The organism is Nevskia sp. (assembly GCF_021732705.1).
Taxonomy (GTDB): domain Bacteria; phylum Pseudomonadota; class Gammaproteobacteria; order Nevskiales; family Nevskiaceae; genus Nevskia.
The window spans coordinates 1-56507 of the sequence record NZ_JAKFUM010000008.1 but is presented as its reverse complement, the minus strand read 5'-3'; the positions used below and the strand labels follow the sequence as shown (position 1 = coordinate 56507).

Genomic DNA, 56507 nt, shown 5'->3' with positions numbered 1-56507 from the left:
AGCTGATCGCGCAGGCGCTGCCGGCGCTGGAGAAGGGCGAGCGCGTCTCGTTCATCTCGCCGGTGAAGAACTTGAACCGCACCGTCGGCGCGATGCTGTCGTCGGAAGTGGCGCGTCGCTACGGCCACGAAGGCCTGCCGGACGACACCATCCACATCCAGCTTCAGGGCACGGCGGGCCAGTCCTGCGGCGCGTTCCTCGCGCACGGCATCACGCTCGATCTGGTCGGCGCCGGCAACGATTACGTCGGCAAGGGTCTGTCGGGCGGCCGCATCATCGTGCGTCCGAACACCGAGTTCCGCGGCTGGGCGGTCGACAACATCATCGTCGGCAACACCGTGCTGTACGGCGCGATCACTGGCGAAGCCTTCATCAACGGCGTGGCCGGCGAGCGCTTCGCGGTGCGCAACTCCGGTGCCATCGCGATCATCGAAGGCACCGGCGACCACGGCTGCGAATACATGACCGGCGGCACCGTCGTGGTGCTCGGCGAGACCGGGCGCAACTTCGCGGCCGGCATGTCCGGCGGCATCGCCTACATCTACGACCCGGACGGCAAGTTCCAGTCGAAGTGCAACATGGCGATGGTCGCGGTCGAGCCGCTGCTGATCAAGAGCGAGCAGGAAGCCAATGTCGACCGCGCGCTGTGGCACAGCCTGGAGCGCAACGGCAAGAAGCAGACCGACGAAGCGATCCTCAAGTACCTGCTGGAGCGCCACTTCAAGCACACCGGCTCGACCCGCGCCCGCAACCTGCTGGACGACTGGGCGAACGGCCGCAAGAAGTTCGTCAAGGTCTTCCCGCACGAGTACAAGCGCGCGCTCGGCGAGATGGCGGCCGCGGCCGCTGCCGCCGCTGCGAAGAAGGATGCGGTTCCGGCCTGAGGCCGGGACTCATTCCCCCACTCGTCGCTGATCCTGAGCTGACCTGGCGCCGCACGATCCATCGTTATCCGTAGAGAGTTCACCATGGGCAAGACCACCGGTTTCATCGAATTCCAGCGCCAGAAGGAAGGCTATCTTCCGGTTCCGGAGCGGGTGAAGCACTACAAGGAATTCGTTCTCGTGCTCGAGGACGAAAAGGCCAAGACGCAGGCCGCGCGCTGCATGAACTGCGGCACGCCGTTCTGCACGACCGGCTGCCCGGTCAACAACATCATTCCGGACTGGAACGATCTGGTTTACAGCCAGGACTACAAGAACGCGCTCGACACGCTGCACTCCACCAACAACTTCCCGGAGTTCACCGGCCGCATCTGCCCGGCGCCGTGCGAAGCGGCATGCACGCTGAACGTCAACAACGATCCGGTCGGCATCAAGTCGATCGAGAACTTCATCATCGAGAAGGGCTGGGAAAACGGCTGGGTCGTGCCGCAGATCGCGGCGGTCAAGACCGGCAAGAAGATCGCCATCGTCGGCTCCGGCCCGGCCGGTCTCGCCGCCGCGCAGCAGCTCGCGCGCGCCGGCCATGACGTGACGGTGTTCGAGAAGAACGACCGCATCGGCGGCCTGCTGCGCTACGGCATCCCCGGCTTCAAGCTGGACAAGGCCAACGTCGACCGTCGCCTCGAACAGCTCAAGGCCGAAGGTGTCGTGTTCCGCACCGGCGTCTACGTCGGCGGCGGCAAGCTCGGCACGATCACCAACTGGGCCAAGGAAACGATCAGCCCGGACGAGCTGAAAGCGCAGTTCGATGCCGTGCTGCTGACCGGTGGCGCCGAAACCCCGCGCGACCTGCCGGTGCCGGGCCGTGACCTGAAGGGCATCCATTTCGCGATGGAGTTCCTGCCGCTGCAGAACAAGGTCGATGCCGGCGACAAGGTCAAGGCGCAGATCCGGGCCGACGGCAAGCATGTCGTCGTGATCGGTGGCGGCGACACCGGTTCCGATTGCGTCGGCACCTCGAACCGTCACGGCGCGGCCAGCGTCGCTCAGTTCGAGCTGCTGCCGCAGCCGCCGGAAGCCGAGAACAAGCCGCTGGTGTGGCCGTACTGGCCAACCAAGCTGCGCACCTCGTCCAGCCACGAGGAAGGCTGCAACCGCGACTGGTCGGTGGCCACCAAGCGTTTCGAAGGCAAGGATGGCAAGGTCGAAAAGCTCGTCGCCTGCAAGGTCGAGTGGAAGGACGGCAAGATGCAGGAAATCCCGAACTCCGAGTTCGAGATGAAGGCCGACCTCGTGCTGCTGGCGATGGGCTTCGTCTCCCCGGCCGAAGCCGTGCTGAACGCGTTCGGCATCGAGAAGGACGCCCGCGGCAACGCCAAGGCCACCACCGATGGCGAAGGCTGCTACAAGACCAATGTCGAGAAGGTGTTCGCTGCCGGCGACATCCGCCGTGGCCAGTCGCTGGTGGTCTGGGCGATCCGCGAAGGCCGCCAGGCCGCCCGCGAAGTCGACCAGTTCCTGATGGGAAGCTCCGACCTGCCGCGCTAACCTCAGGCCCGTGGTACCGAAAAGCCCGCCTCGCGCGGGCTTTTTGCTGTCTGCCGATAACGTTGTCGAACCGCTGTTCTGCGAACAGTGATCATTGATCAAACCTATTTTTCAAAAGATCAATGCTGCTCCGGAGTGCGGCTTCCGAGCGGCTTTCAAAAAAAACAATATAAACAAACAATTGTTCGCTGAATCTCTAACGACGGTGGCGTTCAGACACGCGGCCACCAGTCGAATTCCGACAATCAAAGTTTCTTTTGCAATCGCTGTCATGCAGTGATATCAATGGCATCGGAAAGCGTGCCCTGAACGGAATGTTGACGTTCATGGAGCTTTCAGACAGTTCATCTTCCGAACAGCTTCTATTTCCAAACTATCCCGTATGCCAGCCGGCTACCTTCGGCGTGCGGAGCGTGCGCGAAAGGTCGCTGGAGCGTTGCTGGACGGGGTGTCTGTCGCAGTGGGTGCGGCCCGCCACAGGTGTGGTGCGGCCGGGAGCGCTGAACCGTGGCACATCCAAGAAAATCGACAAGGAGCCTCACCGATGAAGATGTTGAAACAACCGTTGTTGCGCGCGATCGTCGCCGGCGCGGGCCTGCTGTACGGCACTGTCGCCCATGCCGAGCCGGCGGATACCGCGCCGTCTGCGGATAGCGCGTCGATCCTGAACACCGACCAGGCCGCCGCGCTGGTCGCCGTCAGCGTCATCGGCGAAACGCTGCCGGCCGAGCTGGCGCTGGAGCTGGCCAAGTTCACGCGTGATCTGGAGCAGAACCCGAACGTCGAGCAGGCGCAGGCGATCCGCGACCAGCTCGCCGTGACCGTGACCCGCACCGTGGCCTCGCTCGGCCTGAACCAGTTGCCGGCGCTGAACGGCAGCGCGCTCGGCGTGCCGTTCTCGCCCGGCACCACGCTGCGGACGATCACCGAGCTGCTCGGCACCGCGCAGACCGCCGCGTGGCTGGCCGGCTCGCTGGTGGCGCCGGACCTCGCGCCGTTCCTGCTGCCGCACAACATCCGCTCGATCGCGACCTACGCCCGCGCGGTCACGCAGACCGTGACCATCGGCCGGCCGTTCGTGCTGCTGGTGACGCCGAACGTCCGCGTCGGCGATTCGTTCACCATCCGCACCAACGTCGACACCGATCTGGTCACGCTGGCCGGCATCGATCAGGCATTGGTGAACGACACCATCGCCATCCAGGCACCGGTGGCGGCCCAGTTGGAGATCGTCACCTCCTGCGCCACCACCATCACCGTGTTCGGCGTCAGCCGCTGCCGCACCGTTCGCGTCGCCACGGCGATCAGCACGCCGGATCGCGTCATCGCCACCAACCCGACGTTCCGCTTCGCCTATCCGGTCAACGCCGGCCAGTTCGCGACCCGCGCCACCGGCTCCGACCTGCTGCTCGCCGCGTACGACCGGATCGGCACCGTGCACAGCCGCCGACCCGCAGCCGCGCAGTTCGCAAGCCCGTTCGCGAAGGCGCCGGGCTTCGAGGCGCTGGTGCCGGGCACCTCGCTGCCGGAACTCGCCACGCAGTCTCCGCCGGTGAGCTTCTTCGGCCTGCAGACCACGACCGACGCCGTACTGCTGAACACGCTGACCAACGGTGCCGTGGCCTCCGCCATGCGCATCGCCGGGCTGGAACCGGTCGACGTGCGCCAGCATCCGCCGCGTGCGCCGCAGGGCGTGCTCAGCACCGGCGTCAGCGTGCCGCGTCACGCGCTCGGCCTGACCGCGGGTTATCGCGCCGCGGAAGTGCGGGCGCAGCAGTCCAGCTTCATGTTCGTGCGCTGGCACAACCTCGGCAGCAGCACCGTGACCGATGGCCTCGGCAACGTCGTCGGCGTGCTCGGCCCGAACGCCGTGATCCCGCCGCCACTGGTCCTGCCGTTCGCCTCCGCCCCGGCCACGTTCTACTACGACGTGCCGGCCGGCGAGTACACGCTCAGCAACGCCCGCACCGACGCCCAAGGCGGCGTATTCGTCGTCGACTACGGCGTGGCTGCGGACGCCCCGCCGGTCGTGTTCCCGCCCACCGTGCCATCCCTCGGCGGCGTGCTCGGCGGCCTGGGCGGCGTCCTCGGCGGCGGCACCCTGCCGCAGCTCCCGGTCCCGCTGCCGACTCCGTGACCTGATGTGACCTCGGCACCGGGCGGCACGAACCGCTACCCGGTGCCGAGCCGCCATGACCCGTGATGGGTTCAGGCGGGTGCTGTCTTCCCCTTTTGTGCCGCCGGGTGATCAATCATCCGGGATCATGCAGGAGGGGATTTTTTTTTGGATTGTTGAGCGCCGGACGCGCGAACAATAGACAAGTTTTAATGTCGGCTGCGGTGCCAGAAGGGGACATTTAGTTAAGGCTGCAAGGTACGATGAGCGACGGATCTACGGAGGTGAATGTGTCAAGTCAACAGGCCGACAAAGACTTCGAAAACGAAGTCAGACGAATTGCCCGGGCTAAGTGGCCATGTGCTGAATTTTCCGGAGCCGAAATGTTGGATGGCCGCGAAAGGGACGGTGTATTCGAGACCGAGGAGTCAGTCAATTATTTGGAGGCGACAGTCTCGTCCGGAAGCGGCAAAGCTAAGGACGATACCCGCAAGCTGTTCAAGGCGATTGCCGAGCACAATCGAAAGGGAACTCTAAAGGTCGCCATCGGATGGTTCGTCACCAAGAATGAACCGACGGCCGATCAGCGGAAAGAAGTTCAAGAAATAGGGAAGGGACAAGTGCGGGCAGTCTCTTTCTCGCAGTTTCAGCAAAGCTTGATAGACGTACGGGCTTATTTGTCAGCCCGGAGTAATCATAGTTTTGGAAGCGTGCAAGATTTCACCTCAAGCTCACTAACTCCCTCTGTACCCTTTGTGGAATTAGGGTTATCAAGTATGTTGGGTCAGGCATTATCAGTGAGGGAGGTCATTGAGCAGCTTCTAGTTGGGAAACACTTTGCGATTACTGGACAGTATGGCGCCGGAAAAAGCATGACACTACGAGAAATTTTCGTGCGTCTGCATGATAAATATGTGAAGGGAGTCACGCCAAAGTTCCCTGTTTACATAAATCTGCGCGAACATTCAGGCCAGCGTGATCCTGTCGAAATCCTCGAGCGGCATGCGCGCAGCATAGGATTCGAGTCGCCGCCATCACTAATTAGAGCTTGGCGCGCTGGCTTCGTAATTCTATTGGCCGATGGATTTGATGAAATCGCTTCGCTGGGAGTACAAGGATCTTGGAAAAAGCTTAAAGATCTGCGCATGAGATCTCTAGAGGGAATTCGAAAACTCATTAGAGATAGCGTCAACGTAGGAGTCGTAGTCGGAGGACGAAGTCATTACTTCGAGAGCGAACATGAACTTGGCAGCGCGCTTGGCTTACGAAATCCCACTTCGTTAAGCATGGATGAGTTCTCCGATGAACAGATGAAGACATTTCTATCGGCTTTCCCTAGTGTAGATGGCAATGCTTCGTTACCCGCATGGCTACCTACTAGGCCGTTGCTTCTTGGCTACCTCGCATCGAAAGACTTGCTCGCCGGTTTTAACGGCTCCATCACTCCGCTTGATGCTGTTGACGGTTGGGATTACCTGCTCGATCGCATATATCAAAGAGAACAGCAGATTGAAACGAACCTTGACGGCGCAACATTGCGCCGAATTCTCGAGCGGGCTTCCACAATGGCGAGGTCGTCGGAAGATGGTTTAGGGCCGATTACTAGAAGTTCGCTCGTTGCCGTGTTCAATGAAGTGTGTGGTTATGAACCGGATGAGCAAGGACTTCTTGCAATTCAGCGACTGCCTGGACTTGGTATACACAGAGCTGAAGACGAAAGTCGATGCTTTGTGGATAAAGAACTAGCGGCGGTATGCACGGGAACTGAGCTATTTCGATTTTTCGAAACGCCCTATGAGATTGTAAAGAATCAAATTTGGGTGGATTCGATGTCATCGTGTGAACGTTGCATCAATCCAGTGGGCGCGGAAACTACGATAAGAAAGATCAGGGCGAAGGGCGATGCGCGTGGGCTGGTCAGGCAGACTGTTGCGTTTCTGAATACTAGAACGGACATTTCATGTGCCCGAGGTGATGTGGCTAGCGTTGTAGTCGCCGGCGATTTCGAACTCGACATTCCTCTTTCAGTAAAGGAAATGAACTATTCGCCGACAAATATTGATTTTCATCGAGGTATGGTGGACCTAAGCAGGTTGTCATTTAGCCACTGTCTTTTTGACCACATCGCCATAGAAAATGACATTCCTATGGACCGATTACCTCGATTTGATCAGTGCTTATTTGACCGGGTGACGGGGCGGATTTCAGCTCAAGATCTTCCAGAGGATAAATTTTCCGTTTCGTGCGAATACGGCGCCTTTGACGAGATAGGAACTAATGGGGCTATACGCGCAACGCAAATGAGCATTGGCGAGAAAGTTCTTCTGATAACTTTAAGAAAGCTCTTCGTACAAAGCCTATCCGGAAGGGCTGAAGGCGCCCTATATAGGGGGCTAGATGTTGACGAAAGACGCTGCGTTGCAGATGTCTTGGCTTTGCTGAAGCGTCACCAGTTGGCGACAGAGTATTCTCGCGGGGACGGCATCATCTGGCTTCCTGTCAGAAAGGCCTTGGGGCGCGTGAAGAGGATACTTAACGCACCGGTTCAGTGCGGAGAGGCCATAGTCCGAGATGCTAAAGAAATTGCCTAAAGCGATACATCGAGAATGTGTTCTATTGCTTTTCGATGGCCGCTTCGGGCTGATAGCAGCCAGTGGAGGCAGGGGTCGCCCGATTTAGTCGGGCAACACACCAGTGTGCTTGGCTAAGTAAGCCGGCTTCATCGCAGTTGAGCCAACACGCCGGCTCAGGGCGCAACCTAGCCCGCAACCGGAAGACTCATCCACAGTCGCAACTGCGTCCGCCAATGCCGCAGTTCCAGTTCCAGCCACGCGCTGGCGGAGATGACCGGCGGGCCGCCGTCGTCGAGCACAATGGTGAGGGATTGATCGCCATTGGCCGCTTCGGGCGTTGCCAACTGCTGATCGGCGGCTTGCTGGTCGCCCGAGCGTTCGTCGGCATCGGCATCGTCATCGCTGTCCATATCGACTGACGCTGCGTCTTCGTGGTCGTCGATCTCGTCGAGCTCGTCGGTGGGGTCGATGTCGCGCGCGGCGCCGAGCAGCAGCAGGCCGGAGAGCAGGAAGCTTTGCATCGGCCACAGGCCGACCGGATCGAGCATCGCCTGGAAGCGGGCGCTTTGGCCGGCGAGCGTGGCGGCGTCGCCCGGGAAGTCGCTGGTGATGCTGCGGTGCGCGAGTTGTTCGAGCGTGGTGCGGAGGGTGGCGAGGGCGGCGTCGTCCAAGGTGGCGGTGCCGGGCTGGCGCTGCACGGTGAGGCCGAGCGTGAGGTCGACGAGCTTGGCGTCGAGCGTGCGCAGGTTGCCGCGCACCAGCAGTTGCAGCACGTCGGCGGCGGGCTTGCCGATCTGGCTGGCGGCGGTCAGCGGATCGGCAAAGCCGCCGGTGGTGGAGAGTTCAGCGCCGAGCGCCGCGTCATGGGCCAGCAACTGCACGCGGCTGCGGGCTTCGCCGGTCAGGGCGGTCAGCAGGGCCAGCGTCAGTTCGATCACCGGCGCGTGCGTGCCCGCGATCGGTGCGAGGCGCAGCGCGGTCACGGCGGGCGACAGGCTCAGGCGATCGGCCCCGCGCACGGCGGCGGCGGCCAGCGTCAGTGCGCTGGCGAGCGTGACCGGCACGGTCGATGACGCGAGACCTGCGGGAATTCCGGGTGCAGTGCCGGGAATCGATCCTGGCGCTGCGCCGGGCGGCACGGCGGGCAGGCTGGCGCCGAGCAGCGCGCGCGCGCCGAGCAGGGCGGACAACGCCTGCGCCGGCAGACCGGCGGGCGTGCCGCCGTGTGCGGCGATCAGGTCGCCGTCCTGCGCCAGCGCTTGCAGGGCGGCGGCGATGGCCAGCGCTTCGCGGGCGGTGGGTGGTGCCGTGCTGCCGGCGGGTGCGTGGGCGGGCAGATCGAAGATCGGCCGCAGGGCTTGGTCCGCGAGCGCGGCCACGCGCAGCAGCACGGCGCGATCCAGCACGGCCGCGGCCGGCGTCAGCGTGGGGGGAGGAGGCGTCGGCAGCGCGACGCCGGTGCCGATCCGCATGATCGATCCCGGAAGGAGGCGGGGTATCCCGACCCGGCCGGTTTCGCGCGGCGGGTCTCGTCCCTGCTATCGGCGGCAAGAACGGGCGCTTGAGCGTCGCGGCTGACCGGCCGTCACATCACATTCATCCGCGGCGCGATAATCGCGGCATGAGCACTCTTTATCTATCCCCGAACGAAGCCCGCGTGCTGGCGGCGCTGGTCGAGAAATCGATCACCACGCCGCAGTACTACCCGATGACCGTCAACGCGCTGATGATGGCGTCGAACCAGAAGAACTCGCGCCATCCGGTGATGAACCTGAGCGAGGGCGATACCGGCGCGGCGCTGAACGCGCTGGAAGCCGAAAAGCTGGTGACGCGCGACGACAACGCCGGCCGCGTGCCGAAGTGGCGGCATCGCTTCCAGCACCAGCTACTGCTGAAGCCGGCGACGATGGCCGTTCTGGCGACCCTGATGCTGCGCGGCCCGCAGACGCCGGCGGAGCTGCGCACCAACAGCGCGCCGCTGAACGGCCCGGCCGATGCCGACGGCGTGCAGGCCGCGCTGAACGATCTGCTGGACCGCGCGCAGCCGTTCGTCATGCAGTTGCCGCGGCTGCCCGGTCAGGCGGCGTCGCGCTGGGTGCATCTGTTGTCCGGCACGCCGGACATTCCGGTGCAGGACGCGCCTGCGCCGTCCGCAGCACCGGTGGCGCGGGCGCCGGCCGGCACCGGCAGCGGGCTGGAGCGCGTGGCCGTGCTGGAGGCGCGGGTGGCGGAACTGGAAGCGAAGCTCGCGGAACTGGAGCAGCGGTTGACGGCCGCGGGCGGTTAGGCGCGCGTCGATCCGGTCACCCCGGATTTCCCGGGATCGGTAATTGGGGTCAGATACACATTAATGGGCGAGCAGCACGGCGCTGGGGGCTGGTGCGGCGGCCCGCGTGCCGACCGTCGCCGCGATCGCCAGGCCGTGCGCGGTGACGTTGTCGATCTGGTTGCGATAGCGCGGCCGGATGCCGGGGCGGTCTTCGGCCCACGCGATCATCTGGCGGCCGAGCACGTCCGGGCTGCCCGGCGTCAGCTTGTCCTGCCACCACCATTCGAAGATCGCGCGTTCGGCGGTCAGGCTGACGATGCCGTAGCCGTGGTCGACCCATTCGATGAACTGGCAGTTCTTGTTCGCGGCGATGATCGCGGCTTCGATGGCGCGGGTGCCGACGACGGTCGCCGCTGAGCCGGCCGGCAGGCGCAGCGCGTTGGCCAGCAGTTCGTCGGCACCGCCGCGGCCCATCGAACTCGGCGCGAATTCGACGCCGACCGAGGCTTCGCGCAGGTTCAGGCGGCCGACGTTGCCGGTGCCGATGCGGCCGAAGCCGGCGGGAAAGTTCAGCGGTGTGGAGCCACGGCGCAGGTTCGGCGCCGGCAGGGCTGAAACGTAGCGCGAGCCGATCAGCGAGTTGTCCTCGATCAGGTCGGACGCCCAGTTGCCGTGCACGTCGCCGGACACGAAGACGTTGTTGTCGACCCGCAAGCCGGCCGGATTGACGCCGCGCAGGTGGCTGAACAGCGCGGCGCGCTCGGCCGGGTAATCGCTCCAGCGCGACACGTTCAGCGGGTTCGGCAGGTTCACGCCGTCGATCACCGGCGGCACGCCGACCGGGGCGATCCAGGTCTGGTTGTTGACCAGCCGCCAGACCGTGCCGGCGCGGGCGGAGTCCTGCATCGCGCCGGTCAGCCACTCGAACTGCTGCCGCCCGAGCAGGCTCGGCGCGCCGTTGCCGAGGTGCGTGGCGTCCGGCTGCCGCCCGTGCGACGGCAGGCCGATCTGGCTGTCGATGCCGAAGACATCGGCCAGCGGGCCGTACGGCAGGCGGCGGTAGATCCGCGTCGGATCGGCCGGGGCCGGATAGCGACCGTCGTCGACCTGATCGAACGCGCCGCTGCCGTCGGCTTTCGGCGGGCGGGTCGGCGTCCATTCGTGGAACACGCGGGTGGTGATGGCGAGCGTCGTGCTGCTGCGCGCGCCATCGAACGGCGTCGGCAGCTCGTTGCCGTAGTCCTCGTCGATGTCGTGGTTGTCCCAGACGATGAACCACGGGTGCTGCTGGTGCGCGCGCAGCAGGTTCGGGTCCGAGCGCCACAGCGCGTGACGGCGGCGCAGTTCGGCGATGTTCAGCCAGTCGCGGTAGTCGACGTCGGCGGTGTCGCGGACGTTGTTGCGGGCCCGAACTTCCTCGTCTTCGTCGACGAAATCGTAGAGGTAGTCGCCGCAGTGGATGACCAGGTCGAGGTCGTTGCGGTCGGCGATGTGGCCGTAGCCGCTCCACCAGCTGGACCAGTAGCTGGAGCAGGACACCACCGCGAAGCGCAGCTCGTCGACCATCGTTGCCGGTGCGGTGCGGGTGCGGCCGGTCATCGATACCGCGCCGAGCGCTTCGAAGCAGTAGTAGTAGGTCGTGGCGGGGCTGAGGCCGGTGACGTCGACCTTCACCGTCCAGTCACGGTCGGCGATCGTGGCCTGCACGCCGCTGCGGACGATCTGCTGCATCGCCGGATCGCGCGCCACGAACCAGCGCACCGGAATCTGCGAAGCGCTCGGCGTGGCTTCGGTGATGCGGGTCCAGACGATCACGCGATCGGCCAGCGGATCGCCGCTGGCCACGCCGTGCGCGAATGGCAGCGGCGCGCCGATCGGGTAATCGAACGCGGGACTCGCGGCCTGGCCGCGGCCGGTGGCGCTGAGCGCCGAGGCGGCGGCCAGTTGCTGCAGGAATTCGCGGCGGGACGGCGGCATCGGAGATCTCGCGACTCAAGGGTGGCCGCATCTTCGCATTCCGCCTGCGAGGATTTCGTGACGGCGGCGTGTGCCGGCCGCGCCCTCAGAACGCTTCGCGGAACGGCCGCAGGTCGACCTCGTGCGTCCACGCCGACGGATGCTGCGCGTGGATCTGCCAGTACTGCTCGGCAATGGCATCGACATTGAGCAGGCCATCGGCACCGGCGCGCTCGACGAACGCGGGGTAAGCCTTGCGCAGGCGCTCGCCATCGACGCCGCCATCGACGATCACGTGCGCCACGTGCAGGCCCAGCGGTCCGTACTCGCGCGCCATGCTCTGCGCGATCATCCGCAGACCGCCCTTGGCGGCGGAGAAATGCGCGAAGCCGGGCTTGCCGCGCAGGCTGGCCGAAGCGCCGGTGAAGATCACGGTGCCGCGGCCAAGCGGCAGCAGGCGCCGCGCGGCTTCGCGGCCGGCGAGGAAGCCGGCGAGGCAGCCGACCCGCCAGAACGCTTCGAACTGTTCGGCGCTGAGCTGCCGGAAGTCGATCATCTGGTTGTTGCCGGCGTTGAACACGACCACGCTCGGCGGCGCGATGCCGTTCGGCAAGTTCATCGCGTGATCGAACAGCGCGAGCACGTCCGCTTCCGCGGTCACGTCCATCACTAAGGCTTCGGCGCTGTGGCCGTCGCGGCGGATCGCGTCGACCAGCAGATCGAGCTTCGCGGCCGTGCGCCCGCCGGCGATCACGTGCAGACCCTCGCGGGCGAAGCGCCGGCACAGCGCGCCACCGATGCCCTGTTCGGCGCCGACGCCGATGATCACTGCGGATTCCTGCTGCATGGCTGCACTCCTCGAAGAACCGGAGGAGGACGATGACAGCCGGATGCGGCCGCGCACAAGCGCAGCCCGCCGGATCAGGCGGCGGGTCGATCATCCTCCGGCACGGTCAGCCAGCGCGCGGCCACCAGCACGGCGGCGGATGCGAGATAGGCGATCACGAACGGCCACGCCGGATGCAGGTCCAGCGCGGTGTCGGCACCGGTGTAGCGATACGCATGCATCAGCCCGGTGGCCGACAGCAGCGCGGCGACCGCCATCCAGACGGCGGCGCGCAGGAACTGCCGCTCGACGATCGCGACCGTCGCCGCCGACAGGATCATGGCGGTGAATACCACGCCCTGCTCCAGCGCGAACGCGCCATCGGCCCAGACATCGGCCGCATGAAACGCCGGCAGCAACGCGTCCGTGATCGCCGGGCCGTTCGGCGAGCCGGCGCCGGCAGCGCGCAGGCCGGCCTTCAGCATCAGGCTGCCCCACATCGCCAGCCCCGGCAGCAGGCCGATGACCACGGCCGGGAAGTGCAGGCGCGGTGTCGCCTCGAACGCCTGCACCGCCATGACGATGCCGATCCACAGCAGGATCGCGATGCCGGCATCGATCGGCACCGCCCACGCCACATGGGCGATGGTGCCGCTGAAGCACAGCAGCGCGATGAACACGCCGCTTAAGCTCGAGTAGCCGGCCCGCGCGCCCATCGCTTTCCAGCCCGGATGGCCGATGTACAGCGTGGTCGGGAAGCACGAGCCGAACACGGCGGCGACCAGCGTGGCGATGCCGTTGACGGCGAGCGACGAGCGGGTGTCGTAGGCATCGCCGGCCGCTTCCGCCGATTCCAGATTCTGCAGCGAGCCGATCACCGAGATCAGGCCCATCGGCACGATCACCGAAGCGTAGGCGAGGAACTGATCGAGGCGCAGGCTTTCCAGCAACGCACCGAGGACCGGCACCGGCAGCGCGAGTTTCGGGGCCGGCGGCAGCGGGCCGGTCGGCGCCAGGCCGAGCGTCCAGCCGAGTGCCACGCCAAGGATCACCACGACCACGCCGACCGGCAGGCCGCCGCGGAGCCGCACGCGGCCGAAGTAGCCGACGAGCACGACGACGAGCGTGACGATGCCGATCAGTGGATGGGCGTAGGCCCGCATCAGGAAGCCGAGCGCGATGAACGCGAGTGCCAGGCCCGCGAGTGTCGACAGCAACGCGGCACGCGGCGTGTGCCGGCGCACCCAGCCGGCGACGAAGGCTCCGGCGAACTCGATCACGCCGGTGCCGAAGCAGGCCAGCAGCCCGGCCTGCCACGCGGCACGCGCCGGGTCGGCACTGCCGGCGGCGGTGGCGGCGAGCTTCGCCGGCAGCATCACCAGGAACACGAACGAGAACACGGTGATCGTGTTCAGGCCGAACGGCAGCGCACAGACATCGTTCCGGCCTTCGCGTGCCGCCAGCCGGCGCGCCTGCCACGCGTAGAACAGGTTGCCGGCGAGCAGCGAGACCGCCGCGCCGGGCAGCACGGTGCCGAGCACGAGGGCATCGTCGAAGCCGAGCACGAAGCGGCACAGCGCCGAGATCAGCAACAGCAGCACGAGGTTGTCGAGCGCCAGCCCGATGAAGCCATCGAGATCGCCGCGAACGAAGCGCGGGGTCGGCGCGCGGGTGGCGGGGCGCATCAGAACGAGACCTGCGCTGGCGTGATCGACAGCAGCACGCTTTCGTCGCCGGTGCGCTGCTTCCACGCCGTGCGCAGCGCATCGAGCGCGCGCCGCTGCCGCGTGCCGTGGAACAGGATCACCACCAGCTTCGAGTTCAGCCGTTCGATCGTGCCGGTGTCGCGCTTTTTCCACTGGCCCTGCACGTCCAGCACCGAAAAGCCGTCGGGAAAGCGCGGCGTCACGTCCTCGTCGAGAAACGCCTGCCAGCGCTGCGCGTAGTCGGCGGCGTCGGCACCGCCGGTCCGGCCGAGGCCGAAGTACAGCTCGGCCCGCTGCCAGTGCGAGGCCTGGGCCGGGCGCTTGGCGTCGCCGTGCATCGCGGCGCTTGGGGCCGGGGCGGTCGTTGATCTGGAGGTGTCGCGCGCCATCGCCGGCAGCGCGATGACGGTCGAAAGGGCGACGGCGCAGGTGAGGCGAAAGCCAGCGGGCATGGGTTCGGTTTCAGGATCGCGGAAGGAAGAACGTCAACGGTACCGGTACCGGCATCGGCATCGGCATCGACATCGTCACCGGCATCGGGCACGCACGGCGCATGCCGCTGCGGTCATTGCACCGGGAAGGGTCCGTCGCCGTCCCAGACCGTGTCGTGATAGCCCTTGCGGCCGATGGCTTTCGCAAGCTCGCTGCGGAAATCGCCGGTGGCACGCAGTTTCGCGATCACTTCGGCGAAATCCCAGCGCGGCTGCCAGCCCAGTTCCTCGCGGGCGAGGCGGTTGTCGTAGACGCGGTCGAGGCTGTCGAACAAGGTCCAGCCGCGGCGGTCGTACTCGTCCAGCGCCTGCGGCACCCGGCGCGCGACGACGGCGGCGGCATCGCGGCGCAGTTCGGCCGCGTCCTCCGGCGTGAACGGCGTGGTGGCGCTGATGATGTAGCGGCCGAAGCCGAGCGCGGGTGCACGGTCGATCGCCAGCAGGTGCGCGGCGACCACGTCCTCGATCTCGACCCGGCGATACAGGAACTCGTTGGCCTTGGCGTTGGCATCGAGAAACGCCAGCCGCGTGGCTTTCGAATCGTCGTCCTCCGGAAAGAAGCGCGACGTGCGCAGCACCAGGCACGGCAGCCCTTCGCGGCGATGGATCAGCTCGCACAGGTCTTCGGCGGCGATCTTGGTGACGCCGTAGATGTTCTTCGGCACCGGCCGCACGCTTTCGGTGATCCACGCCGACGGCGCGCCGGGCGGCGGTGTCAGCGCCGCGCCGAAGGCACTGGTGGTGCTGGTGAACACGAACGCACCCGCGCGCTCGCGGACGGCGGCTTCGAGCAGGTTCAAGGTGCCGCTGATGTTGGTATCGACGAACTGCTGCCGCGTGTGGGTCGCGACATGCGGCTTGTGCAGCGTGGCGGTGTGCAGCACGGCGCCGACACCGGCCATGCAGCGATCGACGAACGCGGCATCGGCGATCGAGCCGACGGCATCGGTGTACGGCGACGGTTTGACATCGATGCCGAACGCGTCGCGGCCTTCGGCGCGCAGGGTCCGCATCAGCGCTTCGCCAAGGTGGCCGGCGCTGCCGGTGACGAGAATCTTCATCAGGGAGAGCCAGTTCGAGCAGGCAGGCACGATTTCACGCGCTGGCGCTGCCGGCTGCAAGTCCCGCGCGTGCCGTGGCGACCCCGATCCGGACTGCTGGCCGTTGATTTCTGCCGGGATGGCCGTTGATCTCGGGCGGGTTCGCGGGATTTCGCTGGCCTGTTCAATGCGTGAAGTCGTACGCTAGCGCTACCGTTTCACAGGATGGCGCGCACCCGAGGAATCCGACCCGGACAGCGTGGGAGGGTCCTTGCAGCGGCATTCGCCTTGCATCACTCGGCCTCAGACCGATCGCTCCACCACACCACTCACTCAGGATGATCAAGTCATGGAAATGACCCGCTGCAAATCGTTGTCCGCTTGGGCGCTGAGCTTCGTCTTTCTGGGTGCCGCACCCGGTCTGGCCACTGCCCACGACGGCTTCTATCTCGGCATCGAAGGCGGCGCGAACTTCGTGTTCGACCAGACCCTGCGCATCTACAGCGCCAACCGTCCGCTGCGGCCGATTCCGGACGGCACGCCGGTCAGCACCGTGGGCTTCGATACCGGCTTTGCGGCCGGCTTCTTCGGTGGCTACGCCTTCGAGAACGGCTTCAATCTGGAACTGGAAATCGCCCACCGCGACAACGTGCTCGGCGACGTGACGCTGGCCAATGGCGAGCCGTCGCAGCGTGTGGGCGGCCACGAGTTCGCCGTCGCCGCGTTCGGCAACGTCTGGTACGAATTCCTGAAGGGCTATCGCCTGCGGCCGTATCTGGGCGGCGGCGCCGGCTACGCCCGCGTCGCGATCCGTGATCCGGAAGTCGACAACCTGCCCGGCTTTCAGGACGGCTCCAACCTGCGCAGCGACTTCGATGCCGTGTTCGCGTTCCAGGCCGGCGGCGGCCTGCGCTACGACCTGACGCCGAAGCTGACGGCCTCGGTCGACTATCGCTTCGTCCGCAGCAATGTCGGCAGCTTCGACCTGCTGGCGAACAATCCGGACAGCGAAGTCCAGACCCGCTACAAGTCGCACACCGCGCTGCTGTCGCTGCGCTATCACTTCGGTGGCGGCAAGCCGCCGATTGCGTCGTCGCCGGTCGAGCCGGTGCAGGTCGTGCCGGTCGAGGAAACGCCGGTCGAAGCGCCGGCCGAAGCACCGGCGGAAGTCGCGGCCGAACCGGCGCCGCCGAAGCCGCGCTGCCAGCCGTCGGCCGACGGCGGCAAGATCGACCTCGCGGACTGCGAAGTCGGCGACGTGTTCGTGCTGCGCGGCGTCAACTTCGAGACCAACAAGGCCACGCTGACGGTCAACGCCAAAACCCTGCTCGATGACGTGGTCGTGGCGCTGAAGGCCCGGCCGGACATCAAGGTGGCGGTACAGGGCCACACCGACAGCCGCGGGAGCGATGCCTACAACCTGCGCCTGTCGCAGCGTCGCGCCACGACCGTTCGCAGCTATCTGATCGGCAAAGGCATCGACGCCGCACGGATGACCTCGGTGGGCCTCGGCGAGACCATGCCGGTGGCCGACAACGAGACCGACGAAGGCCGCGAGCTGAATCGCCGCGTCGAGCTGAAGGTGGTCGATCGCGCGGCACCGGCCGCGGCTGCGGAGCCGGCTCCGGCCCCCTGAGTCGACGTTTCATCCGGGCGAGGTCAGGCACGCGCACGCCGCGTGACCTGATCCGTCCGGGCGGTGCGGGGGCTGCCGTATCATGGCGGTCGCTCCCGCTGTCCTGCCGCCCGTGACTGCCGCCACGCCCCCGCTGCACGCCCGTTTCGACCTGATCCGCGATCGCCTGCTGCTGCGCGATGCGGCGCGGCTGTCGCGTCAGCTTGCCGCTGCCCGCGGCAACCCGAAGTTCGACACCGCCCGCTTCGAGAAGGATGTCGAAGCCGCGTTGCTGGCTGCCGAGAACCGTCTGCGGCTGCGGCCCGAAAGCATCCACTACCCGGCCGAACTGCCGGTGGTGCAGGCCAAGGACGAGCTGCTGAAGGCGATCGCCGAGCATCAGGTCGTCGTGCTGTGCGGCGAAACCGGTTCCGGCAAGACCACCCAGCTGCCGAAGCTGTGTCTGGAACTCGGCCGCGGCAGCCGCGGGCTGATCGGCCACACCCAGCCGCGACGGCTGGCGGCGCGCAGTGTCGCCAATCGCATCGCCTCGGAACTCGACGGCAAGGTCGGCGATCTCGTCGGCTTCGAGACCCGCTTCGATCGGCGCATGTCCGAGCGCAGTCTGATCAAGCTGATGACCGACGGCATCCTGCTGGCGGAGCTGAGTCGGGATCGCGAACTGCTGGCCTACGACACGATCATCATCGACGAGGCCCACGAGCGCAGCCTGAACATCGACTTCCTGCTCGGCTGGCTGAAGCGTCTGCTGCCGCGCCGGCCGGAACTCAAGCTGATCATCACTTCGGCGACGCTCGATCCGGAAAAGCTGGCCAAGCACTTCGCCAATGCGCGTGGCGAGCCGGCGCCGATTCTCCTGGTCGAAGGCCGCACCTATCCGGTCGAGATGCGCTACCGCGCGCCGGATCAGGACGACGATCTCGAAGGCCAGGTCGCGAACGGCATTGAATCGCTGTGGCAGTCCGGACGAGTCGGCGACACGCTGGTGTTTCTGCCCGGCGAGCGCGAGATCAACGATCTGGCGCGCAGCCTGCCCGGCCGCTTCCCGCGCGCCGAAGTGCTGCCGCTGTACTCGCGGCTGCCGGCCGAGAAGCAGGACAAGGTGTTTTCATCGGGCGGCGCGCCGCGCATCGTGCTGGCGACCAACGTCGCCGAAACCTCGGTGACGGTGCCCGGCATCCGCTATGTCGTCGACACCGGCACGGCGCGCGTCAACCGCTTTTCGCCGCGCCTCGGCGTGCAGCAGTTGCAGATCGAAGCGGTGTCGCAGGCTGCGGCGAATCAGCGCGCCGGCCGTTGCGGCCGCGTGGGCCCCGGTGTCGCGCTGCGGCTGTACGACCAGCAGAACTTCGAGACGCGACCGCCGTTCACCGATCCGGAAATCCTGCGCTCGAATCTCGCCGGCGTGATCCTGCAGATGGCCAGCTTGGGCTTGGGCGATGTCGAGGATTTCCCGTGGCTGGACGCACCGGAAGGCCGGCACATCGCCGATGGCTATCGCCTGCTGCAGACGCTCGGCGCGCTCGATGACGACAAGCGCATCACCCCGCTCGGTCGCGATCTGGGACGCTTGCCGCTCGATCCGCGCATCGCCCGCATTGCCCAGGCGGGCCGTGGCACCGCGTACCGCGAGCATGTCTGGGTGCTGGCGGCCGCACTCTCCGTGCAGGACCCGCACGACGTGCCGCCGGATCAGCAGAACGCCGCGCGCCTCAAGCACGCCGAGTGGCGGCATCCGAAGTCCGATTTCCTGACCCTGCTGAACCTGTGGGCGCGCTACCAGCAGTGGAGTGCGGCCAGCTCCAATCGCCAGCTGCGCAAGCTGTGCAAGGAGCATTTCGTCAGCTATCTGCGGATGGAGGAGTGGGAGTCGGTCCACAAGCAGATCGTCGACATGCTCGGCAAGGACGACGCGCAGAAGCCGAAGACCGACCTGCCGCTGGACAAGCTCTACACCGACCTCCACAAGTGCCTGCTGGCGGGGCTGATCGACCACATCGGCCAGAAAGTGCTCGAGAAGCCGGAGTTCAACGGCCCGCGCGGTCGGCGCTTCAAGGTGTTCCCGGGCTCGACCCTTTCAAAGAAGCCGCCGCCGTGGATGATGAGCGCGCAGCTGGCGCAGACCAGCCAGCTGTTCGGCCGCATCAATGCCGAGATTCAGCCGGAGTGGCTCGCCGATGTCGCGCCGCATCTGGTCAAGCGCGTGCTGCAGGACCCGGTCTGGCACGCCGAGCGCGGCGAGGTCACGGCGATGGAAGTGGTGACCTTGTTCGGCATGCAGGTGCTGCGCCGCGCCCGTCACTATGGCCGTGACGAGCCGGCCAAGGCGCGCGAGATCTTCATCCGCGAGGCGCTGGTCAGAGGCGACATGCCGAACAAGCCGGCCTTCCTCGACAAGAATCTGGCCTTGCTAGACGCGGTGCGCGACAAGGAAGCGCGCCTGCGCCGGCCCGATCTGCTGGCCGACGAAAGCCAGTTCTTCGAGTTCTACGACACGCTGCTGCCGGCCGATGTCTGCAGCACCGTCGGTCTCAAGAACTGGCTGCGGCGCGAGCCGTCCGCCCAGCGCCAGCTGACGATGGCCGAGGCCGACGCGCTGAAGCCCGGCGCCAATGCCGATGTCGCCAGCCTGTTCCCGGATCATCTCGATCTGGCCGGCACCCGCATCGAGCTGAGCTATTCGCACGAGCCGGGCAGCGACGAGGATGGCGTCACTTTCGAGATCCCGATCGCCCAGTTGTTCACCCTGCCGGCCGCGCGTTTCGACTGGCTGGTGCCCGGCCTGCTGCCGGCGAAGATCGAAGCGCTGATCCGCAGCCTGCCGATGAACCTGCGCCGCCTGTGCACGCCGGCCGCCGAGTACGCCAACGCGATCGCCAATGCCGCGAATCCGAACGCGGGCGAGCTGCTGGACGCGATCTGCGCGCGCTTCCGCGACATGAACGGCGTGCAGCTGAAACCGGACGATTTCGCGCCGGCCAAGCTCGAAGCCCACCTGAAGCCGCGACTGGTGCTGGTCGCCGCCGATGGCAAGGCGATGGGCGAGGCGGAATCGCTGATCGCCCTGCAGCAGCGCTTTGGCAGTGCCGCGCGCACCGAGCTGACGAAGCGCGCCGAGACCAGCGCGGAGGCCAAGCGCTGGACCCGCGAAGTCGTGCTCGACTGGGATTTCGGCACGATGCCGGAGCACATCATGGTCGGCGCGGCGAAAGCCTATCCGGCCCTGGTCAGCGCCAACGATCGCATCGGCCTGAAGCTGTTCGAATCCGCCGAGGCCGCGCGCGCGGCGCATGCCATCGGCACGCAGGCGCTGCTGCTGGCGCGGGTCGCCGATCGCCTGAAGGATCTGGCGAAGACGGCGCGCGCCAAGCTCGGCATCTCGCTGGCGCAGACCGGCCTGTCGGCCGAGCAGCTTGCCTTGCAAGTGGCCGAACGCGCGGCGCGCAGCTACTGGAACCCGGCCGCGATCCGCGATGAGGCCGCGTTCCACGCAGCACTGGCCAGGCGCGGCGAATTCGGTCGCGAAGCCGTGAAGCGGCTGGAGGAAGTCTGTGGCTGGCTGGTCACCGGCATGGAGCTGCGCAAGAAGCTCGATGCCATCGCCAAGCCGTGGCCGGATGCCAACACCGACCTGCGCAACCAGCTGCAGACGATGTTCGCGCCGGGCTTCATCCACGAGATTCCGGACGACGTCTGGCCGCGCATCGGGGTTTATCTCAAGGCCGCGACCATCCGTGCCGACCGCCTGCCGCACAAGCCGCAGCGCGATCTCGACATGCTCAAGCAGATTCGTGCCGTGGCGCAGCATCTGAAGGGCCCGTTCCATCCGGCCCGCTGGCTGATCGAGGAATGGCGCATCGCGCTGTTCGCGCAGGAACTGAAGGCGAACGGCTCGCCGAGTGCCGGGAAGATTCAGGCAGCGCTCGCCGCCTGAGCCTCACGGCATCGCGGCACCGACCGTTGCGCGCACCGGGATGCCGGTGGCGTCGAAGCCGATGAGGCACGCGGTGTTGATGCCGTAGTGGTCCGGCGCGAGGCGCTTGCGGTGGAACGGGTAGACGCCGCAGACCTTGCAGAACCAGTGCTTCGCGGTGTGCGTGTGGAACTGGTACAGCGTCAGCGCATCGGCTCCGGCCAGCAGCCGGAAGTCGCTTTCATGCACCTTGACCATCCGCGCGTTGCGCCGGCGACAGATCGAACAGTCGCAGGTGGTCAGTTCCGGGAAGTCGCTGACGATCTCGAACTGTACCGCGCCGCAGTGACAGGCCCCGCGCAGGGCCTGCCGACTGCGGCGGTGCTCGGGCCTACTTGCCGGCACGCCGGCCGACGCTGAACGCGTAGGCCGCCGGCCGCGCCAGCAGCACCGGATCGGCCGATGGCGCGATGCCGTCGACCAGATGCAGCGGGCTGAACGCGAGCTTCTTCTCGACCGCGGCACTGTCGGCCAGCGCGGTATCGAGCGTCAGCGTGCCGAGCAGCACTTCCTTGTGATCCTTGCCCCAGGCGATGCTGCCATCGTTGACGGCATCGCCGTCCTTCGCCAGCTGCGCGATCAGCTTGAACTTGACCGGTGCCTTGGCCAGCCGCGCCTTCAGTTCGTCGATCAGGTAATCCGGCGCGGCCTTCTTCGCTTCGTCGTCGGTCAGGCGCTTGTCGCCGGCGACCGGGATGATCCGGTAGCGCGCGTACTGGCTCTTGCCGGCGGCATTGGTGAAGTTGAAGGCGTTGACGCCGTAGAACGGCAGGGTGGCGTAGCTGACCGGGGCCGGCTTCGGCGCGGTGACGAAGGCCTTCGCCGCCGGGTGGCTGCCGAGGAAGGTTTCGATCGGCTTCGGCGACGGCACGTCCGGGCCGCTGGCGGCGACCGCGTTCAGCAACGCGAGAAAGTCGTCCGGCGTCGACACCGGGAAGCCGTCGTACGAGATGCTGACGATGTCGGTCGCCTGACCGCTCGGCGCAGTGAAGCGGATCGCGATGCCATGCGGGCTGGCGTTCGGATCGGCATCCGGCAGGGTCGGCACGCCGGTGGCGTTCGAGAAGCGGACCGTCACCGGCACCTTCGCACCCTGCAGGTGCTCGGCCTTGGTCAAGGTCTTGGCGGCCGCGTCGGCGGTGAAGCTGCCGGTGACGACGATGCCCTTGGCGTGGTTGGCGCGGAAGCCGGCGTGCGGACCGCCGGACAGCTTTTCGAGGGTGTCGACAGTCTGTTCCGGCACGCTCTTGACCCGGTCGGCGGCAAGGCCGGCGGTGGCGGTCAGCAGGAACAGCGCGGAAATCACCGACTGGGTGAACGGCAAATGGCGGCGAATCATGGGGGCTCCGATGGTCGTCCTTGAAGGGGAGCCTGAGCATGACCGGAGCCGTCGTCGCGCCGCAATCCCACCAAAGGAGTGCCCCCGACGACGCCGGCAATCGCGCCGCGTCGCCGAGGATTCGCGCCGGCTCAGGCCGTGACCGGGGCCGGCATCGCGCCCCGGCGCTGGCCGAAGCGCTGCCGATGCCGGCGGTTCAGCACCACGTTGACGACGACGGCGACCGCCAGCGGGCCGAACCAGGCCAGCATCTGCGCGGCATTCGCGAGATCCTTCGGCAGCACGCGGGACAGGCCGATCGCGAGGAAGGCGATGTGGGTGCCGACGCCGTTGCCGATCATCGCGCCGTAATGTTCCTTGAGCCACCAGCCGGCATCCGGCGTCGTCGTGCGCATCTGCCGCCACATGCCGCGCCCGAGCACGAGGCCGACCACCGCGAAGCCGGCGAGCAGCAGGTTCGACTGCACGATGCCGTAGGTCATCGACAGCCCGGCGGTGACCGGCAGCAGCACCGCGAACAGGCGGTAGCCGCCGCGGCGATAGGCGTCGAAATCCTGCTTGAGGCGCACGGCCCGCGGCGCGGTGTAGACGGTGGTGGCGACCAGCACCACGAGGTAGCTCAGGAACACGCCTTTCGCGGTCTTGCCGTCGATGAACGCGGCCAGCGCCATCGGCGCGGCGGTGACCAGGATGCCGCGCATCGCGATCAGATAGACGCGGCCGGCCTTCACATGCAGGCCGTGGCGGGCCTTGCGCGCCAGCCCGGCGATCCAGAACGTGATCAGCGCCAGCACGCCGGCTGCGATGTGCAGCTTGACGATCAGCGCGTAGAGCGGGCCGTACAACGGGCCGTGGAGCAGGGTGGCGAGGTCGGTCATGGCGGCGGTTCCGGATTGGGCGAGGTGGGACGACGTGCCGCCATTGTCGGAACCCCCTGCCCACGGCGGCAGGTGAGAAAAGGCAGGGACCGGGGGTGAGAAAACTCACCTTGGCAGCGCTGCCACTGGCTGCGATGCTCGACCGATGACCGATCCTGATCGCCCGGCCGAGGCGTCCGCAGCGTTGCCATCGTCGTCGTGGAATTCGCCGATGGCGCCGCTGAGCCTTGCGGCCTACGTCACCTGGCTGGCGATCGCGTCCGGCCCGGTGATCGACGCCATCGACGGTCGCATGACGCTCGATGCCCGCACCGTGATCGGTGCGCTGGCGCTGGTGGCGCAGCCGCTGCTGTTCATCGGCCGCGCGCGGGCCGATCTGCACGACCAGGGCGCGCATGCCGAGCGCTGGGTGCTTTGGCAGCTGCCGCTGGCGCTGCTCGCGGTCTGGGGCCTGCCGCGCACCGGCTCGACCGCGATCCTGATGATTCTCGTCGTCGCCCAGCTGTTCGCGGTGTTTCCGGTGCGCCGCGCGCTGCTGCTGACCTTGGCGATGAACGCCGGGCTCGCGGCGCTGCTGATCAGCCAGTTCGGACCGCGTCGGGCCGTGAGCGCGCTGCTGGCCTACGGCGGCTTCCAGGCGTTCGCGGCGCTGACCACCAGCTACGCGCGCCGCGCCGAGCATGCCCGCGACCAGTTGCGGACGATCAACGCGGAGCTGCTCGCGACTCGGCAGCTGCTGCTGGAATCCGCGCGTGGCGAGGAGCGCCTGCGGCTGTCGCGCGAGTTGCACGACGTGGCGGGCCACAAGCTCACGGCACTGAAGCTGCACCTGCGGCTGATCGAGCGCGAGATCGACGACGGCGCGCCGCGCGCTGCGATCGGTGACTGCGTGCGGCTGTCGGACGAGCTGCTGGCCGATGTTCGCGGCGTGGTCGACGCGCTGCGCGCGCATGACGGCATCGACCTGCATGCCGCGCTGCGGGCGCTGGCGCCGAACCTGCCGCGGCCAATCGTTGCATTCGCGCTGGCCGACGACGCCCGCGTGTCGCGGCTGGATCAGGCGCAGGCGCTGCTGCGCGTGGCGCAGGAAGCGCTGACCAACGCGCTGCGCCACGCGGCCTGCACGCAGATTGTGATCCGGCTGCACGCGGTGGCCGACGGCATCGAGCTGCAGGTCGAGGACGACGGCCGGGCGACCGCGCTGCCGGTCGACGGCAACGGCCTCAGGGGCATGCGCGAACGGCTGGACGCGGTCGGCGGCCGGCTGGCGCTGGCGCTGAACCCGGGCGGCGGCCTGCGGCTGACGGCGCTGCTGCCGTCGCCGCTCCCGGTCCACTTCCCCGCTCGCGGCGCGGTGTCGTGAGCGCGGCACCGCTGCGGCTGGCGCTGGCCGATGATCAGGCACTGGTGCGACGCGGCCTGCGGGCGCTGCTCGAACGCGCGACCGGGCTGGACGTGGTGATCGAAGCCGCCGACGGCGCCGCCCTGCTTGCGGCGCTGCAGACCGCGAAGGTCGACGTCATCCTCAGCGACATCCGCATGCCGGTGCATTCCGGCATCGAGGCGACGCGGCTGCTGCGCGCCCGTGGCGACTACACGCCGGTGGTGCTGCTGACCACGTTCGACGAGCCGGGGCTGATGCAGGGCGCGGTCGATGCCGGCGCCCAGGGCTATCTGCTGAAGGATGCCGAGCCGGAAGCGCTGGAAGCCGCGATCCGCACCGTCGCCGCCGGCGGCCGGCTGGTCTCGCCGCAGAGCCTCGATCTGGCGCGGGCGCGCTTGCCGAATGACGCGGCCGGCGCGGTGCGGCTCACCGAGCGGGAACTGGCCGTGCTGCGGCTGGTCGCCGGCGGTTACTCGAACAAGGAAATCGGCCGCGCGCTGACCATTTCCGACGGCACGGTGAAGAACCATCTGACCGAGATCCTCGCGCGGCTCGATGCCCGCGATCGCACCCACGCCGTGCTCAAGGCGATCGCCGCGCGGCTGCTGTAGGGGACATCCGCGAAATGCGCAGATAGAATGCGCATGTCAGCTTAACTGGACACTCCGTGATGTTCGCCAAGACACCAGCACCGAAGCCGGAACGCCGTGCCGTGAACCTGTCGATCAGCGGCAAGCTGATCGACGAAGCGCGCGCGCAGAAGCTGAACCTGTCGCGGGTGCTGGAGGAAGCGCTGGAAGCCAAGCTGCGCGAGCAGCGGGCGTTGCAGTGGCAGGAGGAGAACCGCGAGGCAATCGCCTTCCACAACGAGCGGATCGCCCGTGATGGCCTCTGGCACCGTGGCCGGACCCGCTGGTACTGACGCTCCGATGGCGCAGTTCGACATCCACGCGGTGCCATCCGCCGACGCCGACTACGCGCCGTATCTGGTCGAGCTTCAGTCCGATCTGGTGGCGGGGCTCGACAGCACGATCGTCGCGCCACTGGTGCGCCGTGCCGATGCGGGCCCGATCCTGCACCACCTGAACCCGGTGATCCGTTTCGGCGACGAGGAACTGGTGATGCGCGTCGGTGAACTGGTGTCGCTGCCCCGCAGCGTGCTGGGCCGGAAAGTCGGCTCGGTGAAATCCGATCGTGAAGCGCTGATGGCGGCGATCGACGTCGTCTTTTTCGGAATCTGAATCCTTGAGTACCGCCCGCAGCAGCATTGCCCCCCGCGACCGACTGATCGTCGCCCTCGACGTGCCCGAAGCCGACGATGCCCGCGCGCTCGTCGAGCGCATCGACGACGGTGCTTCGTTCTACAAGATCGGCATGGAGCTGTGCATGGCGCCGGGCTTCTTCGAACTGCTCGGCTGGCTGCGCCGCGCCGACAAGAAGGTGTTCGTCGATCTCAAGTTCTTCGACATTCCGGAAACCGTCGCTCGCGCCGTGTCGCGCCTGAGCGAACAGGGCGCGCAGTTCTGCACCATCCACGGCAATCAGTCGATCATGCAGGCGGCGGCCAAGGCCAAGTCCAACGGCATGAAAGTGCTGGCCGTCACGGCGCTGACCAGCCTCGACCGCGGCGATCTCGATGATCTGGGCTTTGCCTGCGATGTCGAGGCGCTGGTGCTGTCGCGCGCCCGCCGGGCACTGGCTGCGGGCTGCGACGGCGTGGTGTCGTCCGGCCTCGAAGTTGCCAAGCTGCGGCTGGAAGCGCCGCAGGAACTGATTTGCGTCACGCCGGGCATTCGCCCGGTGGACAACGATGTCGCTGCCGGCATGGGCGACCAGAAGCGGGTGATGACGCCGACACTGGCCCTCAAGGCCGGTGCCGATTACCTCGTCGTCGGCCGTCCGATCCGAGATGCACAAGACCCCCGCGCCGCGGCGCTGGCCATCCAAACCGAAATCGCAGGCGCGCTCGCCCCATGACTCCCATCAAACCCGAAGTGCTGCAGAACGATCGCTTTCTCCGGGCGCTGAAGCGCCAGCCGGTCGACCGCACGCCGGTCTGGCTGATGCGTCAGGCCGGCCGTTATCTGGCCGAATACCGCGCCACCCGCGCCCGCGCCGGCAACTTCATGAACCTGTGCAAGTCGCCGGACATGGCTTGCGAGGTCACGCTGCAGCCGATCGACCGCTACGGCTTCGATGCCGCGATCCTGTTCTCCGACATCCTCACCGTGCCGGACGCAATGGGCCTCGGCCTGCACTTCACCGAAGGCGAGGGCCCGGCGTTCGAGAAGACCGTGCGTACTGCCGCGGATATCGCCGCCCTGCCGATTCCGGATCCGGAAACCGAGCTGCGCTACGTCATCGACGGCGTCCGTGCGTGCAAGAAGGGCCTCGCCGGCCGCGTGCCGCTGATCGGCTTCGCGGGCAGCCCGTGGACGCTGGCCACCTACATGATCGAGGGCAGCGGTTCGAAGGACTTCCGCCACGCCAAGGCGATGCGCTACGGCGCGCCGCACCTGCTGAAGGCGCTGCTCGACAAGCTCAGCGAATCGGTCGCGCTATATCTCGCCGCCCAGGCCGATGCCGGTGCCAATGCGCTGATGATCTTCGACACCTGGGGCGGCGCGCTCGACCGCGAGGGCTACAAGTTCTTCTCGCTGGCCTCGATGGCGAAGATCGTCGACCGGCTCAAGGTGCTGGCGCCGGGCGTGCCGGTGATCCTGTTCTCCAAGGGTTGCGGGCAGTTCCTGCTCGAAATGTCGGCGACCGGCTGCGCCGGGCTCGGCGTCGACTGGACGACCAACATCGGCGACGCCCGCCACATGGTCAGCGGCAGTGTCGCGCTGCAGGGCAATTTCGATCCGACCGCGCTGTTCGCCCCACCGGAAGCGATCCGCGAGCTGGTCGGCAAGATTCTGGATGACTACGGTCCGCACAACGGCCACATCTTCAATCTGGGCCACGGCATCGTCCCCGGGACGCCGCCGGAGCATGTCGCCGCACTCGTCGAAGCGGTGCGCGAGCTGAGCCCGCAGTACCACGAGACGGCGGAAGCCGAAGCGCCTTGATTCGTCCGGTCGCGACAGTGCTGCTCCTGACGCTGGGCGCGAGCTTCGATGCGCCAGGCGCATCGGGGACGCTGTGCCCAGGGCTGGCAAGCAACATTGCCGAGGACCACCAAGTGCACGAGGACCAGCTGACCTTCGAGGGAGCGGTCGATGCGCTCGCGTTCATCAAAAAGCATTACGCAACGACCGATCAGACGCTGAAGTTCGGACTACACAACTCGGAAGTACGCATCCACGGCTACCTCTTGCGCAAATCCGCGATGGCGTCGGATGCCGAGGTGGCCAAGCGCGAACGGCAGAAGTTCTGCCAGTGGCTCAAGACCGCCGCATGGTTCGATTGATTGCCGGTCACATTAGATTTACGTGCGGTCTGTCGATGGACATGAAGTGAGCATGAAAAGATGGCTGCCGGCACCCGTGATCGGGTGCCTGACGTTCGCGACGATGTTCGTGGTGCTGATGATCTGGGCCGGGCTGCTGATCCTGCCGGCCGGGATCGTGAAACTGCTGCTGCCGTTTCCGCCGCTGACCCGCCAGCTCGATCGCTGGATCGCCTGGTGCGCGAACCACGGCTGGGTCGGCTGGAACCAGCAGGTGTTCCGGGTGCTGCACGGCCGGCGCGAGAACTGCACGATCAACGGACAGCTCGATCCGGCGCGCAGCTGGATGATCGTCGCCAACCACCAGAGCTGGGCCGACATCCTGATCCTGTTCGACGTGATGTACGGCCGCACGCCGTTCCCGCGCTTCTTCATGAAGCGCGAGCTGATCTGGATTCCGCTGGTCGGCTTCGTCTGCTGGGCACTGGACATGCCGTTCATGAAGCGCAACTCGGCGCAAGCGATCGCGAAGAACCCGGGCCTGCGCAATGCCGATCTCGAAACCACGCGGCGCTTCTGCGAGAAGTTCAAGCGTCGCCCGATCGCGGTGGTGAACTTCCGCGAAGGCACGCGCTACACGCCGGAGAAAGCGCAGGCCAAGGCCTCGCCGTACCGGCACCTGCTGCGGCCGAAGTCCGGCGGCTTCAGCTTCACCTTGAACGCGATGGGCGAGCAGTTCGCCGGGCTCATTGACGTGACGCTGGTCTACCAGCCGACCGGCAACGGCCGCAGCAAGCTGTGGAGTTGGCTGTGCGGCGAGCAGAACGCGGCCTTCGTGCAGGTCGACGTGAAGCCGCTGCCGGTCGAGCTGCTCGGTGGCGATTATCAGGACGACGCGGCGTTCCGCGAGCGCTTCCAGGACTGGGTCAACGGCCTGTGGGCGGACAAGGACGAGTTGATCGCCCGTCAGCGCAGCACGATCGGGTAGACTGCGCACGCTCATTGGGGAGTAGTCACCCGGCGCAGCGTCGGCAACATCGGCAGCTGTTGATCGGGGGATGCGTCAACACAATCGGTCGCGAGGCCGTGGCGCATCCAGATCGGGAAGCCCTTTCCCGCATTCGGCGAGACCTTTGACGCGCAGTCTTTCCCGGGGTCGGGCGAGGCCGCGTGTCATCGTCCATCCGCCTGACCCCCGAGTACCCGTTCCCATGTTCGAAGCGTTCGGCATTTCCACGCTGGTCGTCGCGATTGGCGAGATCGGCGACAAGACCCAGTTGCTCGCTCTGCTGCTGGCGGTGCGCTACCGCCGGCAGGCCCTGCCGATCCTGCTCGGCATTCTGGTGGCGACCATTGCCAATCACGGCCTCGCCGGCTTCTTCGGCGCCTGGATCCGCGATCAGTTCACGCCGGACACGCTGCGCTGGATGGTCGGCGTCACCTTCCTCGCGATCGGTGCCTGGGCGCTGGTGCCGGACACGCTGGACGAGCAGGAAGCCGCGCCGCGCGGTCAGTACGGCGTGTTCATGGTCACCGTGATCACGTTCTTCCTCGCCGAGATCGGCGACAAGACCCAACTGGCGACCGTGACCCTGGCGGCGCGCTTCGATTCGTTGCTGGCCGTGGTCGGCGGCACCACGCTCGGCATGATGATCGCCGACGCGCCCGCCGTGCTGTTCGCCGAGCGCCTGACGCAGCGCCTGAGCTTCACCCTGGTGCGCTATGTCGCGGCAGCGCTGTTCGCGGCACTCGGCATTGCGGCGCTGCTTGGCGTCGGCTTCTGAGCCTCGTCGAACAAAAGCTTGCAAATGAGAAGCGTTCGCAATAAATTGGGGCCTCGACGAATCTGGAGACGCCCCGATGACTGCGCTTCGCTCCCCGATGCCGACCCCCACGCTCCCGATGGCGGCCGCTGCCGTGCAGCACGGTGATGCCGGTCCGGCGGCGATCGACGAACTCGACAGCCGTCGCCTGTTCGCCCGCTCGCGGCGGCTGACGATCGTCCATCAGGGCGAGCGTTACCTGCTGCAGGTCACGCGGGCCGGCAAGCTGCTGCTGACCAAGTAGTACCGCGTCATCCGGCCGGGCTGAATGCCCGGCCGGCGTTGCAGACCCAGCCAGCCACTCCGCCCAGCCGGATCGCCAGCCATTCGCCGATGCGCCTCGTGCCATCGCGCGACCCCGATCCGAATCCCATGGAGTGCGCCTCGCAACGAATGCTGTGGATGCTGTCGACGCTGCCCGCGGTCTGGCCTCGCTGCCGCGAACCCCGATTGCCCTCGCCGTGCTGATGCTCGGCTGCGGCGCCGCGTACGGCGCCGAGCCGGCCGCACCGGCCGAACCGACGGAGGTCGCCGCTGCTGCCTCGGTCGAACTGGACGAAGTGCAGGTGCACGGCACCCGAGCCGGCGATTTCAAGCCGGGCACGTCGAGCGTGGGGGCGAAGACCGACACTGCGCTGCGCGACATTCCGCAGAGCGTCACCGTGATCAACCGCGCCGTGCTCGATGCCCAGAACGCCACCAACCTGACCGATGCGCTGCGCAACGTGCCGGGCATCACGCTCAGTGCCGGCGAAGGCGGGCAGATCGGCGACAACGTCAACCTGCGCGGTTTCACGGCACGTACCGACATCTTTCTGGATGGCGCCCGCGACCGCGCACAGTACCGGCGCGACACCTTCGAGCTCGACAGCATCGAAGTGCTGAAAGGCCCGTCATCGCTGTTCTTCGGCCGCGGCTCGACCGGCGGCGTGATCAACCAGGTGACCAAGCTGCCGAGCCTGAAGGCCGCGCGCTCGGTCACCGGTTCGATCGGCACCGACGACTGGTATCGCACCACGATCGACCTGAACCAGCCGCTGAGCGACCACGCCGCCGTGCGTCTGAACGCGTTCGCGCAGGACATCGGCTCGACCCGCGACGTGGTCGATGCCAGGGACTTCGGCCTCGCGCCATCGCTGCGCTTCGGCATCGGCGAGGCCAGCGAATTCACCATCAGCGCGCTGGTGCAGCGCAATGCCGACATCCCGGACTACGGTCTGCCGTTCGCGTTCGGCCGGGTCGCGGATGTCTCGCGCAACCGCTTCTACGGCGATACCGACGATTACTTCGATCAGGACGCCAACGTCGTTCGCGCCCGCTGGGATCAGCGCTTCAACGGCAATCTGGCGCTGCGCAACCAGGTGATCGTGCAGGACACCCATGTCGAGGCGCGGCCGACGCCGTACCGCGTCTGCACGGCGGCGTTCAACACCGCGGCCGCGCCGTGCCCGGTATCGCCGCCCGGCACGCCGCTGGACCAGGTCACCGTGCAGTCCGACCGGCGCGATCGTCTGGTCGACGACTACTCGCTGTACGACCAGCTGGACCTGCTGGCGTCGTTCGATACCGGCCCGTTCCGTCACAGCCTCGTCTTCGGCGGCGAAGTCGGGCAAGACCGCACGCGGGCCCGGAACTTCGCCACCAGCCCGCGCCAGACCGATTCGCTCGGCAACTTCACGCCCGGCCCGACGGCAGACGGCACCACGCGCACCGCGACCACCGATACCCGCGGCGTCGGCGACACGCTGGCGATCTACGTCAACGACGCCGTCACCCTGACGCCGACATTCAAGGCCGTGGCCGGCATCCGGTACGACCGTTACCAGGCGCACTCCAACGCGCTGACCGTCGCCACCGGCGCGCGCACCGTGTTCGAGCGCACCGATACCGCCACTAGCGTCCGTGGCGGGCTGATCTGGCAGCCGGTCGACTGGATCAGCAGCTACGTGTCCTACGGCACCTCGTTCAACCCGAGTGCCGAAGCGGTGACGATTTCGGCGGCGCAGGCGCTGGTCGGCCCGGAACGCAATCGCTCGTACGAGCTCGGCACCAAGCTCGATCTGCTGAACAACACCCTGAGCCTGAGCGCTGCCGCCTTCCTGATCGACAGGACCGATGCCCGCACGACGGACCCGGTGACCAACACCGTGCGCCTCGATGGCCGCACCCAGGTGCGCGGCTTCGAGGTGAGCGCCGTCGGCCGCGTCACCCACGCGCTGCAGATCATCGGCGGCTACACCTTCCTCGACAGCGAACTGGTCGATACCCTCGATGGCAGCGGCACCGGAGCCGCGCGCATTAGCTTCGAAGGCAACCGCCTGCCGAACACGCCGCGCAACGCTGCGTCGCTGTTCACGACCTATCGCGTCGGCGAGATCTACGGCGGGCAGGTCGAAACCGGCGGCGGCGTCTATTACGTCGGCCCGCGCTACGTCACTACGGCGAACACGACGCAGGTCGATGCCTACACCCGCTGCGACCTGACCGTGGCCTGGCTGCGGCCGACGTTCGACCTGCGCCTGAACGTGCAGAACCTGCTCGATTCCGCCTACCTCGACGCGATCATCGCCTCCGAAAACGGCCGCGCCGTGCCCGGCCGCGGTCGCACCGTGGTCGCCACCGTCGGCGTGCGGTTCTGATGCTCGTCCGGATTCCGAAGGCGATTGATGCAGCCACCTTGGCCAGCCTGCGGCAGGGGCTGGCCGACGCCGGCAGCGACTGGGTGGACGGCCGTGCGACGGCCGGGCGGCAGGGCGCGGCGGTCAAGCACAACCTGCAGATCGCCGAAAACTCCGAGACGGCGCAGCGCCTGGGCGATCTGGTGCTGGCCGCGTTCGAGCGCCATGCGCTGTTCATCAGCGCCGCGCTGCCGAATCACGTCTACCCGCCGCTGTTCAATCGCTACGACGGCGGCATGGCCTTCGGCCAGCACATCGACAACGCCGTGCGCCTGCTGCCGGGCACGGCGCGGAAACTGCGCACCGACCTGTCGCTGACCGTGTTCCTGAGCGATCCGGACCGCTACGACGGTGGCGAACTGCTGATCGAGGACCGTTACGGCGCGCAAAGCGTGAAGCTGCCGGCGGGCGATGCCGTGCTGTATCCGGCATCGAGCCTGCACCGGGTGACGCCGGTCACCCGAGGCCAGCGGCTCGCGAGCTTCTTCTGGGTGCAGAGCCTCGTCGCCGACGATGGCCAGCGCACCGTGCTGTTCGACCTCGATCAGGCGATCCAGCGTCTGGTCGCCACCGGGGGTGATGCCGCCGCCGTGACCGCGCTGACCGGCAGTTATCACAACCTGCTGCGGATGTGGTCGCATCCCTGACCGGCCGTTTCACAACACGTTAAACCTCCTTCCCGCGAACCCGACATGAGCACCGCCACCGCTTCCGCCACCCCCGCCGCCGCGGCCCCGGCCGCCTATCGCCGCGCCCGCGCCGTCCGTTTCCTGCGCACCGCCCACGGTTGGATCGGCCTGTGGGGCGCCGCACTCGGCCTGCTGTTCGGGGTCAGCGGCATCCTGCTGAATCACCGCAACGTGCTGAAGATTCCGGCGGCGCACACGCAGGAAGACACCGTGCAGCTGGCCTTGCCGGCCGAGCGCCCGGACAACCCGAAAGCGCTGGCGGCGTGGCTGCAGGGCGAGCTGAAGCTCGATCGCGAAGCCGGCCGCGTCCGTGCCGAACCGGGTCGCGAGGTGATCTGGGGCGATCAGCCGGTGGTGCAGCCGGCGCGCTGGACCGTCGGCTTCGTCACGCCGGCGGCCTCGGTGCAGGCCGAATACTGGGTCGGCAACGGTTTCGTCAGCGTCAAGCGCGGCAGCAACAACGTCTTCGCCACCTTGAACAACCTGCACAAGGGCGTGGGCCTCGGCGTCGGCTGGGTGCTGCTGATCGACACGCTGGCCGGCAGCATCCTGCTGCTGTCGCTGAGCGGCGTGGCGCTGTGGACGCTGACCAACCGGCGGCGCACCGTGGGCGCGGTGATCGGCGGGACTTCGCTGCTGGTGGCGCTGGTGATCGGCGCGTCGGCGTTCTGAGGCAGCCGCCGTCGCGGGCGGTTGGCGGCGTGTGCTGCCGCACAGTCGGTGATTTCTACCGGCTATCAGGCTGCGTGCATCTGATGCCTAATGCGCACCCGACCGCTGGAGATCGCGATGCTGCTGAAGGTGCCCGAAGTGCTGCCCGCCCCTGTCGTGACCCGCATCCGCTCGGTGATCGAGCAGGCGGACTGGAGCGAACAGCGCCCGGTCGGCGCGCTGCCCGGCGTGCCGGCGCGGCTCAATCGGCAGCTTCCGGAAGACGGCAAGGCGGCGCGCGCAGCGCGGGCGATGGTGCTGGACAGCCTCGGCCAGAGCGTCATGTTCTTCACCGGCGCACTGCCGAAGAAGATCTTCCCGCCGCTGTTCAATCGCTACGACACGGTGGCCAACCAGTTCGACAACCATGTCGACACCGCGCTCAGGACCTGGGCGCCGACCGGCACGCAGGTGCGCGCCGACATCGCCGTGACGATCTTCCTGAGCGACCCGCGCGAGTACGAAGGCGGCGAGCTGGTGATCGAGGATCACTACGGCACGCAGTCGATCAAGCTGCGCGCCGGCGATGCGATCCTGTACCCGGCCGCGAACCTGCACCGGGTGCAGCCGGTGACCCGCGGCGTGCGGCTGGCCTCGTATTTCTGGGTCGAAAGCATGGTTCACGAGGACGAGCGCCGCCGCCTGCTGTACGAGCTGGACATGTCGATCCTCGCGCTGCGTGCCCGCCATGGCGAAAGCGCGGAGCTGGCGCGGCTGACCGGCTGCTACCACAACCTGATGCGGATGTGGGCCACGACCTGACCCGTCGGCGTCAGAAAAACCGCTGCAAAATCCGGCACATCGCGTCGTTGTTCAGCGCGAACGCGGCCGTTCTGCCGAGGATCGCCGCCGGCGTCTGGACGTAGCGCGACGGCGACACCGCCTCGTGCCGGAACCATTCCTCGGCGTTGGCCTGCGTCACTTCCAGATGGAACTGCAGGCCGAGCACGCGGCTGCCGTCCCAGGCGAACGCCTGCTGCGCGCAGGCCTCGCTCGTGGCCAGACAGACCGCGCCTGGCGGCAGCGCGTAGGTGTCGCCATGCCAGTGAAAGCCGGTGAAGCGCGCCGGCAGGTCGGCGAACAGCGGGTGCGCGCGGCCTTCGGCGGTCAGATCGAGCGCGTGCCAGCCGATTTCCGGCTCGGCGTTGCGCGTCACCGCGCCGCCGAGCGCATCGGCGATCAGCTGCGAGCCCAGACAGATGCCGAGCACGCGGCATCCGGCGTCGATCGCGGTGCGGATCAACGCCTTTTCGGCGCGCAGCCATGGGTGCGCGTCGTGTTCGTAGATGTTCATCGGCCCGCCCATGACGATCAGGGCGTCGAATTCGGAGACCTCCGGCACGGGCTCGCCGGCATACAGGCGGTGGCCGGTCACCGCGTGACCACGCGCGGCGAGCCACGGCCCGATGCAGCCAAGGTCTTCGAAATCAGCGTGTTGCAGCCAGTGGATGCGCATGGTCGGGTCCTGATCGGGAGGGCGGCAGCGGCTTGGCTTTGGGTCTGGAGGCAGCTTGCGCGGCCTTCGCGTCATCGCCCGGCAACAGTTGGCAGATATCTTGCTTTAATCACACTGTCTCTTCTCGACTTAACCCGGCTCCGGCCGGGTTTTTTGTGTCTGGCGATGCCACGGCAGGTCGCCGTTATGATGCTCGCCGTGCGCGGCGCGCCATCGCCATCGCCAACGCCTTTGCCATCGCCTCACTGATCCGTTTCCCCGCCGCTTCCACCGTTCGAGCCTTTTGATGATGCTTCGCCTGCTGCCGCGTGTCGTGCTCGGTGCCGTGCTGCTGCTCAATTCCTGTGCGCTGCTGTCCCAGCCCGGTGCAGGCGCGACGGTGGCGACGCTGCAGGGCGCGGCGGTTGACGAACTGAGCGGCCTGACCGTCTCCCGCGCCGATCCGACCGTGCTGTGGGGCCATAACGACAGTGGCGACGGCGCGGTGCTGTACCGCATCGGCTTCGATGGCGAAGATCTCGGCAGCACGCGCATCCCCGGCATCAGCGCGATCGACTGGGAAGACATCGCCGCGTTCGACTGGAACGGCAAGCCGGCGCTGCTGATCGCCGATGTCGGCGACAACAAGGCCAACCGGGTCGCCGTGACCCTGTACGCGGTGACCGATCCCGGCCGGAGCGGCGACGCCAAGCTGCTGTGGCAGCTCGATTTCCACTATGCCGATGGCCCGCGCGACTGCGAATCGATCACCGTCGATCCGGTGGATCACGCGGTGATCCTGCTGACCAAGCGCGAGTACCCGCAGCGCCTGTACCGCCTGCCGCTGCCGACCGCGACGCCGCCGGTCGGTGTCGCCACGCCCGAGCTGCTCGGCGAGGTCCGCAGCATTCCACGGCGCTCGCCGCTCGATCAGATCCTGCATCCGGGCATCGGCGCGTTCTTCGGCCAGCCGACGGCGCTGGACCTGTCGCCGGATGGCGGCCGGGTACTCGTCGTCACCTACAAGGACGTGCTGCTGTATCGGCGCGCGCCGGGGCGGTCGTGGGTCGAGACCCTGAACCAGACGCCGGAAGCGCTTGCCTACGGCCACCTGAAACAGGCCGAGGCCGGCACGTTCGCGCCGGACGGGCTGTCGCTGTTCGTCTCCAGCGAAGGGCTGAACGCGCCGCTGGTGCGGCTGCCGGTCAAGCCCTAGCGCTCGACGGCAGCAGCTCAGCGCGTCGCCACCCAGCCGAGCAGGGCGGCACCGAGCGCGATGCGGTAGACCGCGAACGCGGTGAAGCGGTGGGTCTGGATGTAGCGCAGCAGCCATTTCACCGCGACGAACGCGACGACGGCCGACACCCCGAAGCCGACGGCGACATTGCCCCAGTTCTCGCTGCCGCCTCCCGCCTTCAGCTCGCCGTACAGCTCGTAGGCGCTGGCCGCGTACATCGTCGGGATGCCGACGAGGAACGCGAATTCGGTGGCCGCCGCGCGACTGGCGCCGCCGATCAGCATCGCCGCAAAGATGGTCGAGGCCGAGCGCGAAGTGCCCGGAAACACGCCGGCCACGACCTGCGCGATGCCGACGACGATCGCCACCGTCCACAGGATCTGCGTCTGGTCCGGCCGCTTGCCGGCGAACCATTCGGCCGCGAGCATCCAGACGCCGCCGATGATCAGGGCCCAGGCGATTGGCGTGATCTCCTCCGGCAGCTTGAAGCCGAGCGTCTTGACGATCAGCCCGAGCACCACGGTGATCAGGAACGCAACGCCGAGCTTCAGCACGTAGTCGCGGTTTTCCGGCTGCGAGAGGCCGGTCGCCAGCGACCACAGCCGCGACCAGTAGATGAAGGTCACCGCGAGAATCGCGCCGGCCTGGATCACGATGTTGAACAGGTCCGAGCGGGCGCCCAGACCGAGCTGCTCGGCAATCAGCAGATGGCCGGTCGACGAGATCGGCAGGAATTCGGTGATGCCTTCGATGATGCCGAGCAGGATGACTTGCAGGAGATCGTTCACGGACGAGGTCTGGATGGGGCTGGACAGCGGGAGGGTCATCGGACGACACGAGCATCGTGCCGGGCAAGGCCGAGGCGATGGCCGATAATGCGCTCCGGAATTCTCCGGGCGGCGCACAGGATACGGGACGAACGATGACCAGCACGCAGCCACAGGAAGCCCTGACGCCGCTCGCCGGCGTGGCGCTGGTCACCGGCAGCGCCAGACGCGTCGGCGCGGCGATCGTCGAGCGCCTGCACGCGGCCGGGATGAATGTCGTCATCCACTGTCGGCAGTCGCAGGATGAAGGCACGGCGCTGGCCGCCCGCCTGAACGCGATCCGGGCCGATTCCGCCATCGTGCTGCATGCCGAGCTGGCCGACGATGCCGCCGTGGCGCAGCTCGCGGTGGACGCGCACGCGCACTGGGGCCGGCTCGACGCGCTGGTCAACAATGCCTCCGGCTATCGCCGCACGCCGATGGGATCGATCACCCCGGCGCTGTTCGACGAACTGATCGCCTCGAACTTCAAGGCGCCGCTGCTGCTGACCCAGGCCTGCCTGCCGCTGTTCGGCGAGCGCGCGGCGGTGGTCAACATCCTCGACACGCTGGCCCGCCATGCCCGGACCGGCTTCGCGCCCTACAACGCCGCGAAGGCCGCGCTGTGGTCGCTGACCGAGACGCTGGCGGTGGAGCTCGCACCACGCGTGCGCGTGAATGCGGTGGCGCCCGGGCACATCCTGTGGGCGGAAACGACCAACCTGACGGCGGCGCAGCAGGCCAAGGAGCTGGCGCAGATCCCGATGGGCCGCCTCGGCGAGCCGGACGAGATCGCCCGCGCAGTGGCGTTCCTGCTGTCGCCGGCCTCGGCCTATCTGAATGGCGTGATCCTGCCGGTGGATGGGGCGCTGCGGCTCGGCGCGTAGGGCAGGCTCACGGCGCGCCGATGTGGCCGGCACGCCGTGCAGGCACGGCTAGTTGCGCTGAAACTCGATCCGCTGCTCGCCGGTCACGCCACCGTCTTCGCCGTAGCGGCGTTCCGCGAACAGCGTGCGGCCATCGGCGCCGATGATCACGATCTGGCTGGCGCGCGTGCCGTAACCGGGCAGGCGGATGAACGCGGTCGACAGCACGCGCTCGCGCTCGATGCCGACGCCGGTGTTCGGCAGCGCGGCGTCATCCGGGCGGTGCTCGTCGGCCAGCGCGGCGTACAGCGGCGCCAGATCCAGATTCGGTGCCGTCGGGTCGTTCGCCGCCAGCCAGGCGGACAAGGCCGCGCTCAGCCGCGTGGTCTTCGGCCACGGCTGGTCGAACGCGCCGTTCGACAGGCCATGCACGCCCGGGGACACCGTTTCCCAGCGCGGCTTCAGGCGATTGGTCGCGACGACCAGCTCCTCGCCATCCCACAGCAGCAGGTTGAACGGCCCGAAGTCGTTGCCGTCGACCCGGCGCAGCTCGGCGTAGCTGACGGCGAGGTCGTCGCCGGTCAGGAATTCGCGCACCAGCCCGCCGCGGGACTTGAGCCCGCTCGGCGGCACCGGTTCGCGGACGTTGGTCACCGCGGCAAGACGCGGCCGGCGCCGGTCGAGCGCCAGCCAGCCGCCGCCTTCGACCAGATCACGCCCGCCGAGAATGTCCGGCAGGCCCTCCCAGGGCGCCAGCGGCGCAGTGGGCCGCGCGTGGAATTCATCGCGATTGGCGATGAGCACGAGCGGGGCCGAGGGGTGGGCGTTCCAGGCGAAGGCGATCAGGCACATGGGGCGGAATGATGCCTGATCGGGGTCGGGATCGGCACCGTTGCCATTGAAATCACGACAGATGCCGCCAAAAAGGGAACAGCGGGTGCTGCGTTCCGAGGATCGTGACGGCCGGTTGCACCGCCGCCCACCCGGCACGCCGGCCGCCGCTGCGTCAGGATGGCGTCGCTGCACTCACACGAGCCCCGGAGGCCGGATGCCGACCCCGTACGAGCTGGACCAGCTGCGCCGCATCGCGCGCTGGCGCGACACCCCGCCGGACCTCGTCACCCAGGCCTTCGGTCGCGCGCTGTCGCCGGCGGCGCAGGCGGTGCAGCGGGCGATCCCGGCGGACTGGTTGAAATCGGCACTCGATCAGGTGCAACGCACCGCCGCCGTCGTCGCCGATCGCCGCTCGATCCTCGATCGCGCCGGCGTCACCGATCTATCCGCGCTGCGCACGCAGGATCTGGCGCGCTGCGACCAGGTGGCCGGGCATGTCCGGCGTCGCGGCACAGTGCTGGCCGGCGGTACCGGCGCCCTGTTCGGCGTGGCCGGTGCCGCCGGCATGATCGCCGACGTGCCGACGCTCTTGGTGCAGACCTTCCGCGTCATCCACCGCACCGGGCTCTGTTACGGCGAGGATTGCAGCGAAGACATCGCGCGCCTCGTGCCGATTGCCGTGTTCGCGATGGCCTCCGCCAACACGCTGGACGAAAAGCGGGATGCGCTGGCGGCGCTCGAACACGACGTTTCAACGCGCGCCGCCGCCGTCCGCGACGGCCTCGAGCGCACTGCCGAACGCGAACTGGCCAAGGAAGCCGCCGTGTTCAGCCTGACCAACCTCGCCGGGGCGTTCACCCGCCGCATGGGCCTGCGCAAGGCCGGCAGTGCGGTGCCGGTGATCGGCGCGCTGGTCGGCGGCGCGGTCAACGCCTGGTATCTGAACGAAGTCGCGGAAGCGGCGAAAGTCGGCTTCCAGCTGCGCTGGCTGCAGCGGCGCTATCGCGGCACGACGCCGGAAGCCTTGCTGGCTTTGCCGGCAGCGCGAGACGGCGCAGCGTGATCGGCGTGCATTTATCCTGATCCGTCGTCAACTTGACGGAATCGGTGCTCATCGTGCCGGGAGCAGCGCCTTTTCCAGCCGCAGCCCATCGGCGCCGTCATCGTAATAGCCGGGCAGGGTCCGGGTTTCGGCATAGCCCAACCGGGCGTACAGCGCGCGGGCAGCCGCGTTGTCCGCGCGTACTTCGAGCGTTGCCGTCGTGCAGTCGGCATTCGCCGCGTCGGATTCCATCGCGGCGATCAGCCGCTGAGCGAGCTTCAGCCCACGCGCTTCCGGGGCGACGACCACCGAGTAGATGCGGGCGGCGCGGCTGCCGGCGCGGCGCAGCCAGATCAGGTTGCCGACGACCGTGCCGTCGCGCTCGGCGATCCAGACGTTCGCGCTCGGCACGCGCAGGAAGCGGCGGATCGAGCGGATCGTCATCCGGTCGGACGGAAAGATCGCCTCGAGCGCGAGGATCGCGGCGGCATCGGCAGGACGAGCGCGGCGAATCAGGCCGGGCGCTTTTTCAGCTGCGTTGGCAGTCACGTCGACGGCATCCGCCATCGGCACGAATCAGTGCGGCGTGACGCCGCCGCAGCCACCGCCGGCGCAGGCCACCTGCTCGATCTGCACGGTGGCGTGGACATCGCCATAGCGGGCATGCAGGCGCTGCTGGATCGCGGAGAGGGCGGCGTCGCGGTCGGTGCCTTCGGCGAGCACGGCGTGCATCGTCATCACCGGGTGCTTGTCGGTCAGCGACCAGGCGTGCAGGTGGTGAATGCCGGTGACGCCGGGCACGCTGGCCGCGAGATCGAGCGCGACGGTTTCGGCATCCAGATCGTGCGGCGCGCCTTCGAGCAGGATGTGGGCGGATTCGCGGGTGACGCGCCAGCCGCCCTTCAGGATCAGCAGCGCGACGAAGCCGGACAGGATCGGGTCGATCGGCGTCCAGCCGGTCAGCATGATCGCCACCGCTGCCGCCGCTGCTGCGGCGGAGCCGAGCAGATCGCCCAGCACGTGCAGCATCGCGCCGCGCAGGTTCAGCGAATCCTCGCCATCGCGCAGCACGAGGAAGCTGACGAGGTTCGCGGCAAAGCCGAGCAGCGCGACCAGCAGCATGGTGCTGCCGACGACCGGCTCCGGCACGATCAGCCGCTGGATCGATTCGACGACGATCCAGCCGCTCAACACCAGCAGCGCCAGCCCGTTGACGAACGCCGCGAGCACTTCGTAGCGGGCGCGGCCATACGAGAACAGGGCGTCGGCCGGCTTCTTCGCGATGCGCAGCGCGACCAGCGCCAGCAGCAGCGAGCCGGCGTCGGTCAGCATGTGCACGGCGTCGGCGATCAGCGCCAGCGAGCCGGAAACAACGCCGCCCGCGACTTCGACGACGCAGAACACCGCCGTGATGATCAGCGCCCAGCGCAGCCGCGTCTCGTTGCTGCTGCCGTGGTGGTGGCCGTGGCCGTGGCCATGGCCATGGCCATGACTGTGACCATGTCCGTGGCGATGGTCGTGCGAATGGGCCTTGGCCGCCGGCTTTGCCTTGGCGGCAGCGGCCGGCGCGTGCGCGTGGTCGTGCCCGTGATCATGCGAATGCCCGTGGTCATGCCCGTGGCCGTGGCCGTGGCCGTGGTCGTGATCATGACCGGCGTGCGGATCGCGGGGCTGGCTCATGGCGCGGGGCGTGGCGACGTCGACCGCCGGATCAGAGATCGCTGCCGATGCGGACCACGACCCGGCCCTGCGCCTTGCCGGCGACCAGTTCTTCGGCCACGGCCGGCACGTCGTCGAGCGTCACCGTGCGCGGGGCGATCAAGGTGGTCAGGCCGTTCGGCTTCCAGTCGCCAGCAAGGCGATCCCAGATCGCCAGACGCCAGCTGCGCGGGCATTCCACCGACCAGATGCCGAGCAGGCTGACGCCGCGCAGGATGAACGGGATGACCGTGGTCGACAGCGTTGGCGCCTGCGCCAGACCGATCGCGCCGATCGTGCCCCAGGGCTTCACGGTGCGGGTGAGGTAGGCCAGCGTGTCGCCGCCGAGGTTGTCGACGGCGCCGCCCCAGCGCGCGGTTTCGAGCGGCTTGCTGCCGACATCGAGCGTGTTGCGGTCGACGATCTCGTCGGCACCGAGGTCACGCAGATACTTTTCGGCGCCCGGCTTGCCGGTGATCGCGGCCACGGTGAAGCCGGCGCGCTTGAACAGCGCGATCGCGATCGAGCCGACGCCGCCGGTCGGACCGGTGACGGCGATCGGGCCCAGATCCGGCGTCTGGTGGTTTTCGAGCATGCGGCGCAGCGCGAGCGCCGCGGTGTAGCCGGCGGTGCCGAGCGCCATCGCCTCGTGCAGGCTCAGGCCTGGCGGCAGCGGCACCACGGCTTCGGCCGGCACGCGGGCGTATTCGGCAAAGCCGCCGTCGAACACTTCGCCGACATTGCCGCCGGTGACCACCACGGCATCGCCCGGCTTGTAGTCCGGCACTTCGCTGCTGACCACCGTGCCGGACAGGTCGATGCCGGCCACCTTCGGGTAGCCGCGCATGATCTTGCCCTTGCCGGTCACGGCCAGGGCGTCCTTGTAGTTGATCGACGAGTACGCCACGCGGATCACCACCTGACCGGCACTGAGATCGCTCAAGGTGATCGCTTCGAGCCGCGCCTCGGTCTTCTTGTCGACCTGATGGATGCGCAGGGCCTTGAACGTCGCGGGCACAGAAGTCATCGGAGGGATTCCGGCAGGGTAGGATCGGGCACCTATTCTGCCCGACTTCCCACCCTGAACCGATGCCGCAATACACCCGCAACCCGCCGCTGCGAAAAGCCGGAATGGCTGCCGACCCGATGGCCCAGTTCCGCCTCTGGCTCGATGCCGCGCACGAGATCGGCATGATCGAACCGACCGCGATGACCCTGGCGACCGTCGACGCCGATGGCCGCCCGTCCGCCCGCGTCGTGCTGCTGAAGGGTCTGGAAGCCGACGGCCTGCTGTTCTACACCAACTTCGAATCGCGCAAGGCCCGCGCGCTGGCGGCGAATCCGTTCGCCGCCGCGACGTTCTGGTGGGATCGGCTCGAACGCAGCGTGCGCTTCGAAGGCGGGATCGAACAACTGACGCCCGCGGAATCCGAGGCCTACTTCCGGACCCGCCCGGTCGGCTCGCAGATCGGCGCGGTGACCTCGCGCCAGAGTCAGGTCGTCGACAGCCGCGAGACGCTCGATGCCCGACTCGCCGACAACGAGCGGCAGTTCGCCGGCGGCGTCGTGCCGTTCCCGACGTACTGGGGCGGTTACCGGCTGACGCCGACGGTCATCGAGTTCTGGCAGGGCCGCGACAACCGCCTGCACGACCGGCTGGTCTATCGCCGCGGCGAAGCGGCGGGCGCGTGGAACCTGGTGCGGCTGGAGCCGTGAGCGGCGATGCGGCGGTCGCCGGCTTGACCGGCCCTGCGAATGAGCTGATCACGAGGCTTGGCCTCGAACGGCATCCGGAAGGCGGCTGGTTCCGCCGCATCCACACCGCGGAGCAGGTTGTCGACACCGGCCACGGGCCGCGCGCCCGCGTCACTTCGATCCACTACCTGCTCACCGCGGACGAGCCGATCGGCCGCCTGCACCGCAACCGCTCGGACATCCTGCATTACCTGCAGGGCGGCGGGCCGGTGGAGTACACGCTGCTCGACGCGCACGGCGTGCTGCGGCGCGAAACGCTCGGGTTCGGGCCGGGCCAGTCGCTGTTCCTGTTCGTGCCGGGCGGCGTCTGGAAGGCCTCGCGGCTGATCGGCGACGCGCGCCACGCGCTGGTCTCCGAAGCCGTCGTCCCCGGCTTCGACTTCGCCGATCACGCGTTCGGCGCCTCGGACCTGCTCGTCACCTATCCGCAGCATGCGGACGCGCTGCGCCCGCTGCTCCGGCCTGACTGACCGGCATTCGGCGTTAATCGGGGTCTGACCCCAATTATTGGGCAGGCCGATAATTGGGGTCAGGTACAGATTGATTGGCGGTATAACCGGCGGTCTGGATCGACCGACAGATTTCCACCGAGCACGGTTCCCCGCGTCTCGCCACCCGCCGTCAGCGCAGCGAGATCACCGGCCAGCCGCGGGCTACGGCTTCGGCGCGCAGCACCGGATCGGCATCGACGGCGTGCGGGTGGTGGACGAATTCGAGCAGCGGCAGGTCATTGCGCGAGTCGCTGTAGCCGCTGAGGCGCTCGAACTTCACCGGGTGCGCGTCGAGCCACTGCTGCAGGTTGCTGACCTTCGCTTCGCGAAAGTTCGAGCGGGCGATGCGGCCGGTGAAGCGCTCGCCGTCGCGTTCCGGTTCGGTCGCCAGCAGGTGCGGCACGCCGAGGTGTTCGGCAATCGGCTCGACGATGAAGCGGTTGGTCGCGGTCGTGATCAGCAGTTCGTCGCCAGCGGCGCGGTGCCGGTCCAGCAGCGCCGGCGCGTGGGTCGAGATCACCGGCACGATCTGTTCGGCGACGAAACGGTTGCGCAGCGCCAGCAGCCGGTCGAGCGGATGGTCCATCAGCGGCCGCAGCGAAAACGCCGCGAACTCGTGAATGTCCAGCGTGCCGGCCGCGTATTCGTCATAGAAACGCTGGTTTTCGCGGGTGTAGTACTCGCGGTCGACCAGGCCGTTGGCGACCATGAACTGGCCCCAGAGGTAGTCGCTGTCGCCGTTCAACAAGGTGTGATCGAGATCGAAGACCGCGAGATTCATGACGGGACTGGGCGTTCGGAGTGGCGAGGGTGACCGGCGCGGCAGTTTGCCGCAGGCAGGACCCCTATGAAAGAATCCTCCGTGAATCTTTCATGGCACCCGCTCCCAAGTGATTGACGCCGATGGCTTTCGTCCGAACGTCGGGATCATCCTGACGCATGCGGACGGCCGCGTGCTGTGGGCGAAGCGCATCGGCCAGGACGCCTGGCAGTTTCCGCAGGGCGGCATCAAGTTCGGCGAATCGCCGGAAGCGGCGCTGTATCGCGAACTGGAGGAAGAACTCGGCCTGCTCGAAGAGCATGTCGAATGCCTTGGGGTCACCGCCGGCTGGCTGAGCTATCGCCTGCCGTCGCGGATGATCCGGCGCGGTCGCCGCCCGCTGTGCATCGGCCAGAAGCAGAAGTGGTTCCTGCTGCGACTGACCGGCTGCGAATCGAAGGTCTGCTTCACCCGCACCGACAAGCCGGAGTTCGATCACTGGCGCTGGGTCGACTACTGGCACCCGCTGAGCGAGGTGGTGTCGTTCAAGCGCGAGGTCTATCGCGGCGCATTGAAGGAGCTGGCGCCGCTGATCGGTGCGCCGCCCCAGCCGGGAACCGCCGGTCCGACCGGAACGGTCGACCGGGTCGGCAACCCTGCTCCGTAGTCCCGCTCCATAGTCCCACTCAGTAGTAGCGGTACTCGACACCGCCCTGCACCAAGCGCGGCGCTCCCGGCACGATGCCGCGGGTGCGTTCGACGATGTAGGTGTGATCGAACAGGTTCTTCACCGTGAAGAACACGCCGAAGCCGGTGTTCGGCACCGTGTAGTTCAGCGCCAGGTTCCACACCGTTGCGCCGGAGATCTTGCCGCTCAGGCCGTTGCCGTTCGCCGCTGGCGTGTCGGTGTTCGCGAAATCGCTGAACTGCTGGCCGATGTAGACCGCTTCCAGTCGGCCTTCGAAACCGCCGCTGTGGCTGTAGCCGAGCGTCGACGTCACGGTGTGACGCGCGGCATACGGCAGACGGCGACCCGGCGCCGAGCCGGCGACGGCAGCGCCGTTGACCACTTGGGTCAGCGTGTTCTTCTGCTCGGCGGTCGGCAGGGCCGTCCACGCCAGTTCGAAGAACGGGTTGTGCGGCCCTTTCAGCCAGCGGCCGAAGTCGGCACGGCCGCTCAGTTCGAAGCCCTGGTACAGCGTTTTGCCTTCCGCCAGCGGGACGCCGCCGGCGATGCTGCCGACCGCGATCTGGTTGTTGAAATCGTTGCGGAAATAGGTGCCTTCGACGCTGATGCCGTGGATCGGCCGCGACCGCACGCCGGCTTCGAAATTGACGCTCGACTCGGCCCTGACGTCGACCGCGACCCCGCTGTTGTCGACGATGTCCTCGGTGCGCGGCGGCGCGAAGCCCTTGTGGACGCCGGTATAGAACGTGGTCTTGTCGGTCAGCGCGTACGAGCCGCTGAACGAGTACAGCACGCGGGTCAGATCGCTCTTGCCGTCAGCGCCGGTGAGGGCATTGGTTCGCTCGTAGTTGACGTGCTCGACGCGAATGCCCGGCGCGAACGTGAATGCGCCGATCTTCACTTCGTTCTGGGCGTAGCCGCTGACCGCATCGGTATCGCGCTGATTGTTCTCGACGACCGTGCCGTTGCGGGCCGTCGGGCTCGTGCCGTTGACCTGCAGCCGATCCTGGGTCTCGAAGTGGTAGCGGACGCCGGTCTGCAGCGTGTTGTCGAGGCCAAACGCGGTGTACGGCAGGGTCAGGCGCGGTTCGATGCCGGCGTTGTAGTAGTCGCGCAGACGGCCCTGCACGGAATTGCAGGCGTTGGAATCGACGGCCGCGCCAGCGAGGCGGGCATCGCGGAAGGCGGTGCCGCACTGGGTATCGGTGGTCGTCGAACTCTGGCGCCACCAGTCGCGCGAAAAGTTCGCGAAGTAGAGGTTCGTGGTCAGGCGCGCGCGGCCGATCGTCCAGTCATCGGTCAGCGATGCGCCCCAGCGGTAGGCATCGAAGTAGTCGTTCTCGAACGGGTTGTAGCGCGCGCCGAAGTTGCGGTATTCGGCGTCGGTCAGGCCCGAATAGCTGACCTGCGAGTTCTCGCGGTAGTAGTTGCCGCGGGCGATCAGCGTGTGGTCCTTGGTGACCGCGACCACGCCCTTGTAGTTGACGTCGTCGATCGCCAGATCGGTGTTGTCGCGGGCGCCATTGGACTGCTTGCGCACGTAGTCGAAGCGATGGCCGCCGAGGCTCACCGAGCCGTGGCCGGCAAAGTAGTCGCGATTGCCGCCGGCCAGCGACAGTTCGCCGCTCAGGTCCTGGCTCGGGATCGGCGTGATGTAGTTGATGACGCCGCCGATGGTCTGCGGGCCGTACAGGTTCACGGCCGCGCCCTTCAGCACTTCCACGCGGTCGAAGCGTTCGATCGGCGGGTGGTAGTAGCTGGCGTTGTCACCGTAGACGCCGTAGGTGACCGGAATGCCGTCCTCGAGCAACAAGACCTTGGTCGAGCGCGACGGATTCAGGCCGCGGATGCCGATGTTCGGTCGCAGGCCGAAGCCTTCCTCGTCGCGGACATTGACGCCCGGCAGCTTGCGCAAGGCCTCGGACGTGGTGAACACGCGGCTGGCGCGCAGGGTGTCGGCATCGAGCACTTGCGCCGATCCGGCGGTCTTCGCCAGATCGTCCGGCTGGCCGATGATCGTCACGGCCTTCAACACGACCGCCGTTTCGGACTTGCCGGCCGTGTTGACCGCGACTTCGACGAGATCGCTGCCGGCGTCGTCGGCAACGTCGTCAGCGCGGGCCGGAGCGGCGATGTCCGCGGCGGTGGCCGACGTCGATACGGCGAGGACCAGCCCCAGCCAGCCTGCGTTCTGCATGTTCCTTCTCTCTTTCTGCATGTTCCTTCTCTCTATTGTTGTCTGTCGGACGCCGTGATGGCGCCGCGATCGGTATGTCGTGTCGAGCGCCCGGACCGGCGGGGCACGTCACGATGCCGACGATTGGTGCTGCAAATGAGAACCGTTCGGCATTGGGTAACGTTACCCGATGCGATATCGATTGACAATCATTCTCATTACGCTTTAACTTTCGTCCCATGATCATCTGCGTCTGCAAAGCCGTTTCCGACAAGACCATTCGCCGCTCGGTCGAGCAGGGCGATGTGATCTCGCTGCGCGACCTGAGCCGCGAGACCGGGCTGGGCACCTGCTGCGGCAAGTGCGTGCCGGCAGCGCGGTCGACCCTGGCGCAGGCGCTTTCGGCGCTGCCGACGGCGTCGGCGATGAATCTGGACCTCGGCATGCCGCTCGGCGCGCAGGCCGCCTGCTGACGCAAGCCCTGCGCGGCGTGATCGCCGCGAATCGCGAATCACACGCAAAAGCGTTCGAAAGAACAGCAAAAACAACAAGTTAATCTTGTTGTCGCCGGGTGGCTTGCCTATACTGCGAGCACTTTCCAACCCGGACCAGATCATGCGCGGCGACGCCAAAGTCATCGAATTCCTGAACCAGGCGCTCAAGAACGAGCTGACCGCGGTCAACCAGTACTTCCTGCATTCCCGGATCTTCGGCAACTGGGGCCTGAAGAAGCTGGAGAAGTACGAGTACGGCGAATCCATCGACGAGATGAAGCACGCCGACAAGCTGATCAAGCGCATCCTGTTTCTCGACGGTCTGCCGAACCTGCAGGATCTCGGCAAGCTGTTCATCGGCGAGGATGTGAAGGAAATCCTTGAGTGCGACCTGAAGCTCGAATATCTCGCGCACCCGCTGTACCGCGATGCCATCGCGCACTGCGAGCAGGTCAAGGACTACGTCACCCGCGAACTGCTGGTGGCGATCCAGAAGAGCGAGGAAGAGCACATCGACTGGATCGAGGAACAGCTCGGCCTGATCGAGAAGATCGGCCTGCAGAACTACATGCAGTCGGCGATGGGCGAGATCGGCGAAAGCTGAACCGCTGCCCCATCGGGGCCGCTCCGCTGCCACGAAAAAGCCCGCCATCAAGGCGGGCTTTTTCGTGAGTCCCGGTCGTTCGGAACGACCGTCGTCCGGACCGGCGTGCCGATCAGAACGGCTTGACGATCACGAGGATGACGATCGCCACCAGCAGCACGGCCGGCACTTCGTTGATCAGGCGGTAGAACTTGTGGCTCTTCGTGTTCGCCCTGGCGGCGAACTTGCGGATCACCGACTTCAGCCAGCCGTAGTAGCCGGACAGCAGCAGCGCCAGCAGCACCTTCGGGTGCAGCCACTTCATGTCGACGTAAACGGCCTTCAGATAGGCCGGTTCGGCGGCGAGGATCGTCGCGATGCCGAATACCCAGGTGCCGATCATCGCGATCAGGCCGATGCCGTACAGCTTGCGCTCCATGGTGACGAAGCGTTCGTGGCCGGCGTCGTCGGTGACGTCGCAGTGATAGACGAACAGGCGCGGCAGATAGAACAGCGCCGCGAACCACGACACCATGAAAATCACATGAAACGCCTTCATCCAGAGCATTGCGCGCGCCATCACTTGTGGGGATGGCGCACGGTATCATCGTCGCCCCCGTTCTGTGGGCAGAGGGCGCGCGCGTCGTGATCGAAGTCGGAATCGTCGGTGGTACCGGGTACACGGGTGCCGAGCTGCTGCGGCTGCTGGCGCTGCACCCGGGTGTGCGCCTGCGCGTGCTGACCTCGCGCGCCGAGGCCGGCAAGCGTGCCGACGCCTGGTTCCCGCATCTGCGTGGCCGGGTCGATCTGAGCTTCTCGGCACCCGATGACGACGCCCTGTCGGCCTGTCAGGCCGTGTTCTTCGCCACGCCGCACGCCACGTCGATGAAGCTGGCACCGGCGCTGATCGCGCGCGGCGTCCGGGTGATCGACCTGTCCGCCGACTACCGGATCCGCGATGCCGAAGTGTTCAAGCGCTGGTACGCGCACGATCACGCCAGCCCGGAACTGCTCGAAGAAGCGGTCTACGGGCTGCCGGAAGTGAATCGCGACGCGATCCGCAGCGCCCGGCTCGTGGCTGCGGCCGGCTGCTATCCGACCGCGACGCAGCTCGGCTTCCTGCCGCTGATCGAGGCCGGCCTGATCGACACCTCGAACCTGATTGCCGACTGCAAGTCCGGCGTCAGCGGGGCCGGGCGCGAGGCGAAAGTGGCCTCGCTGTTCGCCGAAGCGGCGGACACGCTGATGGCCTACGGCGTGGCCGGGCATCGCCATTTGCCGGAAATCGAGCAGGGCCTGCGCCGGGCCGCGAACGCTCCGGTGCGGCTGACCTTCGTGCCGCACCTCACGCCAATGATCCGCGGCATTCACGCCACCCTGTATGGCACGCTGCGGAAGACCGATGTCGACCTGCAGGCGCTGTTCGAGGCGCGCTACCGCGATGAGCCGTTCGTCGACGTGCTGCCGAAGGGCGCACACCCGGAAACGCGCTCGGTGCGCGGCTCCAACCTGTGCCGCATCGCGGTGCATCGTCCGCAGGGCGGCGCCACGGTGGTGGTGCTGTCGGCGATCGACAATCTGGTCAAGGGTGCGGCCGGTCAGGCCGTGCAGTGCTTCAACCTGATGTTCGGTTTCGACGAGCGCGCCGCGCTCGACACGATTCCGCTCGCGCCGTAAGCGCGGCAGCGGCCGGATCGACTGCCGATGGCCGACTCGCGTCACCGCATCGTCATCACCACCGATCAGCCGGCTCGACGCCGCGTGCTGGTCGTGGTGTCGGTCGTGGCGCTGCTGCTCGGCGCGTTCGGCCTGTATCGCTACACGCGGGCGACGACGGTGTCGGATTTCGCCGCCGCCACCAGCGAGCGTGATCGCCTGATCGAAGAGCGCCGACAGCTGACGCGCGACCTCCGCGCCGCCCGGGCGCAGGCCGAGGCGCTGCGCGATCAGGTGGCCTACCTGAGCCGCTCGCAGGAAATCGATGGCAGCGCCTGCAAGGCCGTGAAGCAGTCGCTGACGCAGCTGCAGGCGGAGTCGTCCGATCTGCGCGAGCAGCTCGCGTTCTACCGCGGCATCGTCTCGCCGCAGGAATCGCAGGCCGGCGTCCGCGTCTACGAGTTCCGGGTGAGCAAGCTCAGGACGCCGGCGAACAGCTATCGCTACGACCTCGTCTTCATCCAGCCGGTGCGCAGCGAGAAGCGCGTGGGCGGCTCGGCCGACCTGTCGATCGAAGGGCTGCGCAATGGCCAGAAGCAGACGCTGAAGCTGTCCGAACTCAGCGTTGACGGCACCCGAAATCTGTTATTTTCGTTCAAGTATTTCGAGGAATTCAGCGGCCAGCTGCGTTTTCCGGAAGGTTTCCGCCCGCTGCGCGCCACAGTGGCGCTGCAACCCGCTGGCGAGGGTCAGCCCCCGATCGAAGACGAGTACGAGTGGGCGAAGATTCTTCAGGAGGACGAAGGTTCATGAAAGGCATGTTCGGCTCCGGAGCCAGTTCCGGCAGCAAGGGAGGCACGGTCGACACGCTGATCGGGCGCCAGACCGAAATCCTCGGTGATGTCCGCTTCGCCGGCGGTCTGTACATCGATGGCCGGATCAAGGGCATGGTGTCGACCGGCACTGCCGACGGTTCGGCGACGCTGTCGCTCAGCGAGACCGGCGTGATCGAAGGCGATGTCCGCGTGCCCAACGTGGTACTCAACGGCACCGTGATCGGCGACGTCCGCGCCAGCGAAAAGCTGGTGCTGAACGCGAAGGCCAAGGTGACCGGCACGGTCTATTACAAGGTCTTGCAGATGGAGCCCGGCGCCACCATCAATGGCCAGCTGGTGCACGACACCGGCGACGTGCCGGCGCTGACGCACCAGAAGGCGCAGGATGGCAAGTCGGAAACCGCCGTACTGGATCTTCAGGACGCGCGGCGCAGCAAGCACGGCTGATTCAGCATTCCGGCGCGGCGCCTCGGGCGTCGCGTCGAAACCCAAGGCCCGACAACGGGTCCGGAACGTGGAGAGTGGCGATGGATGGCAACGACAGTGCAGTCATGGCGGAACCGGAAGTGGTGTTCACGTCGGCGGCGGCCAGCAAGGTCCGTGAACTGCTCGACGAAGAGCAGAATCCGGCGCTGAAGCTGCGGGTGTTTGTCTCCGGCGGCGGCTGCTCCGGCTTCAAGTACGGTTTCACCTTCGACGAAACGCTGGAAGACGGCGATCTCGCGGTCGAGAACGGCGGCGTGACTCTGCTCGTCGACCCGATGAGCCTGCAGTACCTGATGGGTGCCGAGATCGACTACAAGGATGATGTCGACGGCGCGCAGTTCGTGATCCGCAATCCGAACGCGACCACGACCTGCGGCTGCGGATCGTCGTTCTCGGTCTGAAGCTGCCGCATTCCGGTCCGCCGCATCGGCGCGGACCGGGCAGTGGAAGGTGCCGCGTTTCAGTGCGAAGCGCGCGCCAGCACCATCGAACCCAGTGCGGCGAAGCGCCTCGCGCCGGTGACCGCCGGCAGGTTGCCACTCAGGCCGTTGACCCGTCGCATCGCCAGCCAGGCGAACGCCGCGGCTTCGATCCACTCCGGTGCCAAGCCCGCGGCATCCGTGGTTTCGACCACCACCGACGGCAGTTCCGCCTGCAGCAGGCGCATCAACTCGCCGTTCCGGGCGCCGCCGCCGCAAACCATCACGCGGGCCGCATCCGGGATTTCCGCGCGAATGGAATCGGCAACCGAACGCGCCGTGACGGCAGCCAGGCTGGCCTGCACATCGTGCGGCGCCAGCAGGGCGAGCCCGGGAAACCGCCGCCGCACCCAGTCCAGCCGGAAATAGTCACGGCCCGTGCTCTTGGGCGCCGGCAGGGCGAAATACGGATCGCCCAGCAAGGCGTCGACCAGTGCCGCGATCGGTTGACCGGACGCGGCGAAGCTGCCGTTGGCATCGAAGGGCTGGCCGCGCTGCACTTGCATCCACTCGTCAATCAAGCCGTTGGCGGGGCCGGTGTCGAAGCCACGCACCGGGCGTCCGGAAGCGCCCGGGAGCACCGTGATGTTGGCGATGCCGCCGAGGTTCAGCACACAGCGCGCTTCGCCGAACTTCGAGAAGACGGCCTGGTGGAAAGCCGGCACCAGCGGCGCGCCCTGCCCGCCGAGCGCCAGATCGATGCGGCGGAAATCGGCGATGGTGGCGATGCCGGTGGCCGCGACGATGCGATTGGCATCGCCGAACTGCAGGGTCAGCCGCGCCGGGCCGTCGTGGAACACGGTCTGGCCGTGGCTGCCGATGGCGGTGATGGCACCGGCATCGACGCCGCTGGCGGCCAGGATGGCGAGCGCAGCGTCGGCGAACGCATCACCGACCGCGGCATCGAGCGCGCAGAACTCGCGCATCGACAATTCGGGCTGGTCGATCGAAAGCTGCAGCAGCCGAGCCCGCAGTTCGGGCGCGTAATGGTGCTGATGCGTCGCCTTGAGGCCGACGAAGCGATCAGCCTCGAACTCGGCGATGACAGCGTCGATGCCATCGGCGCTGGTGCCTGAAATCAGGCCGAGGTAGTGCTCGGACATCGCCGGTTGCAGCGCCGCGCGAGCTTCAGCGGTTCAGGCTGGCGACGCTGCGGTTGCTCAGTTCGTCGATCTTTGCGACCAGCGGCGAGGTCGTCTCGCGGAACTTGGCGAGCACCGACGGATTCAGCGGAATCGCGCGCGGAAGGCTCACGGTAACCGGGTTCTGGTGGATGCCGTTGACGAGGAATTCGTAGTGCAGATGCGGCGCGGTGGCCAGACCGCTCTGACCGACGAAGCCGATGACCTGGCCCTGACGCACCTTGGCACCGACCTTCACGCCCGGCTTGAAACGCGACAGATGCGCGTACAGCGTTTCGTTCTGGCCGCTGTGCCGAACGACGATGACATTGCCGTAGCCCTGCTTTTTCCCCATGAACTCGATCTTGCCGTCGCCGGTCGTATGCACCGGCGTGCCGGTGGCGGCGGCGTAATCGACACCCTTGTGGGCGCGGATGATGTTCAGGATCGGGTGCAGTCGCTTCAGATTGAAGCCGGAACTGATGCGGACGAAGTCGACCGGCGTGCGGATGAACGCCTTGCGCAGCGACTGGCCATCCGGCGTGTAGTAGCCGGCACGACCTTCCGGGTCGACGTAGCGCACGGCGCGGTAGGTCTTGCCCTGATTGCTGAACTCGGCAGCAAGGATGTCACCTTCGCGCAGTTTCTTGCCGTCTTTCAGGATGTTTTCGTAGACCACTGCGAAGCGGTCGCCTTCCTGCAGATCCTGAGCGAAGTCGATGTCGTAGCCGAAGATGTCGGCGAACTCGAGAATCATGCGATCCGACAGGCCCGCCTTGCGGCCATCGGCAAACAGCGAGTTGCGGATTTCGCCGACGCTTTCGGCCGGCCGACGCTGCAGCGCGGCGGTCAAGGTCGTCGACTCGTAGCCGACGCCGCGACGGCGCACGCTCAGGGTGCGGGTTTCATCTATCGCGTAGGTCAGCTCTTCGAGCCGGCCGGACACGATCCGGAGATTCAGGGCATCGCCGGCGCGGAGCTTCTTCAGGCTGCTGCTGTCGCCGCCAAGACGGGTCATCAGCAGGCAGTCCTGCGGCGGCAGGCCCGCGTCTTCGAAGATGTTCGACAACGTCTCGCCGCGCGCCACGATCACGCGGGTCCACGCGGCCGGCTCGGGGACCGCGAGCGCGTCCGTCACCGCGTTCTGGATGATGTCTTCGAATGCCGGGTTCGGGACGACCGGCAGCGGAATCTTTTCCGGCTGCACCACGCGACCCGCGCTGGCCACTTCGGCGATGCTGGAAGTCGGGCGCAAGCCAACGACGGCAGCGGCGGAAACCCCGAGGAATGCGGCGATGACGCCGATCCTCCGCAGTGACGAGACCCTGGCCCCGCCTGCGGAGCTATAATCGAAAGGCATATTTTTTCCACGAAAACAAAGGTTGACCGGTACCACGTCGGTTGGTGGATCGCGCTTTATTTTCGTTGGTTTGCTGATCCCGACAGCCGTAACAAAACACAAAAAGCCGCGATTGGCAATTTTTCACATCATCCCGATAGCGAAAGCCTGCAGTCGCGCCAGCTATCCGCAAAATTCACGCCGTCTTCGGGCTGGCGATGCGAGACCCCAGTGAATATCGAAGAGATCGAGCGCGGTACCGACGAAGTCATCCCGCAGGCGGACCTGCATGCCAGGCTGGAAAAGGCCGCAGCAGAAGGAAAGCGGCTCCGGATCAAGGCCGGCTTCGATCCGACGGCCAAGGATCTGCATCTGGGCCACACGCTGCTTTTGAACAAGTTGCGGGCATTTCAGGAGGCCGGACACGAAGCAATCTTCCTGATTGGCGACTTCACCGGGATGATCGGAGACCCGACCGGCAAAAATGAAACACGGAAGCCGCTGACGCGCGATCAGGTCGAGGAGAATGCGAAGACCTATCGTGAACAGGTGTTCAAGATTCTGGACCCCGAAAAGACCACGATCGAGTTCAACAGCCGCTGGCTCGATGCCCTCGGCACCGAGGGCATGCTGAGGCTGGCTGCCCAGCACACCGTCGCCCGCATGATGGAGCGCGACGATTTCTCGAAGCGCTTCCGCGACAACCAGCCGATCGCGATCCACGAGTTCCTCTACCCGCTGCTGCAGGGTTACGACTCGGTGGCGCTGAAGGCCGACGTCGAACTGGGCGGCACCGATCAGAAGTTCAACCTGCTGGTGGGTCGGCAGTTGCAGCAAAGCTACGGCCAGAAGCCGCAATGCATCATGACCGTGCCGATCCTCGAGGGGCTCGACGGCGTCCAGAAGATGTCGAAGTCGCTCGGCAACTACGTGGCACTGAATGATGCTCCGAAGGACATGTTCGGCAAGATCATGTCGGTGTCGGATCAGCTGATGTGGCGTTACTACGACCTGCTGAGCTTCCTGCCGTTGACCGAGATTGCTGCCTTGCGCCAGTCGATCGTCGATGGGGCCAACCCGCGTGATGTGAAGATGGCGCTCGGCGTCGAACTGGTCAGCCGCTTCCATGGCGCCGGGGCCGGAGAAGCCGCCAAGGCTGAATTCATCGCCCAGTTCTCGCAGGGCCAGCTGCCGGAGAACATTCCGGAAGTGCTCATTGCGGTTCCGGAGGCCGGGATGGCGCTCGCCGCCCTGCTCAAGGAAAGCGGTCTCGTCGCCAGCAATGGTGAAGGCAATCGAATGATCGACCAGAAGGCAGTGAAGGTCGATCAGCAGCGAGTCGAGGACCGCGGCCTGATGCTGAAAGCGGGTGCCACGTATCTGCTGCAAGTCGGCCCGCGACGCTATGCAAGGGCAACGCTGACTGCCGCGTAAACGGGCATGGCCGCGCCGGCTTTACGGTGCCGTTGCCGGCATATCGCGGCGTTGAAACAAACCCGCAAGAAATCGTTGACAGGGCGTCGGACTGCCCTATAATTCGCCCCCTCGCAGCGGCCACCGTTGCGGGGGTTGGGAAGGAAGAAGGAGTCGGCGCTTTCGGGGTTCATCGGAAAGAGTTGACAGGGGATGAAAGTCCTCTATAATTCGCCTCCCTGCTGACGGGCCTGACGCGAGACGCGGAAGCCCAGAGGCCTGATCTTTAACAGAATAACAAGTGATTTTTGTGGGTGCTTCCGGGTGCTTGGCAGCAAGCCAATGCATTACGGAGCATCGATGAAAGCAGTAAGAGCCCATCGATCGCTCTATGGCCTTGAAGA

At 67.0% G+C, this 56507-nt stretch carries 54 protein-coding genes and 1 riboswitch (1 of these 55 running past the window's edge); of the genes, 34 read left to right on the top strand and 20 right to left on the bottom strand.

Annotated elements, in window-relative coordinates; genetic code table 11:
- From QZ951_RS09670 to QZ951_RS09655, 4 genes are all read left to right on the top strand, one after another.
- Window positions 1-884, top strand: partial view of a glutamate synthase-related protein gene (locus QZ951_RS09670; RefSeq protein ID WP_293000349.1) — the 3' portion only. The gene continues 3856 nt to the left of window position 1, outside the view; the window shows 884 of its 4740 coding nt (coding positions 3857-4740); its start codon lies off the left edge, out of view; the stop codon is at window positions 882-884.
- A gap of 84 nt (window positions 885-968) precedes the next feature.
- Entirely contained in the window at window positions 969-2432 is a 1464-nt protein-coding gene (locus QZ951_RS09665) for a glutamate synthase subunit beta (protein ID WP_293000348.1), read from the top strand.
- Between the two features lie 544 nt (window positions 2433-2976).
- Window positions 2977-4569 carry a hypothetical protein gene (locus QZ951_RS09660; RefSeq protein WP_293000347.1) on the top strand — a complete coding sequence of 531 codons (1593 nt, stop codon included), beginning with the start codon at window positions 2977-2979 and terminating at the stop codon, window positions 4567-4569.
- 242 nt (window positions 4570-4811) lie between these two features.
- Window positions 4812-7139 (top strand): NACHT domain-containing protein, encoded by a 2328-nt coding sequence (locus QZ951_RS09655; protein ID WP_293000346.1) that lies wholly within the window; start codon window positions 4812-4814, stop codon window positions 7137-7139.
- A gap of 167 nt (window positions 7140-7306) precedes the next feature.
- Here the strand turns inward: QZ951_RS09655 and QZ951_RS09650 are convergent, their stop codons facing one another.
- On the bottom strand, window positions 7307-8593 hold the full coding sequence (locus QZ951_RS09650) for a hypothetical protein (RefSeq protein WP_293000345.1): 1287 nt from the start codon (window positions 8591-8593) through the stop codon (window positions 7307-7309).
- A gap of 149 nt (window positions 8594-8742) precedes the next feature.
- Here QZ951_RS09650 and QZ951_RS09645 point away from each other — a divergent pair, with 149 nt between their 5' ends.
- The gene (locus tag QZ951_RS09645; RefSeq protein WP_293000344.1) at window positions 8743-9408 is read left to right on the top strand and encodes a DUF480 domain-containing protein; all 666 of its coding nucleotides are present in this window, start codon (window positions 8743-8745) and stop codon (window positions 9406-9408) included.
- Between the two features lie 60 nt (window positions 9409-9468).
- Here QZ951_RS09645 and QZ951_RS09640 read toward each other — a convergent pair whose 3' ends face one another.
- The 5 genes from QZ951_RS09640 to QZ951_RS09620 form a co-directional block, all read right to left on the bottom strand.
- The gene (locus QZ951_RS09640; RefSeq protein WP_293000343.1) at window positions 9469-11367 is read right to left on the bottom strand and encodes an alkaline phosphatase D family protein; all 1899 of its coding nucleotides are present in this window, start codon (window positions 11365-11367) and stop codon (window positions 9469-9471) included.
- Between the two features lie 85 nt (window positions 11368-11452).
- Window positions 11453-12193, bottom strand: coding sequence for an SDR family NAD(P)-dependent oxidoreductase (locus tag QZ951_RS09635; RefSeq protein WP_293000341.1), 741 nt, complete (start codon window positions 12191-12193; stop codon window positions 11453-11455).
- Between the two features lie 74 nt (window positions 12194-12267).
- Window positions 12268-13857: an NCS2 family permease gene (locus QZ951_RS09630; RefSeq protein WP_293000340.1), complete on the bottom strand. Its 1590-nt coding sequence runs from the start codon at window positions 13855-13857 to the stop codon at window positions 12268-12270.
- The gene (locus QZ951_RS09625; protein WP_293000338.1) at window positions 13857-14330 is read right to left on the bottom strand and encodes a DUF3574 domain-containing protein; all 474 of its coding nucleotides are present in this window, start codon (window positions 14328-14330) and stop codon (window positions 13857-13859) included. Before QZ951_RS09625 ends, QZ951_RS09630 begins: the two co-directional genes overlap by 1 nt.
- A gap of 113 nt (window positions 14331-14443) precedes the next feature.
- Window positions 14444-15430 (bottom strand): NAD(P)-dependent oxidoreductase, encoded by a 987-nt coding sequence (locus QZ951_RS09620; RefSeq protein ID WP_293000337.1) that lies wholly within the window; start codon window positions 15428-15430, stop codon window positions 14444-14446.
- A gap of 328 nt (window positions 15431-15758) precedes the next feature.
- Between QZ951_RS09620 and QZ951_RS09615 the strand changes: the two genes are divergently transcribed.
- Both QZ951_RS09615 and hrpA read left to right on the top strand, forming a co-directional pair.
- Window positions 15759-17045 (top strand): OmpA family protein, encoded by a 1287-nt coding sequence (locus tag QZ951_RS09615; protein ID WP_293000336.1) that lies wholly within the window; start codon window positions 15759-15761, stop codon window positions 17043-17045.
- 112 nt (window positions 17046-17157) lie between these two features.
- On the top strand, window positions 17158-20979 hold the full coding sequence (gene hrpA / locus QZ951_RS09610) for an ATP-dependent RNA helicase HrpA (protein ID WP_293000335.1): 3822 nt from the start codon (window positions 17158-17160) through the stop codon (window positions 20977-20979).
- Window positions 20980-20982: 3 nt separating this feature from the next.
- Here hrpA and QZ951_RS09605 read toward each other — a convergent pair whose 3' ends face one another.
- The 3 genes from QZ951_RS09605 to QZ951_RS09595 all read right to left on the bottom strand — a co-directional run bounded on the left by QZ951_RS09605 (window position 20983) and on the right by QZ951_RS09595 (window position 23235).
- Entirely contained in the window at window positions 20983-21363 is a 381-nt protein-coding gene (locus QZ951_RS09605) for a GFA family protein (RefSeq protein ID WP_293000334.1), read from the bottom strand.
- A complete protein-coding gene (locus QZ951_RS09600; RefSeq protein ID WP_293000333.1) occupies window positions 21350-22357 on the bottom strand; it encodes a catalase family peroxidase in 1008 nt (335 codons plus the stop codon). Before QZ951_RS09600 ends, QZ951_RS09605 begins: the two co-directional genes overlap by 14 nt.
- 131 nt (window positions 22358-22488) lie before the next feature.
- Window positions 22489-23235 (bottom strand): hypothetical protein, encoded by a 747-nt coding sequence (locus QZ951_RS09595; RefSeq protein WP_293000332.1) that lies wholly within the window; start codon window positions 23233-23235, stop codon window positions 22489-22491.
- A 145-nt stretch (window positions 23236-23380) separates the two neighbouring features.
- Here QZ951_RS09595 and QZ951_RS09590 point away from each other — a divergent pair, with 145 nt between their 5' ends.
- From QZ951_RS09590 to QZ951_RS09525, 14 genes are all read left to right on the top strand, one after another.
- A complete protein-coding gene (locus QZ951_RS09590; RefSeq protein ID WP_293000331.1) occupies window positions 23381-24598 on the top strand; it encodes a histidine kinase in 1218 nt (405 codons plus the stop codon).
- On the top strand, window positions 24595-25230 hold the full coding sequence (locus QZ951_RS09585) for a response regulator transcription factor (protein WP_293000330.1): 636 nt from the start codon (window positions 24595-24597) through the stop codon (window positions 25228-25230). The genes QZ951_RS09590 and QZ951_RS09585 overlap by 4 nt, the downstream gene beginning before the upstream one ends.
- Before the next feature lie 59 nt (window positions 25231-25289).
- Window positions 25290-25541, top strand: a complete 252-nt coding sequence (locus QZ951_RS09580; protein WP_293000329.1) for a type II toxin-antitoxin system CcdA family antitoxin — start codon at window positions 25290-25292, stop codon at window positions 25539-25541.
- Between the two features lie 7 nt (window positions 25542-25548).
- Window positions 25549-25860 carry a CcdB family protein gene (locus QZ951_RS09575; protein WP_293000328.1) on the top strand — a complete coding sequence of 104 codons (312 nt, stop codon included), beginning with the start codon at window positions 25549-25551 and terminating at the stop codon, window positions 25858-25860.
- 4 nt (window positions 25861-25864) lie between these two features.
- Complete coding sequence (pyrF, locus tag QZ951_RS09570) at window positions 25865-26596, top strand: orotidine-5'-phosphate decarboxylase (RefSeq protein ID WP_293000327.1); 732 nt, start codon at window positions 25865-25867, stop codon at window positions 26594-26596.
- A complete protein-coding gene (gene hemE, locus QZ951_RS09565; protein ID WP_293000326.1) occupies window positions 26593-27687 on the top strand; it encodes a uroporphyrinogen decarboxylase in 1095 nt (364 codons plus the stop codon). The genes pyrF and hemE overlap by 4 nt, the downstream gene beginning before the upstream one ends.
- On the top strand, window positions 27684-28028 hold the full coding sequence (locus tag QZ951_RS09560) for a hypothetical protein (RefSeq protein WP_293000325.1): 345 nt from the start codon (window positions 27684-27686) through the stop codon (window positions 28026-28028). The genes hemE and QZ951_RS09560 overlap by 4 nt, the downstream gene beginning before the upstream one ends.
- Before the next feature lie 52 nt (window positions 28029-28080).
- Entirely contained in the window at window positions 28081-28995 is a 915-nt protein-coding gene (locus QZ951_RS09555; protein ID WP_293000324.1) for an acyltransferase, read from the top strand.
- A 4-nt stretch (window positions 28996-28999) separates the two neighbouring features.
- Window positions 29000-29202: riboswitch (yybP-ykoY riboswitch) on the top strand.
- A gap of 16 nt (window positions 29203-29218) precedes the next feature.
- On the top strand, window positions 29219-29791 hold the full coding sequence (locus QZ951_RS09550) for a TMEM165/GDT1 family protein (RefSeq protein ID WP_293000323.1): 573 nt from the start codon (window positions 29219-29221) through the stop codon (window positions 29789-29791).
- A 76-nt stretch (window positions 29792-29867) separates the two neighbouring features.
- Window positions 29868-30074: a hemin uptake protein HemP gene (locus QZ951_RS09545; RefSeq protein ID WP_293000322.1), complete on the top strand. Its 207-nt coding sequence runs from the start codon at window positions 29868-29870 to the stop codon at window positions 30072-30074.
- 154 nt (window positions 30075-30228) lie between these two features.
- Window positions 30229-32469: a TonB-dependent siderophore receptor gene (locus QZ951_RS09540; RefSeq protein WP_293000321.1), complete on the top strand. Its 2241-nt coding sequence runs from the start codon at window positions 30229-30231 to the stop codon at window positions 32467-32469.
- Window positions 32469-33155, top strand: coding sequence for a Fe2+-dependent dioxygenase (locus tag QZ951_RS09535; protein WP_293000320.1), 687 nt, complete (start codon window positions 32469-32471; stop codon window positions 33153-33155). The genes QZ951_RS09540 and QZ951_RS09535 overlap by 1 nt, the downstream gene beginning before the upstream one ends.
- 45 nt (window positions 33156-33200) lie before the next feature.
- Window positions 33201-33869 (top strand): PepSY-associated TM helix domain-containing protein, encoded by a 669-nt coding sequence (locus QZ951_RS09530; RefSeq protein ID WP_293000319.1) that lies wholly within the window; start codon window positions 33201-33203, stop codon window positions 33867-33869.
- A gap of 90 nt (window positions 33870-33959) precedes the next feature.
- Window positions 33960-34670, top strand: a complete 711-nt coding sequence (locus QZ951_RS09525; protein ID WP_293000318.1) for a Fe2+-dependent dioxygenase — start codon at window positions 33960-33962, stop codon at window positions 34668-34670.
- Between the two features lie 10 nt (window positions 34671-34680).
- Here QZ951_RS09525 and QZ951_RS09520 read toward each other — a convergent pair whose 3' ends face one another.
- The gene (locus QZ951_RS09520; protein ID WP_293000317.1) at window positions 34681-35364 is read right to left on the bottom strand and encodes a type 1 glutamine amidotransferase; all 684 of its coding nucleotides are present in this window, start codon (window positions 35362-35364) and stop codon (window positions 34681-34683) included.
- A 286-nt stretch (window positions 35365-35650) separates the two neighbouring features.
- Between QZ951_RS09520 and QZ951_RS09515 the strand changes: the two genes are divergently transcribed.
- The gene (locus tag QZ951_RS09515; protein WP_293000316.1) at window positions 35651-36559 is read left to right on the top strand and encodes a hypothetical protein; all 909 of its coding nucleotides are present in this window, start codon (window positions 35651-35653) and stop codon (window positions 36557-36559) included.
- A 17-nt stretch (window positions 36560-36576) separates the two neighbouring features.
- Here the strand turns inward: QZ951_RS09515 and QZ951_RS09510 are convergent, their stop codons facing one another.
- On the bottom strand, window positions 36577-37368 hold the full coding sequence (locus QZ951_RS09510) for an undecaprenyl-diphosphate phosphatase (protein WP_293000315.1): 792 nt from the start codon (window positions 37366-37368) through the stop codon (window positions 36577-36579).
- Window positions 37369-37502: 134 nt separating this feature from the next.
- On the opposite strand from QZ951_RS09510, the gene QZ951_RS09505 reads away from it, so the two are divergent.
- The gene (locus QZ951_RS09505) at window positions 37503-38273 is read left to right on the top strand and encodes an SDR family oxidoreductase (RefSeq protein WP_293000314.1); all 771 of its coding nucleotides are present in this window, start codon (window positions 37503-37505) and stop codon (window positions 38271-38273) included.
- A gap of 48 nt (window positions 38274-38321) precedes the next feature.
- Here QZ951_RS09505 and QZ951_RS09500 read toward each other — a convergent pair whose 3' ends face one another.
- Window positions 38322-39104, bottom strand: coding sequence for an NRDE family protein (locus QZ951_RS09500; RefSeq protein ID WP_293000313.1), 783 nt, complete (start codon window positions 39102-39104; stop codon window positions 38322-38324).
- Between the two features lie 196 nt (window positions 39105-39300).
- Here QZ951_RS09500 and QZ951_RS09495 point away from each other — a divergent pair, with 196 nt between their 5' ends.
- Window positions 39301-40149 carry an EcsC family protein gene (locus tag QZ951_RS09495; protein WP_293000312.1) on the top strand — a complete coding sequence of 283 codons (849 nt, stop codon included), beginning with the start codon at window positions 39301-39303 and terminating at the stop codon, window positions 40147-40149.
- A 48-nt stretch (window positions 40150-40197) separates the two neighbouring features.
- Here the strand turns inward: QZ951_RS09495 and QZ951_RS09490 are convergent, their stop codons facing one another.
- The 3 genes from QZ951_RS09490 to QZ951_RS09480 are packed head-to-tail and all read right to left on the bottom strand — an operon-like array spanning window position 40198 to window position 42853.
- Window positions 40198-40677, bottom strand: coding sequence for an N-acetyltransferase (locus QZ951_RS09490; protein WP_293000311.1), 480 nt, complete (start codon window positions 40675-40677; stop codon window positions 40198-40200).
- A 27-nt stretch (window positions 40678-40704) separates the two neighbouring features.
- A complete protein-coding gene (locus QZ951_RS09485; RefSeq protein ID WP_293000310.1) occupies window positions 40705-41808 on the bottom strand; it encodes a cation diffusion facilitator family transporter in 1104 nt (367 codons plus the stop codon).
- A gap of 31 nt (window positions 41809-41839) precedes the next feature.
- Window positions 41840-42853, bottom strand: a complete 1014-nt coding sequence (locus QZ951_RS09480) for an acryloyl-CoA reductase (RefSeq protein WP_293000309.1) — start codon at window positions 42851-42853, stop codon at window positions 41840-41842.
- Window positions 42854-42915: 62 nt separating this feature from the next.
- Between QZ951_RS09480 and pdxH the strand changes: the two genes are divergently transcribed.
- Window positions 42916-43542: a pyridoxamine 5'-phosphate oxidase gene (gene pdxH / locus QZ951_RS09475; protein WP_293000308.1), complete on the top strand. Its 627-nt coding sequence runs from the start codon at window positions 42916-42918 to the stop codon at window positions 43540-43542.
- 23 nt (window positions 43543-43565) lie between these two features.
- Window positions 43566-44051, top strand: coding sequence for a cupin domain-containing protein (locus QZ951_RS09470; protein ID WP_293000307.1), 486 nt, complete (start codon window positions 43566-43568; stop codon window positions 44049-44051).
- 151 nt (window positions 44052-44202) lie between these two features.
- Here QZ951_RS09470 and QZ951_RS09465 read toward each other — a convergent pair whose 3' ends face one another.
- Complete coding sequence (locus QZ951_RS09465; RefSeq protein ID WP_293000306.1) at window positions 44203-44853, bottom strand: HAD family phosphatase; 651 nt, start codon at window positions 44851-44853, stop codon at window positions 44203-44205.
- 109 nt (window positions 44854-44962) lie between these two features.
- Between QZ951_RS09465 and QZ951_RS09460 the strand changes: the two genes are divergently transcribed.
- Window positions 44963-45499, top strand: a complete 537-nt coding sequence (locus QZ951_RS09460; RefSeq protein WP_293000305.1) for an RNA pyrophosphohydrolase — start codon at window positions 44963-44965, stop codon at window positions 45497-45499.
- 19 nt (window positions 45500-45518) lie between these two features.
- Here the strand turns inward: QZ951_RS09460 and QZ951_RS09455 are convergent, their stop codons facing one another.
- Window positions 45519-47717, bottom strand: a complete 2199-nt coding sequence (locus QZ951_RS09455) for a TonB-dependent receptor (protein ID WP_293000304.1) — start codon at window positions 47715-47717, stop codon at window positions 45519-45521.
- A 218-nt stretch (window positions 47718-47935) separates the two neighbouring features.
- Between QZ951_RS09455 and QZ951_RS09450 the strand changes: the two genes are divergently transcribed.
- Window positions 47936-48169 (top strand): (2Fe-2S)-binding protein, encoded by a 234-nt coding sequence (locus QZ951_RS09450; RefSeq protein WP_293000303.1) that lies wholly within the window; start codon window positions 47936-47938, stop codon window positions 48167-48169.
- Window positions 48170-48311: 142 nt separating this feature from the next.
- A complete protein-coding gene (gene bfr / locus QZ951_RS09445) occupies window positions 48312-48794 on the top strand; it encodes a bacterioferritin (RefSeq protein WP_293000302.1) in 483 nt (160 codons plus the stop codon).
- Between the two features lie 112 nt (window positions 48795-48906).
- On the opposite strand, the gene QZ951_RS09440 is transcribed toward bfr, so the two are convergent.
- Window positions 48907-49341 carry a CopD family protein gene (locus tag QZ951_RS09440; RefSeq protein WP_366943857.1) on the bottom strand — a complete coding sequence of 145 codons (435 nt, stop codon included), beginning with the start codon at window positions 49339-49341 and terminating at the stop codon, window positions 48907-48909.
- 77 nt (window positions 49342-49418) lie between these two features.
- On the opposite strand from QZ951_RS09440, the gene argC reads away from it, so the two are divergent.
- The 4 genes from argC (at window position 49419) to erpA (ending at window position 52152) form a co-directional block, all read left to right on the top strand.
- A complete protein-coding gene (gene argC, locus QZ951_RS09435; protein WP_293000300.1) occupies window positions 49419-50450 on the top strand; it encodes an N-acetyl-gamma-glutamyl-phosphate reductase in 1032 nt (343 codons plus the stop codon).
- A gap of 27 nt (window positions 50451-50477) precedes the next feature.
- Window positions 50478-51242, top strand: a complete 765-nt coding sequence (locus QZ951_RS09430; protein ID WP_293000299.1) for a DUF6776 family protein — start codon at window positions 50478-50480, stop codon at window positions 51240-51242.
- A complete protein-coding gene (locus tag QZ951_RS09425) occupies window positions 51239-51712 on the top strand; it encodes a polymer-forming cytoskeletal protein (RefSeq protein WP_293000298.1) in 474 nt (157 codons plus the stop codon). Before QZ951_RS09430 ends, QZ951_RS09425 begins: the two co-directional genes overlap by 4 nt.
- Before the next feature lie 80 nt (window positions 51713-51792).
- Window positions 51793-52152, top strand: a complete 360-nt coding sequence (gene erpA / locus QZ951_RS09420) for an iron-sulfur cluster insertion protein ErpA (RefSeq protein ID WP_366943856.1) — start codon at window positions 51793-51795, stop codon at window positions 52150-52152.
- Window positions 52153-52211: 59 nt separating this feature from the next.
- Here the strand turns inward: erpA and QZ951_RS09415 are convergent, their stop codons facing one another.
- Together QZ951_RS09415 and QZ951_RS09410 are read right to left on the bottom strand one after the other, a co-directional pair.
- Complete coding sequence (locus tag QZ951_RS09415) at window positions 52212-53333, bottom strand: anhydro-N-acetylmuramic acid kinase (RefSeq protein WP_293000297.1); 1122 nt, start codon at window positions 53331-53333, stop codon at window positions 52212-52214.
- Between the two features lie 25 nt (window positions 53334-53358).
- The gene (locus tag QZ951_RS09410; protein ID WP_293000296.1) at window positions 53359-54606 is read right to left on the bottom strand and encodes a peptidoglycan DD-metalloendopeptidase family protein; all 1248 of its coding nucleotides are present in this window, start codon (window positions 54604-54606) and stop codon (window positions 53359-53361) included.
- A 315-nt stretch (window positions 54607-54921) separates the two neighbouring features.
- Between QZ951_RS09410 and tyrS the strand changes: the two genes are divergently transcribed.
- Complete coding sequence (tyrS, locus tag QZ951_RS09405; protein WP_293000295.1) at window positions 54922-56124, top strand: tyrosine--tRNA ligase; 1203 nt, start codon at window positions 54922-54924, stop codon at window positions 56122-56124.
- Window positions 56125-56507 lie beyond the last annotated feature (383 nt).

Excerpts from the sequence above, each read along its gene's own strand:
- QZ951_RS09430 (WP_293000299.1), top strand. The coding sequence starts at position 50,478 with ATGGCCGACTCGCGTCACCGCATCGTCATCACCACCGATCAGCCGGCT.
- QZ951_RS09620 (WP_293000337.1), bottom strand. The coding sequence starts at position 15,430 with ATGAAGATTCTCGTCACCGGCAGCGCCGGCCACCTTGGCGAAGCGCTG.
- QZ951_RS09535 (WP_293000320.1), top strand. The coding sequence starts at position 32,469 with ATGCTCGTCCGGATTCCGAAGGCGATTGATGCAGCCACCTTGGCCAGC.
- QZ951_RS09505 (WP_293000314.1), top strand. The coding sequence starts at position 37,503 with ATGACCAGCACGCAGCCACAGGAAGCCCTGACGCCGCTCGCCGGCGTG.
- QZ951_RS09455 (WP_293000304.1), bottom strand. The coding sequence starts at position 47,717 with ATGCAGAACGCAGGCTGGCTGGGGCTGGTCCTCGCCGTATCGACGTCG.
- QZ951_RS09615 (WP_293000336.1), top strand. The coding sequence starts at position 15,759 with ATGGAAATGACCCGCTGCAAATCGTTGTCCGCTTGGGCGCTGAGCTTC.
- QZ951_RS09575 (WP_293000328.1), top strand. The coding sequence starts at position 25,549 with ATGGCGCAGTTCGACATCCACGCGGTGCCATCCGCCGACGCCGACTAC.
- QZ951_RS09655 (WP_293000346.1), top strand. The coding sequence starts at position 4,812 with ATGAGCGACGGATCTACGGAGGTGAATGTGTCAAGTCAACAGGCCGAC.
- QZ951_RS09590 (WP_293000331.1), top strand. The coding sequence starts at position 23,381 with ATGACCGATCCTGATCGCCCGGCCGAGGCGTCCGCAGCGTTGCCATCG.
- QZ951_RS09530 (WP_293000319.1), top strand. The coding sequence starts at position 33,201 with ATGAGCACCGCCACCGCTTCCGCCACCCCCGCCGCCGCGGCCCCGGCC.
- QZ951_RS09545 (WP_293000322.1), top strand. The coding sequence starts at position 29,868 with ATGACTGCGCTTCGCTCCCCGATGCCGACCCCCACGCTCCCGATGGCG.
- QZ951_RS09465 (WP_293000306.1), bottom strand. The coding sequence starts at position 44,853 with ATGAATCTCGCGGTCTTCGATCTCGATCACACCTTGTTGAACGGCGAC.
- QZ951_RS09645 (WP_293000344.1), top strand. The coding sequence starts at position 8,743 with ATGAGCACTCTTTATCTATCCCCGAACGAAGCCCGCGTGCTGGCGGCG.
- QZ951_RS09640 (WP_293000343.1), bottom strand. The coding sequence starts at position 11,367 with ATGCCGCCGTCCCGCCGCGAATTCCTGCAGCAACTGGCCGCCGCCTCG.
- QZ951_RS09485 (WP_293000310.1), bottom strand. The coding sequence starts at position 41,808 with ATGAGCCAGCCCCGCGATCCGCACGCCGGTCATGATCACGACCACGGC.
- QZ951_RS09580 (WP_293000329.1), top strand. The coding sequence starts at position 25,290 with ATGTTCGCCAAGACACCAGCACCGAAGCCGGAACGCCGTGCCGTGAAC.
- QZ951_RS09650 (WP_293000345.1), bottom strand. The coding sequence starts at position 8,593 with ATGCGGATCGGCACCGGCGTCGCGCTGCCGACGCCTCCTCCCCCCACG.
- QZ951_RS09425 (WP_293000298.1), top strand. The coding sequence starts at position 51,239 with ATGAAAGGCATGTTCGGCTCCGGAGCCAGTTCCGGCAGCAAGGGAGGC.
- QZ951_RS09660 (WP_293000347.1), top strand. The coding sequence starts at position 2,977 with ATGAAGATGTTGAAACAACCGTTGTTGCGCGCGATCGTCGCCGGCGCG.
- QZ951_RS09515 (WP_293000316.1), top strand. The coding sequence starts at position 35,651 with ATGATGCTTCGCCTGCTGCCGCGTGTCGTGCTCGGTGCCGTGCTGCTG.
- QZ951_RS09415 (WP_293000297.1), bottom strand. The coding sequence starts at position 53,333 with ATGTCCGAGCACTACCTCGGCCTGATTTCAGGCACCAGCGCCGATGGC.
- QZ951_RS09450 (WP_293000303.1), top strand. The coding sequence starts at position 47,936 with ATGATCATCTGCGTCTGCAAAGCCGTTTCCGACAAGACCATTCGCCGC.
- QZ951_RS09635 (WP_293000341.1), bottom strand. The coding sequence starts at position 12,193 with ATGCAGCAGGAATCCGCAGTGATCATCGGCGTCGGCGCCGAACAGGGC.
- QZ951_RS09525 (WP_293000318.1), top strand. The coding sequence starts at position 33,960 with ATGCGCACCCGACCGCTGGAGATCGCGATGCTGCTGAAGGTGCCCGAA.
- QZ951_RS09550 (WP_293000323.1), top strand. The coding sequence starts at position 29,219 with ATGTTCGAAGCGTTCGGCATTTCCACGCTGGTCGTCGCGATTGGCGAG.
- QZ951_RS09630 (WP_293000340.1), bottom strand. The coding sequence starts at position 13,857 with ATGCGCCCCGCCACCCGCGCGCCGACCCCGCGCTTCGTTCGCGGCGAT.
- QZ951_RS09600 (WP_293000333.1), bottom strand. The coding sequence starts at position 22,357 with ATGATTCGCCGCCATTTGCCGTTCACCCAGTCGGTGATTTCCGCGCTG.
- bfr (WP_293000302.1), top strand. The coding sequence starts at position 48,312 with ATGCGCGGCGACGCCAAAGTCATCGAATTCCTGAACCAGGCGCTCAAG.
- hemE (WP_293000326.1), top strand. The coding sequence starts at position 26,593 with ATGACTCCCATCAAACCCGAAGTGCTGCAGAACGATCGCTTTCTCCGG.
- erpA (WP_366943856.1), top strand. The coding sequence starts at position 51,793 with ATGGATGGCAACGACAGTGCAGTCATGGCGGAACCGGAAGTGGTGTTC.
- QZ951_RS09480 (WP_293000309.1), bottom strand. The coding sequence starts at position 42,853 with ATGACTTCTGTGCCCGCGACGTTCAAGGCCCTGCGCATCCATCAGGTC.
- QZ951_RS09595 (WP_293000332.1), bottom strand. The coding sequence starts at position 23,235 with ATGACCGACCTCGCCACCCTGCTCCACGGCCCGTTGTACGGCCCGCTC.
- QZ951_RS09665 (WP_293000348.1), top strand. The coding sequence starts at position 969 with ATGGGCAAGACCACCGGTTTCATCGAATTCCAGCGCCAGAAGGAAGGC.
- QZ951_RS09500 (WP_293000313.1), bottom strand. The coding sequence starts at position 39,104 with ATGTGCCTGATCGCCTTCGCCTGGAACGCCCACCCCTCGGCCCCGCTC.
- pdxH (WP_293000308.1), top strand. The coding sequence starts at position 42,916 with ATGCCGCAATACACCCGCAACCCGCCGCTGCGAAAAGCCGGAATGGCT.
- QZ951_RS09520 (WP_293000317.1), bottom strand. The coding sequence starts at position 35,364 with ATGCGCATCCACTGGCTGCAACACGCTGATTTCGAAGACCTTGGCTGC.
- QZ951_RS09440 (WP_366943857.1), bottom strand. The coding sequence starts at position 49,341 with ATGCTCTGGATGAAGGCGTTTCATGTGATTTTCATGGTGTCGTGGTTC.
- QZ951_RS09625 (WP_293000338.1), bottom strand. The coding sequence starts at position 14,330 with ATGCCCGCTGGCTTTCGCCTCACCTGCGCCGTCGCCCTTTCGACCGTC.
- QZ951_RS09555 (WP_293000324.1), top strand. The coding sequence starts at position 28,081 with ATGAAAAGATGGCTGCCGGCACCCGTGATCGGGTGCCTGACGTTCGCG.
- QZ951_RS09495 (WP_293000312.1), top strand. The coding sequence starts at position 39,301 with ATGCCGACCCCGTACGAGCTGGACCAGCTGCGCCGCATCGCGCGCTGG.